The organism is Dokdonella fugitiva (genome assembly GCF_014138265.1).
GTDB lineage: Bacteria > Pseudomonadota > Gammaproteobacteria > Xanthomonadales > Rhodanobacteraceae > Dokdonella_A > Dokdonella_A fugitiva_A.
On sequence record NZ_JACGXL010000001.1, the window covers coordinates 113,397 to 168,239 of the forward strand.

The 54,843-nt window shown below is 69.8% G+C and carries 54 protein-coding genes and 3 tRNA genes (2 of these 57 running past the window's edge); 33 read left to right on the forward strand and 24 right to left on the reverse strand.

The genetic code is table 11. The features are described 5' to 3' along the window. Together metG and FHW12_RS00505 are read right to left on the reverse strand one after the other, a co-directional pair. Positions 1-1,924, reverse strand: partial view of a methionine--tRNA ligase gene (gene metG / locus FHW12_RS00500; protein WP_182529034.1) — the 5' portion only. Its footprint begins 284 nt before the window's first position; 1,924 of the gene's 2,208 nt are visible here — the first part of the coding sequence; its start codon is at positions 1,922-1,924; its stop codon lies off the left edge, out of view. 313 nt (positions 1,925-2,237) lie between these two features. Then, positions 2,238-4,646: a membrane-bound PQQ-dependent dehydrogenase, glucose/quinate/shikimate family gene (locus tag FHW12_RS00505; RefSeq protein WP_182529035.1), complete on the reverse strand. Its 2,409-nt coding sequence runs from the start codon at positions 4,644-4,646 to the stop codon at positions 2,238-2,240. Between the two features lie 307 nt (positions 4,647-4,953). Between FHW12_RS00505 and FHW12_RS00510 the strand changes: the two genes are divergently transcribed. The 4 genes from FHW12_RS00510 to FHW12_RS00525 all read left to right on the forward strand — a co-directional run bounded on the left by FHW12_RS00510 (position 4,954) and on the right by FHW12_RS00525 (position 6,546). Next, on the forward strand, positions 4,954-5,262 hold the full coding sequence (locus FHW12_RS00510) for a hypothetical protein (RefSeq protein ID WP_182529036.1): 309 nt from the start codon (positions 4,954-4,956) through the stop codon (positions 5,260-5,262). Next, on the forward strand, positions 5,249-5,638 hold the full coding sequence (locus FHW12_RS00515; RefSeq protein WP_220484272.1) for an immunity protein Imm33 domain-containing protein: 390 nt from the start codon (positions 5,249-5,251) through the stop codon (positions 5,636-5,638). The genes FHW12_RS00510 and FHW12_RS00515 overlap by 14 nt, the downstream gene beginning before the upstream one ends. Beyond that, positions 5,613-5,969 carry a hypothetical protein gene (locus FHW12_RS00520; RefSeq protein ID WP_182529037.1) on the forward strand — a complete coding sequence of 119 codons (357 nt, stop codon included), beginning with the start codon at positions 5,613-5,615 and terminating at the stop codon, positions 5,967-5,969. Before FHW12_RS00515 ends, FHW12_RS00520 begins: the two co-directional genes overlap by 26 nt. A 133-nt stretch (positions 5,970-6,102) precedes the next feature. Beyond that, positions 6,103-6,546: a hypothetical protein gene (locus FHW12_RS00525; protein ID WP_182529038.1), complete on the forward strand. Its 444-nt coding sequence runs from the start codon at positions 6,103-6,105 to the stop codon at positions 6,544-6,546. 231 nt (positions 6,547-6,777) lie between these two features. Here FHW12_RS00525 and FHW12_RS00530 read toward each other — a convergent pair whose 3' ends face one another. Beyond that, positions 6,778-7,224, reverse strand: a complete 447-nt coding sequence (locus FHW12_RS00530) for a DUF2147 domain-containing protein (RefSeq protein ID WP_182529039.1) — start codon at positions 7,222-7,224, stop codon at positions 6,778-6,780. A gap of 128 nt (positions 7,225-7,352) precedes the next feature. On the opposite strand from FHW12_RS00530, the gene apbC reads away from it, so the two are divergent. The 13 genes from apbC (at position 7,353) to FHW12_RS00595 (ending at position 17,552) form a co-directional block, all read left to right on the forward strand. Further along, complete coding sequence (apbC, locus tag FHW12_RS00535; RefSeq protein WP_182529040.1) at positions 7,353-8,444, forward strand: iron-sulfur cluster carrier protein ApbC; 1,092 nt, start codon at positions 7,353-7,355, stop codon at positions 8,442-8,444. A 71-nt stretch (positions 8,445-8,515) separates the two neighbouring features. Further along, positions 8,516-9,082 carry a dCTP deaminase gene (dcd, locus tag FHW12_RS00540; protein WP_182529041.1) on the forward strand — a complete coding sequence of 189 codons (567 nt, stop codon included), beginning with the start codon at positions 8,516-8,518 and terminating at the stop codon, positions 9,080-9,082. A 445-nt stretch (positions 9,083-9,527) separates the two neighbouring features. Continuing rightward, positions 9,528-9,941: a hypothetical protein gene (locus FHW12_RS00545; protein ID WP_182529042.1), complete on the forward strand. Its 414-nt coding sequence runs from the start codon at positions 9,528-9,530 to the stop codon at positions 9,939-9,941. 148 nt (positions 9,942-10,089) lie between these two features. Next, the gene (locus FHW12_RS00550; RefSeq protein WP_182529043.1) at positions 10,090-10,518 is read left to right on the forward strand and encodes a hypothetical protein; all 429 of its coding nucleotides are present in this window, start codon (positions 10,090-10,092) and stop codon (positions 10,516-10,518) included. A gap of 133 nt (positions 10,519-10,651) precedes the next feature. Next, complete coding sequence (locus FHW12_RS00555; RefSeq protein ID WP_182529044.1) at positions 10,652-11,329, forward strand: hypothetical protein; 678 nt, start codon at positions 10,652-10,654, stop codon at positions 11,327-11,329. A 209-nt stretch (positions 11,330-11,538) separates the two neighbouring features. Continuing rightward, positions 11,539-12,309: a 3-deoxy-manno-octulosonate cytidylyltransferase gene (kdsB, locus tag FHW12_RS00560; protein WP_182529045.1), complete on the forward strand. Its 771-nt coding sequence runs from the start codon at positions 11,539-11,541 to the stop codon at positions 12,307-12,309. Between the two features lie 138 nt (positions 12,310-12,447). Further along, a complete protein-coding gene (locus FHW12_RS00565; protein WP_182529046.1) occupies positions 12,448-12,918 on the forward strand; it encodes a low molecular weight protein-tyrosine-phosphatase in 471 nt (156 codons plus the stop codon). A gap of 1 nt (position 12,919) precedes the next feature. Next, complete coding sequence (locus tag FHW12_RS00570) at positions 12,920-14,347, forward strand: alkyl hydroperoxide reductase (protein WP_182529047.1); 1,428 nt, start codon at positions 12,920-12,922, stop codon at positions 14,345-14,347. 64 nt (positions 14,348-14,411) lie between these two features. Continuing rightward, on the forward strand, positions 14,412-16,364 hold the full coding sequence (gene uvrC / locus FHW12_RS00575; protein WP_182529048.1) for an excinuclease ABC subunit UvrC: 1,953 nt from the start codon (positions 14,412-14,414) through the stop codon (positions 16,362-16,364). Positions 16,365-16,380: 16 nt separating this feature from the next. Then, positions 16,381-16,941, forward strand: coding sequence for a CDP-diacylglycerol--glycerol-3-phosphate 3-phosphatidyltransferase (pgsA, locus tag FHW12_RS00580; RefSeq protein ID WP_182529049.1), 561 nt, complete (start codon positions 16,381-16,383; stop codon positions 16,939-16,941). 117 nt (positions 16,942-17,058) lie between these two features. Beyond that, positions 17,059-17,134, forward strand: a tRNA-Gly gene (locus FHW12_RS00585). 86 nt (positions 17,135-17,220) lie between these two features. Continuing rightward, positions 17,221-17,294 (forward strand) — tRNA-Cys (locus FHW12_RS00590). A 171-nt stretch (positions 17,295-17,465) separates the two neighbouring features. Further along, positions 17,466-17,552: transfer RNA gene (locus FHW12_RS00595), tRNA-Leu, on the forward strand. A gap of 196 nt (positions 17,553-17,748) precedes the next feature. On the opposite strand, the gene FHW12_RS00600 is transcribed toward FHW12_RS00595, so the two are convergent. Beyond that, positions 17,749-18,213, reverse strand: a complete 465-nt coding sequence (locus tag FHW12_RS00600; RefSeq protein ID WP_182529050.1) for a helix-turn-helix domain-containing protein — start codon at positions 18,211-18,213, stop codon at positions 17,749-17,751. Between the two features lie 321 nt (positions 18,214-18,534). Here FHW12_RS00600 and FHW12_RS00605 point away from each other — a divergent pair, with 321 nt between their 5' ends. Next, positions 18,535-20,463, forward strand: coding sequence for a DUF1800 domain-containing protein (locus FHW12_RS00605; protein WP_182529051.1), 1,929 nt, complete (start codon positions 18,535-18,537; stop codon positions 20,461-20,463). Positions 20,464-20,471: 8 nt separating this feature from the next. Then, a complete protein-coding gene (locus tag FHW12_RS00610) occupies positions 20,472-21,905 on the forward strand; it encodes a DUF1501 domain-containing protein (protein ID WP_182529052.1) in 1,434 nt (477 codons plus the stop codon). Between the two features lie 128 nt (positions 21,906-22,033). Here the strand turns inward: FHW12_RS00610 and FHW12_RS00615 are convergent, their stop codons facing one another. The 8 genes from FHW12_RS00615 to FHW12_RS00650 form a co-directional block, all read right to left on the reverse strand. Then, positions 22,034-23,002, reverse strand: a complete 969-nt coding sequence (locus FHW12_RS00615; protein WP_182529053.1) for a DUF979 domain-containing protein — start codon at positions 23,000-23,002, stop codon at positions 22,034-22,036. Then, entirely contained in the window at positions 22,989-23,678 is a 690-nt protein-coding gene (locus FHW12_RS00620; protein ID WP_310735104.1) for a DUF969 domain-containing protein, read from the reverse strand. The genes FHW12_RS00615 and FHW12_RS00620 overlap by 14 nt, the downstream gene beginning before the upstream one ends. 13 nt (positions 23,679-23,691) lie before the next feature. Beyond that, positions 23,692-24,468, reverse strand: coding sequence for a LamB/YcsF family protein (locus FHW12_RS00625; protein WP_182529055.1), 777 nt, complete (start codon positions 24,466-24,468; stop codon positions 23,692-23,694). Next, entirely contained in the window at positions 24,465-25,460 is a 996-nt protein-coding gene (locus FHW12_RS00630) for a biotin-dependent carboxyltransferase family protein (protein ID WP_182529056.1), read from the reverse strand. The genes FHW12_RS00625 and FHW12_RS00630 overlap by 4 nt, the downstream gene beginning before the upstream one ends. Beyond that, positions 25,457-26,188 carry a 5-oxoprolinase subunit PxpB gene (pxpB, locus tag FHW12_RS00635; protein ID WP_259392790.1) on the reverse strand — a complete coding sequence of 244 codons (732 nt, stop codon included), beginning with the start codon at positions 26,186-26,188 and terminating at the stop codon, positions 25,457-25,459. The genes FHW12_RS00630 and pxpB overlap by 4 nt, the downstream gene beginning before the upstream one ends. Further along, complete coding sequence (locus FHW12_RS00640) at positions 26,185-26,601, reverse strand: HIT domain-containing protein (protein ID WP_182529058.1); 417 nt, start codon at positions 26,599-26,601, stop codon at positions 26,185-26,187. The genes pxpB and FHW12_RS00640 overlap by 4 nt, the downstream gene beginning before the upstream one ends. Further along, the gene (locus FHW12_RS00645) at positions 26,598-27,272 is read right to left on the reverse strand and encodes a dienelactone hydrolase family protein (protein ID WP_182529059.1); all 675 of its coding nucleotides are present in this window, start codon (positions 27,270-27,272) and stop codon (positions 26,598-26,600) included. The genes FHW12_RS00640 and FHW12_RS00645 overlap by 4 nt, the downstream gene beginning before the upstream one ends. A gap of 76 nt (positions 27,273-27,348) precedes the next feature. After that, entirely contained in the window at positions 27,349-29,361 is a 2,013-nt protein-coding gene (locus FHW12_RS00650) for a diguanylate cyclase (RefSeq protein ID WP_182529060.1), read from the reverse strand. 335 nt (positions 29,362-29,696) lie between these two features. On the opposite strand from FHW12_RS00650, the gene rimO reads away from it, so the two are divergent. The 8 genes from rimO to FHW12_RS00690 all read left to right on the forward strand — a co-directional run bounded on the left by rimO (position 29,697) and on the right by FHW12_RS00690 (position 38,357). After that, positions 29,697-31,016, forward strand: coding sequence for a 30S ribosomal protein S12 methylthiotransferase RimO (gene rimO, locus FHW12_RS00655; protein WP_182529061.1), 1,320 nt, complete (start codon positions 29,697-29,699; stop codon positions 31,014-31,016). A 300-nt stretch (positions 31,017-31,316) separates the two neighbouring features. Beyond that, positions 31,317-32,093, forward strand: coding sequence for a transporter (locus tag FHW12_RS00660; RefSeq protein WP_182529062.1), 777 nt, complete (start codon positions 31,317-31,319; stop codon positions 32,091-32,093). Beyond that, positions 32,090-32,938, forward strand: coding sequence for a DUF3025 domain-containing protein (locus FHW12_RS00665; protein ID WP_182529063.1), 849 nt, complete (start codon positions 32,090-32,092; stop codon positions 32,936-32,938). Before FHW12_RS00660 ends, FHW12_RS00665 begins: the two co-directional genes overlap by 4 nt. A 194-nt stretch (positions 32,939-33,132) precedes the next feature. Beyond that, positions 33,133-34,074: an ABC transporter ATP-binding protein gene (locus FHW12_RS00670; protein ID WP_182529064.1), complete on the forward strand. Its 942-nt coding sequence runs from the start codon at positions 33,133-33,135 to the stop codon at positions 34,072-34,074. Continuing rightward, positions 34,071-34,805, forward strand: a complete 735-nt coding sequence (locus FHW12_RS00675) for an ABC transporter permease (RefSeq protein ID WP_182529065.1) — start codon at positions 34,071-34,073, stop codon at positions 34,803-34,805. Before FHW12_RS00670 ends, FHW12_RS00675 begins: the two co-directional genes overlap by 4 nt. A gap of 14 nt (positions 34,806-34,819) precedes the next feature. Beyond that, a complete protein-coding gene (locus tag FHW12_RS00680; RefSeq protein ID WP_182529066.1) occupies positions 34,820-36,700 on the forward strand; it encodes a GldG family protein in 1,881 nt (626 codons plus the stop codon). After that, positions 36,697-37,938, forward strand: coding sequence for a DUF4340 domain-containing protein (locus FHW12_RS00685; RefSeq protein ID WP_182529067.1), 1,242 nt, complete (start codon positions 36,697-36,699; stop codon positions 37,936-37,938). Before FHW12_RS00680 ends, FHW12_RS00685 begins: the two co-directional genes overlap by 4 nt. Before the next feature lie 38 nt (positions 37,939-37,976). Then, positions 37,977-38,357 (forward strand): DUF423 domain-containing protein, encoded by a 381-nt coding sequence (locus FHW12_RS00690; RefSeq protein ID WP_182529068.1) that lies wholly within the window; start codon positions 37,977-37,979, stop codon positions 38,355-38,357. 67 nt (positions 38,358-38,424) lie between these two features. Here the strand turns inward: FHW12_RS00690 and FHW12_RS21035 are convergent, their stop codons facing one another. From FHW12_RS21035 to FHW12_RS00715, 5 genes are all read right to left on the reverse strand, one after another. Continuing rightward, a complete protein-coding gene (locus tag FHW12_RS21035) occupies positions 38,425-39,039 on the reverse strand; it encodes a DUF7660 family protein (RefSeq protein WP_220484273.1) in 615 nt (204 codons plus the stop codon). A 34-nt stretch (positions 39,040-39,073) separates the two neighbouring features. Then, the gene (locus tag FHW12_RS00700) at positions 39,074-39,667 is read right to left on the reverse strand and encodes a M15 family metallopeptidase (protein WP_182529069.1); all 594 of its coding nucleotides are present in this window, start codon (positions 39,665-39,667) and stop codon (positions 39,074-39,076) included. 10 nt (positions 39,668-39,677) lie between these two features. Next, positions 39,678-40,418, reverse strand: a complete 741-nt coding sequence (locus tag FHW12_RS00705; protein WP_182529070.1) for a DUF3887 domain-containing protein — start codon at positions 40,416-40,418, stop codon at positions 39,678-39,680. A gap of 89 nt (positions 40,419-40,507) precedes the next feature. Then, positions 40,508-40,696: an Arc family DNA binding domain-containing protein gene (locus FHW12_RS00710; protein WP_182529071.1), complete on the reverse strand. Its 189-nt coding sequence runs from the start codon at positions 40,694-40,696 to the stop codon at positions 40,508-40,510. 82 nt (positions 40,697-40,778) lie between these two features. Then, positions 40,779-41,657, reverse strand: coding sequence for an SPFH domain-containing protein (locus tag FHW12_RS00715; RefSeq protein WP_182529072.1), 879 nt, complete (start codon positions 41,655-41,657; stop codon positions 40,779-40,781). 114 nt (positions 41,658-41,771) lie between these two features. On the opposite strand from FHW12_RS00715, the gene FHW12_RS00720 reads away from it, so the two are divergent. Next, a complete protein-coding gene (locus FHW12_RS00720; protein WP_182529073.1) occupies positions 41,772-43,448 on the forward strand; it encodes a M64 family metallopeptidase in 1,677 nt (558 codons plus the stop codon). 43 nt (positions 43,449-43,491) lie between these two features. On the opposite strand, the gene FHW12_RS00725 is transcribed toward FHW12_RS00720, so the two are convergent. After that, positions 43,492-44,349 (reverse strand): NAD(P)-dependent oxidoreductase, encoded by an 858-nt coding sequence (locus FHW12_RS00725; protein ID WP_182529074.1) that lies wholly within the window; start codon positions 44,347-44,349, stop codon positions 43,492-43,494. Beyond that, the gene (locus FHW12_RS00730; protein WP_182529075.1) at positions 44,346-45,191 is read right to left on the reverse strand and encodes a dienelactone hydrolase family protein; all 846 of its coding nucleotides are present in this window, start codon (positions 45,189-45,191) and stop codon (positions 44,346-44,348) included. Before FHW12_RS00730 ends, FHW12_RS00725 begins: the two co-directional genes overlap by 4 nt. Before the next feature lie 90 nt (positions 45,192-45,281). On the opposite strand from FHW12_RS00730, the gene FHW12_RS00735 reads away from it, so the two are divergent. Then, complete coding sequence (locus FHW12_RS00735; RefSeq protein ID WP_182529076.1) at positions 45,282-46,292, forward strand: GlxA family transcriptional regulator; 1,011 nt, start codon at positions 45,282-45,284, stop codon at positions 46,290-46,292. Here the strand turns inward: FHW12_RS00735 and FHW12_RS00740 are convergent, their stop codons facing one another. Continuing rightward, complete coding sequence (locus FHW12_RS00740; RefSeq protein ID WP_182529077.1) at positions 46,293-47,732, reverse strand: transglutaminase-like domain-containing protein; 1,440 nt, start codon at positions 47,730-47,732, stop codon at positions 46,293-46,295. It lies immediately after the preceding gene. Positions 47,733-47,883: 151 nt separating this feature from the next. Between FHW12_RS00740 and purT the strand changes: the two genes are divergently transcribed. Together purT and FHW12_RS00750 are read left to right on the forward strand one after the other, a co-directional pair. Beyond that, positions 47,884-49,065, forward strand: coding sequence for a formate-dependent phosphoribosylglycinamide formyltransferase (purT, locus tag FHW12_RS00745; protein WP_182529078.1), 1,182 nt, complete (start codon positions 47,884-47,886; stop codon positions 49,063-49,065). A 63-nt stretch (positions 49,066-49,128) separates the two neighbouring features. Beyond that, positions 49,129-49,395: a hypothetical protein gene (locus tag FHW12_RS00750; protein ID WP_182529079.1), complete on the forward strand. Its 267-nt coding sequence runs from the start codon at positions 49,129-49,131 to the stop codon at positions 49,393-49,395. A 19-nt stretch (positions 49,396-49,414) separates the two neighbouring features. Here the strand turns inward: FHW12_RS00750 and FHW12_RS00755 are convergent, their stop codons facing one another. The 4 genes from FHW12_RS00755 to FHW12_RS00770 form a co-directional block, all read right to left on the reverse strand. Continuing rightward, complete coding sequence (locus FHW12_RS00755) at positions 49,415-50,116, reverse strand: arginyltransferase (RefSeq protein WP_182529080.1); 702 nt, start codon at positions 50,114-50,116, stop codon at positions 49,415-49,417. 116 nt (positions 50,117-50,232) lie between these two features. After that, entirely contained in the window at positions 50,233-50,619 is a 387-nt protein-coding gene (locus tag FHW12_RS00760; protein WP_182529081.1) for a hypothetical protein, read from the reverse strand. A gap of 49 nt (positions 50,620-50,668) precedes the next feature. Next, the gene (gene tesB / locus FHW12_RS00765) at positions 50,669-51,538 is read right to left on the reverse strand and encodes an acyl-CoA thioesterase II (RefSeq protein WP_182529082.1); all 870 of its coding nucleotides are present in this window, start codon (positions 51,536-51,538) and stop codon (positions 50,669-50,671) included. A gap of 36 nt (positions 51,539-51,574) precedes the next feature. Continuing rightward, positions 51,575-52,171 (reverse strand): N-acetylmuramoyl-L-alanine amidase, encoded by a 597-nt coding sequence (locus tag FHW12_RS00770; RefSeq protein WP_182529083.1) that lies wholly within the window; start codon positions 52,169-52,171, stop codon positions 51,575-51,577. Positions 52,172-52,250: 79 nt separating this feature from the next. Between FHW12_RS00770 and FHW12_RS00775 the strand changes: the two genes are divergently transcribed. Beyond that, positions 52,251-52,763, forward strand: coding sequence for a hypothetical protein (locus FHW12_RS00775; protein ID WP_182529084.1), 513 nt, complete (start codon positions 52,251-52,253; stop codon positions 52,761-52,763). Next, positions 52,763-54,843 carry the 5' portion of a bifunctional 23S rRNA (guanine(2069)-N(7))-methyltransferase RlmK/23S rRNA (guanine(2445)-N(2))-methyltransferase RlmL gene (gene rlmKL, locus FHW12_RS00780; protein WP_182529085.1) on the forward strand. Its footprint extends 112 nt past the window's final position, so only the first 2,081 of its 2,193 coding nucleotides appear in the window; it begins with the start codon at positions 52,763-52,765; its stop codon lies off the right edge, out of view. Before FHW12_RS00775 ends, rlmKL begins: the two co-directional genes overlap by 1 nt.

Below are 54,843 nucleotides of genomic sequence, written 5' to 3' on the forward strand. Positions count from 1 at the left end.
TGCCGACGCGCAGGTCGAGTTTGGCGAAGTCGTCGATGGAAATGACAGGGCTGATGGCCGAGGGCTGAGGGCTGGCGGTGCCTGCTGCATCGTTGCCTGTTTTTGTGGGAGCGGCGGAAGCCGCGATGCTCTTCACCTCGGCTGCGCCCGTGTTCGCGGCTGAAGCCGCTCCTGCGGAAGCGGCGCCATCGGCGGGTTTCAGCGATTCCTTCGAGGCTTCGATCATCGTTTCGATCTTCTTCGGGTCGACGCGGACGGTGAGGGCGGAGAATTCGGCGATGCGCGTGCCGAGCGCGGGCGTGGCGGCGACATCGAAGCGCGACCACCGTTCGGCGAGGAACACGCGCGCGCGCTCCGCGATCGCGGGCACGATCGGGCCCAGCCAGATCGACAGCAGACGGAACCCGTTCAACGCGAGCGTGCAGGCGACGTGCAGTTCCTCGCGCTTCGCCTCGTCCTTGGCGAGCAGCCACGGTGCCTTCGTCGCGACGTAGGCGTTCGCCTCGTCGGCGACCTCGACCAGCAGGCGCACGACGCCGGCGTAGTCGCAGGCGCGATAGAGCTCCGTGCACGGCGCGAGCTTCGCGGCCCAGGCGTCGTACATCGCGCGTTCGGCGCTCGGCAGGGTTGTCGCGAGGCGGCCCTCGAAGAACTTGTGCATGAAGCCCGCGCAGCGGCTCGCGAGGTTCACCCACTTGCCGACGAGGTGCGAATTCACGCGCTCCTCGAACGCCTTGAGGTCGAGGTCGAGGTCGACCGGCGCGGCGGTGAGCATCGTCGCGAAGTAGTAGCGCAGGTAGTCCGGGTCGAGCCCCGCGTCGAGGTAGGTGCGCGCCATCACGAACGTGCCGCGCGACTTCGACATCTTCTCGCCGTTGACGGTCAGGTAGCCGTTCACGTGCAGCGCGTTCGGCGTGCGCAGGTTCGCGCCGCGCAGCATCGCCGGCCAGAACAGGCCGTGGAAGTTGACGATGTCCTTGCCGATGAAGTGGTGCATCTCCGCGTCCGCGTCGAACGCGGGATCGGCGACCTGCAGGAACGCGTCGAACGACGCCGGCGCGAGGCCGTTCTTCGCGCCCGCTTCGCTCGCGCAGTACTTCTTGAAGCTCGCGAGGTAGCCGATCGGCGCGTCGAGCCAGACGTAGAAGAACTTGCCCGGCGCATCCGGGATCGGGAAGCCGAAATACGGCGCGTCGCGCGAGATGTCCCAGTCGCGCACGCCGCCCTCGGCGTCGAGCCACTCGCGCAGCTTCGCCGCGACCGACGCATGCATCACCGGCGCGCCGTGCGTGAGCTTGCCCGCGAGCCAGTCGCGCAGCATCGCGGCGAAGTCGCCGACCTGGAAGAAGTAGTGCTCCGAATCGCGCAGTTCCGGCGTCGCTCCCGACAGCACCGAGCGCGGCTCCTTGAGGTCGGTCGGCGCGTAGGTCGCGCCGCAGTTCTCGCAGTTGTCGCCGTACTGGTCCGGCGTGCCGCAGTTCGGGCAGATGCCCTTCACGTAGCGGTCGGGCAGGAACATCTGTCGCACCGGGTCGTACAGTTGGCGGATCGAACGCGCGGCGATGTGGCCACCCGCCTTGAGGCGCGCGTAGACGAGTTCGGCGAGCGCCTGGTTCTCGGGTGAGTGCGTCGTGTAATACCAGTCGTGCACGATGCCGAAGTCGACGAAGTCGCGCACGTGGCTGTCGTACACGCCGCGGATGAAGTCCTCCGGCGTCAGCCCCGCCTTCTCCGCGGCGAGCATGATCGGCGTGCCGTGCACGTCGTCGGCGGCGACGAAATGCACGGTGTCGCCCGCCATTCGCCGCGCGCGCACCCACACGTCGGTCTGGATGTAGCCGAGCAGATGGCCGATGTGCAGCGGGCCGTTCGCATAGGGCAGGGCGTGGGTGACGAGGACTTGCTTCGCTTTCGGCGCACTCATGCGTCGCGGTTTCCGCTTCGTTGCTGCAAAGCGGAATTATGGCATGCCGGGCGATGCGGCCGGCGGACGGATCGGGGCCAGGCACGTGTTTGCTGCCGCGATGCCGCGGCGCCCGCACTTCTCGGCGCGGCCCCAGCCGCGATGCCTCGTCGCAGTCACCTCTCCCGCGCGCGGGAGAGGTCGCGCCGCAGGCGCGGGTAAGGGGGAATCGAAGCGCGTGCTATCGGCACACAACGCGCGCCGCGCTCCGCGTGCCTTCACCCCGTCCCTCTCCCGCGAGCGGGAGAGGGCCAGTGAGGCGCGGCGCGTCGCGCTACGGATTCGACGTCGCGCCGTTCGGCAGCGCGAATGCGACGATGTAGTCGCCGCGATCCGGCGACTGGCGCGCGCCGCCCGCCGCGATGACGACGTACTGGCGTCCCGTGCGCGGCGACACGTACGTCATCGGCGTCGCCTGTGCGCCGACCGGCAGGCGGCCCTTCCACAATTCCTTGCCGGTCGCGCTGTCGATCGCGCGCAGGTAGTAGTCGTAGGTGCCGGCGAAGAACACGAGGCCCGACGCGGTCGCGACCGGTCCGCCCATGACCGGCATGCCGATCGCGAACGGCAGCTTCGCCTTGATGCCGAACGGCAGCACGGTATCGGCGACCGTGCCCATCGGCTTCTGCCAGAGGATCGCGTGGTTCTTCAGGTCCACTGCGGTGAGCTGGCCGTACGGCGGTGCGTGGCACGGCACGCCGAGCGGCGACATGAACATGCCCTTGCGGTAGCCGTACGGCGTGCCCGCCTGCACGTGCAGGCCGTCGTGGCCGCCCGGCGCGTTCGGGTCGTCGGCGACCGCGCGCGGAATGTACTGGCCCCACAGCGGCATCCGCATGCTGCCTGCGTAGAGGATGTCGTTCTGCGCGTCGACCGCCGCACTGCCCCAGTTGAAGCCGCCGTAGTTGCCCGGGTACTGCAGGTTCACCGCGTCTTCGCTCGCCAGCGTGAATTCGCCGTCGTAGCGCATGCGCCGGAACTCGATGCGGCACCAGAGCTGGTCGAGGAACGTCGCGCCCCACATGTCCGCTTCGGTGAGGGGCTCATTGCCGACCTGCGGCATGCCGATCGAATACGGTTGCGTCGGCGACACGCGATCGCTCTTCACCACGTTGGTCGGCACCGGTTTCTCGACTACATCGGTGATCGGCTTTCCGGTCGCGCGGTCGAGCGCGAAGATCTGCCCGCGCTTGGTCAGCTGCACGACGGCCGCGACCGTCTTGCCGCTGCCGTCGGGCATGTCGACCAGCGCCGGCTGCGAGGGCACGTCGTAGTCCCACAGGTCGTGGTGCGTGGTCTGGAAATGCCACTGCACCTTGCCCGTCTTCATGTCGATCGCGACGACGCTCGAGCCGAACGCGTCGCTCGACGGCCGTCGATGGCCGCCCCAGAAGTCCGGCGTCTGCCCGCCCATCGGCAGGAACGCCCAATCGAGCTTCTCGTCGTACGACGGTGTCGACCACATGTTCGGCGTCGTGCGCGAGTACGACTCGCCCGCCGGCGGCAGCAGCGTCGTGTCCGGATTGCCCGGATCCCACGCCCACAGCAGCTCGCCGGTGTCGGCGCTGAACGCGCGGATCACGCCCGAAGGTTCGTCGACCGACGCGCCGTCCTGCACCCAGCCGCCGACGAGGATGCGGTTGCCGATGACGGTGTTCTCCGACGTCGTCATGTAATAGAACGGTTGCACCAGCCCCATGCCGACCTTGAGGTCGACCGTGCCGCCGTCGCCGAACCCCGCGCACGGCTGTCCGGTCGCGCTGTCGAGCGCGATCAGGCGCGCGTCGGTGGTGCCGAGGAACAGGCGCTGCGCGCACGACGTCGCGCCCGCGGCCGCCTGCGCGGTCGCGTCGTCGGGATGCGCCTTGGCGAACGCGGCGGCGTCGTAGTACGCCACGCCGCGGCAGCGGTTCCACACCTTGCTGTCGGGCGACTTCGGATCGAAGCGCCAACGCTCCTTGCCTGTGTCGACGTCGAGCGCGAACACCTTCTGGTACGGTGTGCACACGTACAGGCCGTCGCCGATCTGCGTCGGTGTCGTCTGGTCCTCCGCGCCCTTGCCGGGGATGTCGCCGGTGCGGAACGTCCACGCGACCTGCAACGAGCCGACGTTGTGCGGATCGATCTGGTCGAACGGCGCGAAGCGATGGCCGTCGAGCGTGCGCCCGTAGTACTGCCAGCGCTCGTCGCGCTGCGCCTGCGCGTCGGGAACGGCGACCTGCGCGAGCGGACGCGTCGCTTCGATCCTGCCGTGCTCGTCGAACATCGCGAAGAACCCCGCGACGCCGACCGCGAGCAGCGCGATCGCGACGCCCCAGCTCGCCGCGCGCGTGCGCCGGCGCAGCGACGGCGCGATGAGCGCAGCGACGATGCCGAGCACGATCCACGGCGACAGCCGCGGCACGAGCGGCCAGAACTGCGTGCCGACTTCCGCGTAGGCCCACGCCAACGTGCCGATGAAGCCGAGCGCGAACAGGCCGATGCCCGCGAACACGCGACGACGGATCAGTTCGCCCGCCACCACGAGCAGCACGCCCGCCACGACGTAGTACCACGAGCCGCCCAGGTGCACGAGCACCACGCCGCCGGCGAGCAGCGCGAGGCCGACGAGGATCAGCACGATCGCATACAGCGTCACGAACCAGCCGCCGGCACGGCGCTCAGGGACACGGTTCAACGGCATGGGCGGGAGTCTCCGCGGGAAGAGAGTGCAGTATGGCCCAGCTACCTTGCAGGAACTTATCGCGCCGCCGGCCGGCCAGAACCCCTCGCTCCCGTAGGAGCGGCTTCAGCCGCGATGCTTCTGGTTTCACCCAGCGAAGGCATCGCGGCTGAAGCCGCTCCTATCAGGCGCATCGGTGCGACGGTTGCCTGCCTGTGGCCCACGCAGTGCCTGCTTTCAACCGCAGTGCCGACTGGATAGTCTGGTACCTGGCTTCATCGAAGTCGCGGCTCCTTCGTGGCTGGCCTGATTCGGACCACGGGTCGACATGCAGACATTCCTCGCCATTCTTTCCGTATTGCTCCTCGTGCTCGGTGCGATGGTCGCCGCGCTCAATTGGGGCTGCATCGCAGCCAGCCATCGTTTCCATCGCCGAGGCGTGAAGCGACACGTTTCCACGATCCCGCTCGTGCCGCAGCTATGCGTTCTCACGGCCGCGATCATCTCGTCCCACCTCGTACATCCCTTGCTTCCGGCCTGGTCGTTGTGGGCTGTTGCCGTAGTGGAGCCCTCGCTGTTCCAGATCGCGTACTACCCGCTGTTCCTCCTTCGCAGGAGATCGCATGCGAGAACCTGACGGGCTGGCCGCGCAGCGGAACGAGCTGGGAGACGGCATGAATCACTCCTTGTTGCAAAGGGAGACCTGCGAGCAATTCGGCTCGAGCTTCGATCCTCCCGGTAAGGACGAGCGCTTGGGTATCGCGCTCTCGACCCTCTCGCGGACCCCGCTCAATGCGGCGCGCCACCTCGCCGAGAACGGAACCTGCGGCTGGTACGTGTGGGGCGGGGAGTTGGCCGATAGCCCGGACTTCTTCCAACCCCTTCATGTCCATCACCTCGCGGGGCTCGTTCCCGCGATGGTTCCGTATCTGGCGTTGGCGCCGGGTTGGCGCGTGCTTTGGGCGCCGGGATATGTGGACGTCTGGCATGACATGGCACTCCTGGCCGGATGATTTGCCGGGCGAGCAGGACGCGAGCAGGAATTTGCCGATGCGGAGCAGCGCCGCTGCCACCCGGAATACCGCGGACCTGCTCGATGAGCTCGTCGAGCCGGGACAAAGCACGTTTCCGCCGACACGAAATGCGCGGGACCTGATCGCGGTCAGGAATTTCCTGACACGAAGCAGGTCCGACCGTCATCCGGAATTCCCGCGACCTGCTCGGGAAAGCCGCAGAGCTGATCCAAAGCAGGTTTTCGCCGATGCGAAACACCCAATACCGATTCGCAGTCAGGAAAAACCTGCTCGCGGTCAGGTCAGCGGCATTGCGTTGATGCTTTTTTGATCAACGGAATGGCGTTGCCGTGCTGTCCTGTCCGTGGGAGCGCCTCGCGACCGCGGCGCGGATCGGTCGGTGGGCATGCGCTGTCGACGTGAAGCGCGTTAGCATCGTCGCTTCCGAATTCGCAGGAGCTTCCATGGAAGGCCGCCCCGACCTCGTCGCGATCGACCACGACGACTACCACGCCGAACACGTCGGCCGCACGCCCGACGGTCGCCAGTTCATCCTCACCAACCCGTTCGATCCCGCGCTCGGCGACAACCCGGGTTGCGAGTTCGTCGCGCTGTACGTCTTCGACGCGGCCGGGCAGCTCATCCAGGCGAAGATCGACAGCTTCGGTCCGCGCGGGAGCAACGACGACGCACGACGCCGCAAGTACGCCGAGCGGCTCGCGAGCCTCGGCGACGCATCGTTCGAGCGCGTGGAAGTCGCGCCGTTCGGCATCGAACGGTTCGGCCTCGAGTTCGGCCTGATCGCGCGCGCGCCGGAAGACGAGGACGACGAGTGGGCGGTCGAGATGCAGCCGGGCAACTACATGGCGTTCTTCGAGCCGTGGGACAGTGGCGAGTACGACACGTGAGGGAGCCACTGAAAGCGTCGCGGCTGAAGCCGCCCCTACCACGATAGCTGCAACTGATCGGTCGAGCGTGCGACCGGACTTGTCGTGATTGGGTCAAGGGTCCAGCCCGACGAGAAACACCTGTGGGAGCGGCGGAAGCCGCGATGCTTCCGTTGCAAGCGCATCGCGGCTTCCGCCGCTCCCACAGCTCATCGTTGGGGGCGATCGCTCCTCGTCGAGGCGATCGCGACCTCAGGGCGACTTGCGCTCCCACACCTGCGAGCGGCCGAGCAGGGCGAAGCCGATGTAGCCATGCACGTCGAGCTTCTGCCCGCCGTCCATCATCGTGAGCTTCACCTTGTAGGTCTTGCCGTTCTTCGGGTCGAGGATGCGGCCGCCGTCCCAAACGTCGCCGTCCTTCTCGACGTCCCACAGGATGACCATGCCTTCGACCGGCTTGTCCTTGCGTTCGCCGTCGCAGGCCTTGCACACCGGGTGCGGGCCCTGTTCGGACTGCAGCACCTCGAGCACCTTGCCTTCGAGCTTGCCGTTGGCTTCGGTGATCTGCACGATCGACTTCGGCTTGCCGGTCGCGTCGTCGATCGTGGTCCAGGTGCCGACCGGCGTGTTCTCCGCGGCGAAGGCCGGCGCGCCGGCGAGCAGGGCGAGGGCGAGCAGGGCGGGCGTGCGGTACGACATGGCGCGGTCTCCGGGCTTGGACGTGTCCACCGCACGGTGCCGTGTGGTCGGGTGGCCGTCAAGGCGCGGCGCAGCGGACGCGCGGCCATCGCTGGCATAATGTGCGTTTCCCCGGTGCCTCTCCCCGCATGAGCGAATCCCTCGAAGCACGCGCCCGGCAGATCCTCGCCGGCATCGTCGACCCGCATACCGGCAAGGACCTCGTCGCGGGCGGCGCGGTGCGTGGCGTCGGCGTGTCCGGCAGCGACGTCTCGGTCGACATCGTGCTCGGGTATCCGGCGCTGTCCGCGCAGGCCGCGCTCGCCGACACGGTGAAGCGCGCGCTCGAGGCGGACGCGGCGATCGCGCACGCGGCGGTCGGCGTCGCCTGCCGCGTCGTCGCACACGAGGTGCAGCAGGGGCTGACGCCGCTGCCGGGCGTGAAGAACGTGATCGCGGTGGCCTCGGGCAAGGGCGGCGTCGGCAAGTCGACGGTCGCGGCCAACCTCGCCCTCGCGCTGAAGGCCGAAGGCGCGAGCGTCGGCGTGCTCGACGCGGACATCTACGGCCCGAGCCAGGTGCGCATGCTCGGCCTCGAAGGCAAGCCGGACACGAAGGACGGCAAGCGCATCGAGCCCAAACTCGCGCACGGCGTGCAGGCGATGTCGATCGGCCTGATGATCGAGGAAGACACCGCGATGATCTGGCGCGGGCCGATGGCGACGCAGGCGCTGCAGCAGATGCTCGGCGAGACGAACTGGTCCGATCTCGATTACCTCGTCGTCGACCTGCCGCCGGGCACGGGCGACATCCAGCTCACGCTGTGCCAGCGCATCCCGGTGTCCGGCGCGATCATCGTGACGACGCCGCAGGACATCGCGCTGCTCGACGCGAAGAAGGCGCTCAAGATGTTCGAGAAGGTCAACGTGCCCGTGCTCGGCATCGTCGAGAACATGGCGACGCACATCTGCACGAACTGCGGCCACGAAGAGCACGTGTTCGGCGAGGGCGGTGGCGCGCGCATGGCCGCGCAGTACGACGTGCCGCTGCTCGGTGACCTGCCGCTCGACATCCGCATCCGCGAACAGGCCGACGGCGGCACGCCGACGGTCGCCGCGATGCCCGATTCCGACCTCGCGGCGCGCTACCGCGAGATCGCGCGCAACGCGGCGGGACGCCTCGCCCTGCGCGCGCGCAACAAGGCGATCGCGTTCCCGAAGATCGTCGTGCAGAACACCTGAGCCGTCCGGATACCGAACGCCGTGCCCGCGCAAGCGGGCATCCATTGCACTGAACGGGAAAGACCGAGTCCATGTCCATCAAATCCGACCGTTGGATCCGCCGCATGGCGGAACAGCACGGCATGATCGAGCCGTTCGCGGCGCAGCAGGTGAAGCAGCGCGAGGGCCAGCGACTGGTGTCGTACGGCACCTCGAGCTACGGCTACGACGTGCGCTGCGCGGACGAGTTCAAGGTGTTCACGAACATCAACTCGACCATCGTCGACCCCAAGCATTTCGACGAGCGCAGCTTCGTCGACGTGAAATCCGACGTCTGCATCATCCCGCCGAACTCGTTCGCGCTCGCGCGCACGGTCGAGTACTTCCGCATCCCGCGCAAGGTGCTGACGATCTGTCTCGGCAAGAGCACGTATGCGCGCTGCGGCATCATCGTCAACGTGACGCCGCTCGAGCCGGAATGGGAAGGGCACGTCACGCTCGAGTTCTCCAACACGACGCCGCTGCCGGCGCGCATCTACGCCAACGAGGGCGTCGCGCAGATGCTGTTCCTCGAATCCGACGAGGAATGCGAGACGAGCTACAAGGACCGCGGCGGCAAGTACATGGGCCAGACCGGCGTCACCCTGCCGACCGCCTGACGCGCGCATCGATCCGTAGGGTGGGGCGCAGCGGCGCGACCCGCACGTGCGTGCGAGGCACTCAATCCGCGAGTCCCACCGGGCGCCACGAAACGCGATCGCGTAGGGTGGGACGCAGCGGCGCGACCCACACGTACGTGCGAGGCGTTCAATCCGCGAGTCCCACCGGGCGCCACGAAACGCGATCGCGTAGGGCAGGACGCAGCCGCGCAGCGGCGAGTCCCACCGCGGTTGTCGGCGGCGATCGAGCGCCGCCATGCGATCACCGTACGGTGGGACTCGCGGGCCATCCACCTCGCGAGCACAGGCGCGCTCGCGCCGCTGCGTCCCACCCTACGATGGCGGTGGCGGGCCCGAGCGTGAACCGCCGCCAACGCCCGCCCTGCCGCGCGCGCGGCGGTGGTGATAGGCTTGATGTTCTCGAAATAACGGAGTCCCTGGAGCCATGCGGAGTTTCCCGATCGGATCGATCCTGCGCGGCGGCGCCCTCGCGCTGCTGGCCAGCCTGCTCGTCGCCTGCGGCGGTGATCGCGCCCGTCCGGACACGGTGCCGGCACCGAACGTGCCGTCGAGCTTCGACGTCACGATCGTCGCGGACAAGGACAACCAGTTCGATTTCGACGGCGCGCCGCTCAATTCGGAAGACCTCAAGAGCGCATTCCGCTACCGCCAGGAAGAAAAGCTGCCGATGGGCAGCGTGCTGCTCAAGCGAGGCGAGAAGGAGAAGGTGAAGAACGAGCACATCATTGCGCTCGCACGCATCGCCTACGAGATGAAGTTCAGCGCGTTCCTTCAGGAGAAGGACGGTTCGATCTCCGAGCTGCGCGCGCAGACCAAGGAAGAAGCCGAGAAGAAGTGAGGCACGCCGTGCCCTGATGTCGGACGTCGCGTGCGGCTCGCGCCGGATGCGACCGACGAGAACGAACCATTGGACTCGTCCTAACCCCGGCGCATCCCGCCGCACGTTTCGCACGACGGTCCGCATTGATTCCATGGAGACAGCACACGTGAAGACCCAGATGATGCGCGCACTCGCGCTCGCCCTTTCCCTCGCCGCCGCCGGCTCCGCGTTCGCGCGTTCGGACATCCGCGACGGCAACGCGATGGTACAGCCGGTCAAGGGCGACAAGTATTCGATCGACGGCTCGATCATGGGCAAGGCCGAGTTGTACGGCTACATGGGCGGCCTGCGCGACGACGACCACATCACCGGCATCGTCCTCAAGCGCGGCGGCAGCGACGAGCAGCGTCGCGTGATCGGCTCGATCGCGAAGACGCTCGGCCTGAAGTCGTTCGAGCAGGACGGCGGCGATCTCAAGGAGATCCCGCAGCCGGATCGCCCGGCCGCCGCGCCGGCGATCGAGAACCCGTCCGCGACCGACGGCCAGCCGGCCGCGGCCGCACCGGCGCCGACCGAGAAGCCCGCGGGCAACTGAATCCAGGCGCGCGCCGCGTCTCGCGGCGCGCGCAGGTTCGCGACGCACGGGCCCCGCGAGGGGTTGGTGGAGGCGTGCGTCGCGACGTGTTGCAAGCGACCCGACCGTTCGAACGAATCGACCTCCCGAGACGATGCCCCGCCAGACACCGCTGTTCGCCATCCTCCTTCTCGCCGCCTGTGCCAGCGCGCACGCGGCCAATCCGCTCCGCTTCGTCAGCGAGACTTTCGGTGACTGGAAGGATCGCCTGTTCGGTACGCCGAAACAGCCGGTGCCCGAGGTCAAGGCGTCCGCGAAGGGGCCGATCGCCCTGCCGCCCGGCACGCGCGTGAGCTTCGACATCGACGACGAGGCGCCCGAGAACGACTTCAGCAAGGGCAAGAGCCGCTATCGCGTGATCGAGCTGCCGGAGGAACTCGAGCACGCGGCGGTGCGCGTGCAGGTGATCGCGCGGAAGAATCCGGCCGGTCACGGCAACGTCGTATTCAAGCCGCTGCTGTACGTGATCGAGGGCGACGATTTCCGAGCACCGGTCGAGGTCAAGCCGCTGCACCTGGACATCCGCCCGTTCCGCAAGTCGCGCCTGCTCGGCTGCGTGACGCTCGACAAGGTGCGGCGCATCGCGGTCGCGACCGCGCCCGACGCGGTCGGCAAGTCGTACGAGTCGGAAGTGCGCGAAGCGGTGAAGGCCCCGACGCAGGGCGGCTTCTACTACACGACCGATGCGGTCAAGACGAAGCTGCCGTTCGCGGCGACCGGCGATCTCGTGCTCGAAGTCACGCGCGAGGCGAAGGCGGGCGAGGGCTGCTGAAGCGGCGCATGGCTGCGACCATGCGATGACGTCATTCCCGCGTCGCGGGAATCCATCTTCACATTCCTCGAAAGCACGATGGATGCCCGCTTGCACGGGCATGACGCCGGCATGGTGGCTGCCGGTCCCGCCGCGGACGCGGCACCGCGTGGTTGTCGACGCGCGCCACCGTCCGCTAGGCTGCGGCGATCCTCACGACGCCTCGACCGATGCCGACCGACGCTCCCTTCATCGTCGCGATCCCCGCCCGCTACGGCTCGACGCGCCTGCCGGGCAAGCCGCTGCTGCCGATCGCGGGCGAGCCGATGGTCGTGCACGTCGCGCGTCGCGCGCGCGCGGCCGGCGCGGCCGAGGTGGTCGTCGCGACCGACGACGCGCGCATCGAAGCCGCGCTCGCGCACAGCGGCGTGCGCGTCGCGATGACGCGCGCGGACCATGCCTCGGGCAGCGATCGGCTCGCCGAAGTCGCGACCATGCTCGGCTGGCCCGACGACGCGATCGTCGTGAACCTGCAGGGCGACGAGCCGCTCGCGCCCGCGAGCGGGATACGCGCGGTCGCGCAGGCGCTGGTCGAGGACGATGCGCCGATGGCGACGCTCGCGACGCCGCTCGCCGGCAGCGAAGAACTGTTCGATCCGAACTGCGTCAAGCTCGTGCGCCGCGCCGACGGCCGCGCGCTGTATTTCAGCCGCGCGCCACTGCCGTGGCCGCGCGACGCGTTCGCGCAGCGTCGCGATGCATTGCCGGCCGGCGTGCCGTTCCTGCGCCACATCGGCATCTACGCCTATCGCGCCGGCTTCCTGCGCCGCTTCTCCACGCTTGCGCCGACGCCGCTCGAACGGTGCGAATCGCTCGAACAACTGCGCGCGCTCGAACACGGCCACGCGATCGCGGTGCGCATCGCGCCGGAGCCGTTCCCGGCCGGCGTCGACACGCCCGAGGACCTCGCGCGCGTCGAGCGCCTGCTTGCTCGCGGCTGATGCGCCCGCACGGCGGCCTTTTTCGACCGGCGACCGGCCTGCGCGCGCTCTGCATCACTCGCCCGAGCGATTGATTATGTGGTCGCGTAGTGGCATGTTTCCGGACGCTTCGCTGAGAGGGACTTCTGGCGCAAGTCGATGGATACCAACGCGAGACAGCGGATTCTCTTCATCTGCATGGGCAACATCTGCCGTTCGCCGACGGCGGAGGGGATCGCGCGTGCCGAATTCGCGCGTGCCGGCCTCGACGTCGACGTCGATTCGGCCGGCACCGAGGACTACCACGTCGGTGAACCGCCGGACGAGCGCGCGATCCGCGCCGCGGCCGCGTACGGCTACGACATCGCCGAACTGCGTGCGCGCCAGGTCACGAGCGCGGATTTCGAGCGCTTCGACCTCGTGTTCGCGATGGACCGCATGAACCTGCGCGCGTTGCAGCGGTTCCATCGCGGCCTCGGTGTCGCGCCGACGCTGTTCCTCGGCGACACCGAACTGCCCGACCCGTACTACGGCAGCGCGCGCGACTTCGACCGTGTCGTCGAGCTGTCGCGCAAGGGTGTCGAAGGGTTGATCCGCCGGCTGCGATCACCGAAGGCGCGGCACGGCTGACATGAGCGAGCGCCGACCCGCAACGCCGCTGCCGGTCGATCTCGAGTGGGTCAACACCGCGACGCCGCCGCGCCTGGACACCTTGCGCGGGCGCGTCGTGCTGCTCTGGTTCTGGAGCTACGACAACGTCAACAGCTGGAACCTCGCGTCCGACCTGCGCCGGCTCGAGGAGCTGCATCACGACGGCCTCGTCGTGATCGGCGTGCACTGCCCGAAGTACCCGCACCAGCACGACGGCGACACGCTGCTGCGCGCGGTGAATCGCCATCGCCTGCGCCACCCGGTCGCGAACGACCATGGCTTCCGCGTCTGGCAGGACTATGCGATCGAAGCGTGGCCGAGCGTCGCGATCGTCGATGCGACGGGCCGGCTCGCCGCGGTGTACGCGGGCGAGGGCCGCCGCGCGGAGATCGAGGCGCATGTCGGCGCGCTGCTCGACGAAGCGGCCGCGCACGACCAGCGCGTGTACGAGCCGAGCGAAGCGGTCGCGCGCCCGGAAGCGAGCGGCGTGCTCGCGTTCCCGAGCGGTCTGCTCGTCGACGAACAACGCCTGTTCGTCGCCGATACCGGCCACGATCGCGTGCTCGAATGCAGCCACGACGGCCGCGTGCTGCGCGTGTTCGGCAGCGGCAACGCGGGCCATGCCGACGGTGTCCCTGCGCTCGCGTGCTTTCGCCAGCCGCACGGGCTCGCGCGCAAGGGCAACGCGTTGTACGTCGCCGACAGCGGCAACCACTGCGTGCGACGCGTCGATCTCGTCAGCGGCGAGGTCGACACCGCGCTCGGCACCGCGCGCGCGGGGCGCTCGCGCCCGCTCGCGGCGGAGGCGGCTTCGACCGCGCTGAACACGCCGCTCGGCCTCGCGGTGGTCGGCGACGACCTCTTCGTCGCCGTCGCCGGGCAGCACCAGGTCTGGCGCTTCGACCTCGCCACCGGGCTCGTTTCGGTGCTCGCCGGCACCGGCGACATGGGCCTCGCCGACGGCAGCGGCAACGAGGCCGCGTTCGCGCAGCCGAGCGGGCTCGCGGTGATCGGCCGCGAACTCGTCGTCGCCGACGCGGCATCGTCGGCGATCCGCGCGGTCGACGTCGACAGCGGCCGCGTCGACACCGTGCTCGGCCACGGCCTGTACGCGTTCGGCGACGCGACCGGCGCGCGTGCGGAGGCGCGCCTGCAGAATCCGCTCGCGCTCGCGGCCGACCCGCGCGGCCTGCTCTACGTCGCCGACAGCTACAACGACGCGATCAGGCTGGTCAGCCGGCGCAGCGGCGAGACGCGGCCGTTGCGCATGGCGCATCCGCTGCGCGAGCCGCACGCGCTCGGCGTCGCGCGCAACACGCTGTGGATCGCCAATACGAACCAGCACGAGATCCTCGCGATCGACCTCGCCAACGGCGCGCTGCGCCGCGTGCCGGTCGGCGAGACCTGAGTCGGTCGTCGCCGATCGCGCGCGTGACGCCGACATTCGCGCGCGGGCGCAATACACTCAGCGCATGTCATCCGTTTCCGCTCCGCCGTTCGACGGCAAGGTCTTCGTCCGGACCCTGACCGGCGCGCCCGGCGTCTATCGCATGTTCGACGCCGACGACGAGCTGCTCTACGTCGGCAAGGCCGGCAACCTCAAGAAGCGCGTCGGCAGCTACTTCCTCAAGCCGAAGATGGACCCGCGCATCGCCGCGATGGTCGGCCAGATCGCGCGCATGGAAACCACGGTCACGCGCACCGAGGCCGAGGCGCTGCTGCTCGAGGCGCAGCTGATCAAGAGCCTCAAGCCGCGCTACAACATCGTGCTGCGCGACGACAAGAGCTACCCGTACATCCACTTGACCGCGGATCCGTCGCGCGCCGCGCTCGATCCGTCGGCGCCGCCGTCGGAGCGCTTCCCGCGGCTCGCGTTCCATCGCGGCGCACGCAGCGGCAAGGGCCGCTACTTCGGGCCGTTCCCGAGCGCGGGCGCGGTGCGCGAGAGCCTCGACCTCATCCAGAAGCTGTTCCGCATCCGCAACTGCGAGGACAGCTATTTCCGCAACCGCTCGCGGCCGTGCCTGCAGCACCAGATCGGCCGCTGCACGGCGCCGTGCGTCGGCCTCGTCGCGCCGGAGGACTACGCCGCCGACGTGCGCCACGCCGAGATGTTCCTCGACGGGCGCGCCGGCGCGGTCATGGACGAACTCGTCGCGACGATGGAGCGCTTGAGCGCCGACCTCGCGTTCGAGCGCGCCGCGGTCGTGCGCGACCAGATCGCCGCGGTCAAGCGCGTGCAGGCGCGCCACTACGTGCAGGGCGCGAGCGCGGACATGGACGTGATCGCCTGCGCGATCCGCGGCGGCATCGCCTGCGTGAGCGTGCTGTTCTTCCGCAACGGCGTCAGCCTCGGCTCGCGCGACTTCTTCCCGCGCCTCGCCGGCGCCGCCGACGACGCGGCGATCCTCGGCTCGTTCATCGCGCAGTACTACCTCGAACGCCCGGTGCCGGCCGAACTGATCGTGAGCCACGCGCCCGAGGACGCCGGGCCACTCGCCGAGGCGCTCGCCGGCCACGCGGGCCACGCGGTCGAGATCAAGGCGAGCGTGCGCAGCGAACGCGCGCGCTTCCTCGACCTCGCGCGGCGCAACGCCGAAGCGGCGCTCGCGTCGCGCCTGGCGAGCCGGCAGACCTTGCTCAACCGCTTCGAGGCGCTGCGCGACCTGCTCGAGCTCGACGAGACGCCGCAGCGCATCGAGTGCTTCGACATCAGCCACACGATGGGCGAGGCGACCGTCGCCTCGTGCGTCGTGTTCGGGCCGGAAGGGCCGGAAAAGTCGCAGTACCGCCGCTTCAACATCACCGGTATCACCCCGGGCGACGACTACGCCGCTATGCGTCAGGCACTGCAACGGCGCTTCCGGCGCGAATCGATCGCCGCGTCGGCCGCGCTCGCGCAGGAACCCGCCGCCGAGGGCGGGCAGGGCGCGCCGATCGCCACGGCGACGCCGGCGAAGCCGCCGCTGATGGCGCGCCTGCCCGACCTGCTGCTCATCGATGGCGGCAAGGGCCAGCTGCAGCAGGCGCTCGACGTGCTGAACGAACTCGGCCTCGAAGGCGTGCCGGTGGTCGGCGTCGCCAAGGGCGAGGCGCGCCGTTCGGGCGACGAAACCTTGATCGTCGGCCGTTCCGGCCGCACGCTGTTCCCAGGGCCGGAGTCGCCCGCCTCGCACCTCGTGCAGGCGGTGCGTGACGAGGCGCACCGGTTCGCGATCACGGGTCACCGCGGCCGGCGCGAGAAGGCGCGCGAAGCGAGTACGCTGGAGGAAATCGCCGGCGTCGGCGCGCGCCGGCGCGCGGCGCTGCTCAAGCACTTCGGTGGCCTCGGCGGCCTGTCGAAGGCCGGCGTCGAGGAACTCATGCAGGTCAGTGGGATCAGTAGACAGCTGGCCGAACGCATCTACGCGACCTTCCACGGATAAGCGAACCGAACGACCGATGTACATCACGATCCCGACCGCGCTGACCCTGTTCCGCATCCTGCTGCTGCCGGTGATGGTGATCGCGTTCTACGCGCCGTTCCGTGGCGCCAACGTCGCCGCCGCGCTGATCTTCATCGCCGCGGCGATCACCGACTGGCTCGACGGCTGGGTCGCGCGGCGCTGGAACATGGGCTCGGCGTTCGGAGCCTTCCTCGACCCGGTCGCCGACAAGCTGATGGTCGCGATCACGCTGTTCCTGCTCGTGCAGGAGAACCCGACGCCGCTGATGGCGGTCACGAGCGCGGTGATCGTCGGGCGCGAGATCAGCATCTCGGCGCTGCGCGAGTGGATGGCCGAGATCGGCGAGCGCGCGACCGTGCGCGTCGCCGCCGTCGGCAAGATCAAGACGCTCATGCAGATCGTCGCGATCGTCGTGCTTCTCTACCAGCACGACCTCGAAGGGCTGCGCCTGTTCCACGTCGGCGAAGCGCTGCTCGTGCTGGCGGCGGGGCTCACGATCTGGTCGGGCTTGCAGTACGTGCGCGCGGCGTGGCCGATCCTGCGTCAGCAGCGCTGATTTGCGGGCTGTTCACGAGAAGTGCGGCCAGGATGGCCGCTCTCGCACGCGCGATCACGGATGATCGCAAATCGAAGCTTGACACCCGCGCGCCAAACCGTATTATGCGCGTCCCACGCGGGAATAGCTCAGTTGGTAGAGCACGACCTTGCCAAGGTCGGGGTCGCGAGTTCGAGTCTCGTTTCCCGCTCCAGATTCAGATGAAACCCCGGCACGCCGGGGTTTCGTTTTTCTGCCGGACGTCGCAAGATGCACGGCGCGAGTGATGCGTACCATCACGGCTTGGTGGCAGAGTGGTCATGCAGCGGACTGCAAATCCGCGTACGCCGGTTCGATTCCGACCCAAGCCTCCACTCGCATCGCGCCACGCGATGCCGGTGACGAAGAACCCGCAGCGATGCGGGTTTTTTTGTGCCCTGCGATCCGCGCAAGGAGCATCGGAGGTTGCCCGCGATGGCGTGGCGCGCCATCGTGCCGATGGCGCGCGCTCCGCGCGCACAGACGCTACCATCGCGTCGTACGCCGCCCGGATGGCGAAATCGGTAGCCGCAAGGGACTTAAAATCCCTCGACCGCAAGGTCATCCCGGTTCGAGTCCGGGTCCGGGCACCACTCGGTGCGCTCGCAACGCGAGCCGCCATTCGATTCGGCGGCGACGACGCTGCGCCGGACGGCCGGGTCGACGAAGTCCCGAGTCGTCATCCCGCACGAGCGGGATCCAAGGTTGACCTGATGCGATCGCTACCGATGCGGCGGGTTCCCGCTCGCAGTCGCGGGCGTGACGGCTGGGTGTGCGTGCCCGTGCGGCTCAGCGCTTGCGCGAACCTTTCGCCGGCGCCTGCGCTTCTTCGAGGCGGCGCATCGCTTCCTTCTTGCCGATCGTGCGCAGCGCGGCGATCGCCGCGACCTGGTTCGCGCGCGGCACGGTCTTGCCGTGTTCCCAGTTGTAGACCGATTGCATGCTCGCGCCGAGCAGGGTTGCCAGCTGGTCGGCGGACAGGCCCAGTCGCGCGCGCAGCGACTTGAATCCCTTCGCCGAGAAGCGGTTCCTGACCTCGCCGTCGCCCTCGTCGGCAGCCGCTTCGGAAGTGCTCGAGGCGCGCCGGGAGAGCTGCTTGTTCTGTCGCTGCAGGTTCGCGATTTCGCGTTTGAGCGCGGCGATGTCGCGCCGATGCGCGGCGCTCGATTTGCGCAGCGTACCGATTTCACCGCGGATTTCCTTGCGCGCGAGTCGGGTGATTTCCGCTTTGAGGAACGTGGCGATATTGGGCATTTTGGAATCTCAGGGGAGGGAGCGTTGCGGCGGCTAGCATATCCGCAACGGGCTAAATCGCGAAAACGCGCGGGCGAGGCGGGGAAATCGCCGCCGGCCGCGGGCCGCGGAATCGGTGGTGGTCGGGCGGCGACCAGCGGACCGGCGCCCGGTCAACCCCCAGTACGGGCGGACACGACCGCATATCCGCTGAAAACGACCTGTGAGCGGGTCGACGTTCGCTTTGTGGCCTGACGCACCGTTCAGTTACGTGACTGTGGCTACAGTCGCGTCGGCCATCCGCGTCGGCGCTCGCGTGGAGCTGGGGAAGGGAGACAACAGATGACGGTATCAAGGAACGTCCGCAGGCTCCTGTGCCTCGCGGTGATGCTCGTGTGCGCCGCATCCGGCGCGTCGGCGCTCGCGCAATCGCACAGACCCGACGCGATGCTCCACGACGGCTTCGACGGCGCCGCCGCCGGGCCGGCGAACGATGCCGACGCGTCGCGCTTCCTCGCGCAGGCGACATTCGGACCGACCGACGCCGACATCGCGCACCTGCGCGCGGTCGGCTACCAGGCCTGGCTGAACGAGCAGTTCGCCGCGCCGCAGAGCCTCGAGATGACCTACCTCGACTGGGTCGGCGACACGCTGCACGAGCAGGTCGGGCATCAGAACCGGCGCGAGGCGTGGTTCCTCGGCGCGCTTGGCGGACCGGATCCCGCCAACAACGCGCTGATCCACAGCGACCAGCTGCGCCAGCGCATCGCGTTCGCGCTGAGCGAGATCCTCGTCGTCTCGGACCAGAACGCGCAGCTCGCCGAGTTCCCGACGAGCATCGCGTACTACTACGACATCCTCGTGGCGAATGCGTTCGGCAACTACCGCACCCTGCTCGAGAAGGTGACGTTGAGCCCGGCGATGGGCACCTACCTCAACATGCGCGGCAACCAGCGTGCCGATCCTTCGCGCAACATCCATCCCGACGAGAACTACGCCCGCGAGATCAACCAGCTGTTCAGCGTCGGCCTGGTCATGCTGAAGGCCGACGGTACGCCGCAGCTCGACGGTGGTGGCCATCCGATCCCGACCTATTCGCAGGCGACGATCTCCGCGTTCGCGCACGTGTTCACCGGCTGGAACTGGTACGACTGCGACGACAACGGCTTCGACAACTTCACCGATTGCGGCCCCGACTACACCACCGGCGAGAACTGGCTGCACCCGATGGTGCCGTACGACCAGCCGAACCAGCCGAACAACGGCGATCCGAGCTACCACGACAACGGCACCGGTCCGAACGACCTGCATTCCAAGCAATTGCTCGCCTATCCCGGCGCGCAGGCCGGCGGCGTGCTCGCCGACGGCGGCAGCGCCGCGAGCGACCTGCAGTTCGCGCTCGACAACATCTACGGCCATCCGAACGTCGGCCCGTTCATCGCGAAGCAGCTGATCCAGCGCCTCGTCACGAGCAATCCGAGCCCGGCCTACGTCAAGCGCGTCGCCGACGTGTTCAACGCGAACCGCGCGAGCCCGAACCAGTTGCGTGCAGTCGCGCAGGCGATCCTGCTCGATCCGGAAGCGCGCTACGGCCAGGCCTACAGCGACAAGTACGGCAAGCTGCGCGAACCACTGCTCGCGCTGACGCATTTCTGGCGCGCGATGGACGCGCGCCACACCTGCGGCCGCGACTTCACCCAGGGCGGCCTGCAGAACCACTACGCGAACCAGCCGTACCGCTACGCGGGCTACGTGACCGGCTGGGGCACCGACGACGACCAGTACGGTTCGGGCATCGCGCAGGCGCCGATGAACGCGTTCTCGGTGTTCAACTTCTTCAAGCCGAGCTACCTGCCGCCGGGCGAGATGACCACGAACGGCCTGGTCGGGCCGGAATTCCAGCTGCAGACCGAGAGCGTCATCGCCAACACCGTGAACAGCGTCGAAGGACGCGCGTTCTACTTCGACGTCGCGCAGGTGTGCGACGCCGGCGACGACTTCGGCGAAGTCAAGGTCAACCACGCGAAGGATCTCGCGCTCGCGGGCAGCGGCAACGGCGGCGCGGCCGACCCGGCCGATCGCCTCGTCGACGCGTACAGCAAGCGCTTCATGTCCGGCCAGATGTCGCCGTTCATGCGCCAGACGCTGCTGGCGTACCTCAACCGCATCGATTCGAGCTGGACCGAAGGCGTGACCGACTGGCGGCTGTGGCGCATCCACACGGCGCTCTATCTCGTCTTCAATTCCCCTGAATACATGGTCCAGAAGTAGGAGCCGCCATGCGTCCCGATCGTCGCAAGTTCATCCGGGAAACGATCTGCGCCGCACTCGGCGGTGCCAGCGTGTACTCCGCGTTCGGCGGCATGAAGCTGCTGCAGGCCGCAGCACGCCACGACTACGGTTTCACCAACTACAAGGCGCTCGTCTGCGTCTTCCTCTACGGCGGCAACGACAGTTTCAATACGATCGTGCCGATCTCCGGCGCCGCGCGCACGAACTACCAGCTCGTGCGGCCGAACCTCGCCTTGCCGACGGCCGGACTGCACGCGCTGAACGCGCCCGCGAGCGGCGCGGGCAGTCCTGGTGACGGCAGCAGCTATGGCTTGCATGCCTCGATGCCCGAGCTCGCCGCGCTGTTCAACGCGAACCATGCGGCGATCGTCGCCAATGTCGGCTCGCTCGTGCGTCCGACCACCAAGACGGAATACCAGGGCGGTTCGGCGGTATTGCCGCCGCAGTTGTTCTCGCACTCGGACCAGGCGGCTTACTGGCAGTCGTCGCCGCCGTCGAACGCACCGGTGACGGGGTGGGGCGGGCGCATCGCCGATCTCGTCGCGAGCGCGAATCCGCCCGACATCCCGATCCTCACCTCGCTCGGCGGCCAGGACGCGTTCGTGCGCGGCGAATCCGTCGCCGGTTACGTGATGAATTCGTATGGGCCCAACGTGATCGACTTCCCGTACGAGCTCAGCGGCGACGACGCACTGCGCAGCGCGTTCGACGCGTTGCACGCGCAGGGGCAGGCGAACGCGCTCGAGCGCACGTTCGGCAACGCGATGCGCCATTCGGTCGCGACCGCGACCTTGCTGCAGGCCACGCTGGGTGCCGCCGGCATGCCCAATTTCGACGGCTACTTCGCCGGCGCGGGCGAGATCGGCGAGCAGCTCGAGACCGTCGTCAAGCTGATCTGGGCGGCGAACAACAACGTGCCCGGCTACAGCGGCCTTTCGCGGCAGGTGTTCTTCGTCACCGGCGGCGGCTACGACACGCACAGCGACCAGCTCGCGACGCAAGGCGGCCTGCTGGTCGAGTTGTCGAAGGCGCTGTCGGGTTTCCACGCGGCGCTGACCTCGGTGAGCCTCGCCGATCGCGCGACCGCGTTCACTGCATCGGACTTCGGCCGCTCGCTGTCGAACAACGAGGACGGCAGCGACCATGGCTGGGCTTCGCACCAGTTCGTCGTCGGCGGCGCGGTGGCCGGCAAGAAGTTCTACGGCGACAACCTCGCGGGTACCGGATCGGCGCAGATGCCGAGCCTCGCGCCGTCGGACCAGAATCCGAACGACGGCGGCTACGGCCAGATGATCCCGACGACGTCGGTCGAACAGTATTCGGCGACGCTCGCGAAATGGTTCGAACTGAGCGACAGCGACATCGACCTGATCCTGCCCAACCTCGGCAACTTCAACACGCGCTACCTCGGTTTCGTCTGAGTGGCGTGGCGGTCGAGCAGCCTGCAGGGAGCCACCCTGCAGGCGACCTGCGCCGCGACGGCGCCGGGCGCGTCGCGGTCGCGCACAGGGTGCGCTCCTGCAAGGTCGTGATCGCGGCGTGCGTTCGCCTAGAACGCGAGCAGCCACAGCAGCGCGACATTGACGACGAACAACACCAACGCGGTCGGCAGTTGCGCACGGATCACCGCGTACTGGTCCGGCAGCTCGAGCAGCACGACCGGCACGATGTTGAAGTTCGCCGCCATCGGCGTCAGCAGGGTGCCGCAGTAGCCGGTGAGCATGCCGATCGAACCGAGCACGGCCGGATGCGCGCCGTGCCGCTGCACGAGCAACGGCAGGCCGATGCCGGCCATGAGCACGGGGAACGCGGCGAACGCGTTGCCCATGATCGCGGTGAACAGCACGATGCCGAATGCGAAGGCAAGCAGGCACGCGATGCGGCTGTCGATCGGGATCACCACCGCGACCAGCGCGGCGATCGCATCGCCGACGCCGGTCGCCGCGAACACGCTGCCGAGCGTCGCGAGCAGCATCGGCAGCAGCGCGGCCCAGCCGAGCGTATCGAGCAGGCGATGGCCCTCGTGCAGGCCCGAGTCGATGCGTGCGCCGGTCACGCGCAGGGCGACCGCCAGGGCGACGACGCTGGCAATGCCGAGGGCGATCAACGTCGATTGCTTCGTGTCGACGAGCGCGCGCAGTGGCGCGGGTCCGTACTGGGTCGCGAGCGCGACGAGCAGCGTGACCAGCGGAATGAGCAGCGCGGGGCCGAACAGTCGGTTGCCGAGCCGGATTGCTTCGGCCTCGCGCGTGTTCGCGAGCGCGGCCTCGTCGCCGGACGGGCGTCGATCGCCGACGGCTGCCATCACGCCGAGCGCGATCACGCCGATGCCCATCGCTTGCGCGGGCCAGTGCGTGCCGTGCCTGGCGGCGGCGAGGATCGCCTCGCCCGCGAGGAACGGCAGCGAGAGGATCGCCCAGAACGCGGACATCGCACGGCGGCGCGAGCGCAAGTCCAGGGCGGCGGCGAACAGCAGGAACGCGCCGATCAACAGGTAGACCGGCTCAAGCGTCAGCATCGCGCCTCCGTTCGGCGACGCGCCGCAGGCGGCGCTGGAACCAGGCGATGCGCATCGCATGGATGACGAACGCGGCGATCGCGGTGGGCAGTGCCCACAGTCCGATCGCCAACGGTTCGAGCGCGATCCCGTGCCCCGCGTAGAAACCCTGGATGAGCAGCACGCCGGCGAACGCGAGGAACACGTCTTCACCGAAGAAGCGGCCGATGTTGTCGGTCGCTGCGGCGAGCGCGCGCACGCGATCGCGCGTGGGCTCGTCGAGCGGCTCGTCCTGCGCGGCCGCGGCCTCGCTCATCGGCGCGAGCAGGGGCCGCACCGTCTGCGCGTGCCCGGCGAGATCGTAGAGCCCGAGCATCGACAGCAACTGGCGCAGGCCGAGATAGGCGACGAGCAGGCGCGCCAGCGTCAACGAGCGGAACCCGGCGATCCAGCCGCGCGCGCGCTCGCGCAGACCATGGCGTTCGAGCAGGCCGATGACCGGCAGCGTCAGCACGAACAACAGCAGGTTCCGGTTGTTCACGAACGCGGTGCCGAGCAGTTCGAGCAATTCGCCGGGCGGCTTGCCCGCGGCGATCCCGCTGACGACGCCGGCGACGACGACGACGAGCGCCGGATTGCGGCGCAGCGCGAAGCCGAGCACGACGACGGCGACGCCGAGCAACGGCCAGTAGTTCACGAGGCGCGTCCGTTCATGCGATGCGCCCGCTCGCGGGGTTCGCGATCGCGATGCCGGCGCCGAGCAGGGCGGCGTGCAGGCGATGGGCGAACGTGCCGGCATCGGCGCGGTCGCCGTGCACGCAGATCGTGTCGGCGCGCACGCACAAGGGAACGCCGCTGCGCGCGGTGATCGCTTCGCCGCGTGCGAGCGCGAGTGCCTGCGCGACGGCCGCGTCGACGTCATGGATGACCGCGTCCGCTTCGCGACGCGACACCAGCGAGCCGCCCGCCTCGTAGCGGCGATCGGCGAACGCCTCGTGCGCGACCGCGAGGCCGGCTCGCTCGCCCGCGCTCGGCAGCTCGCTGCCGGCCAGCCCGACGAGCCGCAGGGCTGGGTCGAACGCGTGCACGGCGCGCGCGATGGCGTCGGCGAGCGCGGCGTCGCGCGCGGCCATGTTGTAGAGCGCGCCGTGCGGCTTCACGTGAGCGAGTCGAGTGCCGGCCGCGCGCGCGAAAGCGGCGAGCGCGCCGACCTGGTACAGCGTCATCGCGTGCGCCTCGTCGGCCGACACGCGCATCTCGCGTCGGCCGAAGCCGGCGAGATCGGGCAGCGACACGTGCGCGCCGATCGCGACCTTCGCGCGCAACGCGAGCGCGACGGTGCGGCGCATCGTGTCGGGATCGCCCGCGTGGTAACCGCAGGCGATGTTGGCCGAGCTGATGTACGGCATCACGGCGTCGTCGTCGCCCATGCGCCAGGCGCCGAACGATTCGCCGAGGTCGCAGTTGAGGTCGATCGTGCGCTTCATCGTGCGATTCCGTCGAGCCGCGCGGCGATGTCCGCGCACAACCGGTCGAGTTGGTTCTCGCATGCAAGATAGCGCGTTTGCGCATCGTCGATGTCGATCGCCGCGAAGCGCACGGTGTCGCCGGGGCGTCGTTGCGCGAGGCGCGCGAGGTCGATCGCGGCGACCTGGCCGATGCGCGGATAGCCGCCGGTGGTCGGATGTTCGGCCATCAGCGCGATCGGCTGGCCGCCGGGCGGCAGCTGCAGGGTGCCTGCCGCGACTGGCTCGCTGACGAGCTCGAGCGCCTCGGCGAGCGCGAGGCGCGGCCCGTCGAGGCGCAGGCCGACGCGATTCGAATCCGCAGCCACGCGGAACGGCTGCGCGTGCAGCGCGTCGCGCGAAGCGGCATCGAGCGCGACCGCGTGCCGCCCGGGCGCGAGCCGGATCGGTCGCGAGGGATCGGGATCGAACCACGGCCGCGGGTCGAGCGAGAACGTGCCGATCGCGTGGAGCGCAGCGCCGTCGCGCGGGTGGCCGCCGCTCGCGACTGGATCGGCGCGCGCGACGCCCAGCACGTCGCCGTCTCGCAGCGGCGCGCGACCGAGGCGCGCGTTGACGTCGGTCGACGCGCTGCCGAGCACGCGGGCTGCGTCGATGCCGCCCGCGATCGCGATGTAGGCCCATGCGCCGCGACGCGCGCGGCCGAAATCGAGCACCGTGCCTGCTGCGACGTGCACGGGCCGCCAGGCGGGCAGCGGCGCGGTGGCGGCGCGTGCATCGAACTCCGCGCCCGTCAGCGCGATCGTCGCGGTCTCGATGAAGCGCAGGCGCGGGCCGATCAGGCCGATCTCGAGCACCGCATCGCCGGGCACGTTGCCGACGAGCGCGTTGGCGAGGCGCAGCGCAGGCGCATCCATCGGCCCCGCGCTGCCGACCCCGAGCGCGGCATGGCCGTGGCGACCGTGATCCTGCACGGTCGCCAGCAAACCCGCGCGCATCACTTCGACGCTCATCGCGCAGCCTCGCGCTCGATCGCCTCGAAGGCCGCGGGCGTGATCGCGCGGAAGCGCACGACGTCGCCGGGCGCGAGCAGGCAGGCGGGCTCGCGCAGCGGGTCGAACAGCACGAGTGGCGTGCGACCGATCAGCTGCCAGCCGCCCGGCAGCTCGGACGGATAGATGCCGGTCTGCGCGCCGCCGATCGCGACCGAGCCGCGCGGCACGCGCGTGCGCGGACGCGCGTGCCGTGGTGCGTGCAGCGCGGCGTCGAGGCCGAGCAGGTACGGGAAGCCCGGCGCGAAGCCGAGCATCGCGACGCGGTAGTCGCCGCATGCGTGGCGCGCGGCGACGCTGGCGGCGTCGAGTCCGAGCGTGGTCGCGAGCGCGTCGAGATCGGGACCGTGCTCGCCGCCGTAGCAGACCGGGACATCGACCGTGCGCGTCGAGGGCATTGGCGCATCCACGGCCGTCGCGAGCGCGCCGCGCACTGCGTCGGCTAAGCGACGCCACGGCGCCGTGCCGCCTTCGTTCCAGGCGGCCGGCTCGTAGTGCAGCGCGAGGCTCGCGTAGGCGGGCACGATGTCGACGAGACCGGGCAGTGCGGCCGCGCGCAATGCGCCCACAGCGGCATGCACGCGCGCGTTCGAGGCGGCATCGATGCGTTCGCCGAATCGCAGCAGCAGCGCGGACTCGCCGAGGGGTTCGACGTCGAACGCGGGCGGCTGCGCGCGCGGCGGCGTCAAGCGAGCAGCGCGCCCAGCGCTTCGCGCCATGCGCCGACGCGTTCGGCCAGCGCGGCGGGTTCGTGGCGCTCGGCGGCGCCGCGTCCCCACACCGGTTGCGGCCACGCGGCGTCGGTCGTGTAGCGCGCGATCACGTGCACGTGCAGTTGCGGCACGACGTTGCCGAGCGCGGCGATGTTCGTCTTGTCTGGGCGCAGCAGCGACTCGAACGCGCGGCCGACGGCGTCGAGCTCGCCGAGCAGGGTCGCGCGGTCCGCCGCGTCGAGGTCGAACAGTTCGCGTGCGCCGGCGATGCGCGGTACGAGGATCAGCCAGGGGAAGCGCGCGTCGTCCATGAGCAGCACGCGCGACAGCGGCGCGTCGCCGATCGGATGGGTGTCGGCGGCGAGGCGTGGATCGAGCGTGAAACTCATGCGCGCCCCGCGAGCTGGCGATCGAAGAACGCGAGCGTTCGCTCGAGCGCGAGCGTGGCGCTCGGCGCGTCGTATGCGCGCGGGTCGACCGTGCGGTCGAACGCGTGGCCGGTCGGGTAGGTGTATACCTCGGCGTCCGGCCAGGCGACGCGATGGCGTTCGATCGTCTCGGCCGTGATCGACGCGTCGCGTTCACCGAAATGGAACATCACGGGCGCACGGAGCGTCGAGTCGAAATAGTTCACGTTGCGCGCGCCGTAGTAGCTGACCGCAGGCATCGCGAGGCGCTGCGCCGCGAGCAGCGCGACCGTGCCGCCCCAGCAGTAGCCGACGCAGCCGATGCGGCCGGCCGACGCGATCGCCTCGGCCGCGCTCGCGACGTCTTCGACGGCGAGGTCGAGGCCGACTTCGCCGACGAGCTCGCGGCCGCGCCGGTAGCCTTCCTCGTCGTAACCGAGTTCGACGCCGGCCTCGACGTGGTCGAAGAACGCGGGCGCGATCGCGACGTAGCCGTGCGCGGCGAAGCGGTCGACCACTGCGCGCACGTAGGCATTGACGCCGAAGATCTCCTGCGCGACGACGAGGCCGCCCTTCGGCGTGCCCTCGGGTCGGGCCAGGTAGGCGCCGATGCATTGCATGCGCGAGGTGTTGAGCTGGATCGATTGGCCCATGCGATGGCTCCGCGTGCGGAAAGACGCTACGTTATTTCGATCCGCGGTGCGTGTACAACCGGCGGCGTGCGCGTGTTCAGGCCGCGTAACGGTGCACGCGGTTGCGGCCGTCGTGCTTGGCGGCGTAGAGCGCGCGATCGGCCGCTTCGAGCAGGGCGGCGACGTCGCTGTCGTTGCCGGTGTCGCAGAGGAACGCGATGCCGATGCTCACGGTCGCGATCCCGCGCAGTTCCGGCATGAGCCAGGCGAGCTGGCCGGCGACGTGGGTGCGCATGCGTTCGGCCGCGGCCATGACGTCCGCCGGCGTGCGCGCGCGGATCGCGGCGATGAATTCCTCGCCGCCGAAGCGGCCGAGCAGGTCGCCTTCGTCGAGGCAGTCGCGCATCGCGTGCGCGCCGATCGTCAGCGCGCGATCGCCGAGCAGGTGCCCGCGCAGGTCGTTGATCTGCTTGAAGTGGTCGAAGTCGACCAGCAGCACGGCGAACTCGTCGCCGGCGGCGCGCGACTCGCGCAGCGCGCGTTCGATCCGCTCGAGCACGTCGCGGCGGTTCGACACGCCGGTGAGCCAGTCGGTGGTCGCCGCCTGGTAAAGCTCGGCGGCCTGCTGCTCGAGCCGCGTGTTCGCCTCGCCGAGCGCGGCGCGCTGCCGCTCGATCTCGACGCTGCGCAGCTCGAGCGCGCGGTTGAGCCGGCGCACGCCGCGATAGCGCCAGATCAGCGCGAGCAGGGCGAGCGCGAGGCCGGCGAGTGCGATCGCGCCGAAGCGGCGCTGTACCGCCTGCGCCTGCAGGCGAGCGGATTGCAGTTCGTTGTCCTTGGCGAGCATGGCGAGGCGTTGGTCGGCGTCCGAGCGCGCGTGGCGCACCTCGAGCGCCGAGAGTTGCCGGCTTGCGCGGATGCCGATCAGTTCCTCGCGCGCGGCCGCCGATTTGTGCGCGTAGCGCAGCGCTTCGGCGTCGTCGTGCTCGGCACGCGCGAGCTGCTCGCGCAGCGTGTACGCCTGCGCGAGCTGCGGTCGCAAGCGGGTCGCCTCAAGGCCGGCGATCGCCTCGTCGATGAGGCCGCGCGCGCGCAGGTATTCGCGCTGGGAGAGCGCGATCTCGGTCTGGTGCAGCAGCGAACGCGCGACCAGTTCACGCTGGCCGAGTTCGCGGCCGATCGAGAGCGCGCGATCGAAGTGCTCGACCGCGGCGACGGTCTGCTTCGCGCCGAGCAGCGCGCGCCCGAGTTCGAGGTGCTCGAAGCCCTGGTGCGGCCGGTCGCCGAGCGCGGTATCGATCGCGAGCGCTTCCTCGGCCGCCTTGCGCGCGCCGGCGTAGTCCTCGATGTCGTTGAGCAGGCTCGAATACGCGCCGGTCACCGAGGAATACATCGACGGCACGCCGCTGCGGATCGCCGCCTCGGTCGCGCGTTCGAAATATGCGCGCGATGCCGCGGTGTCCTCGATTTCGCGGTAGAGCAGGGCCAGGTTGCGATAGACGTTGGACAGGCGATCGCCCGAGCGCTCGCGTTCGGCGACGGACTCGAGCTGCGCGTCGAGTGCCTGCGCGAAATCGCCGCGGTCGCGCCAGATCGTGCCGAGGTCGGACAGCGCGCGCATCGCGCCGATGCCGTTGCCTGCGGACTTGAACAGGTCGAGCGAACGCTGCTGGTGCGCGACCGCTTCGTCGAGGCGGCCGCTGCGGCGCTCGAGCACGCCGAGCGCGTTCTCCGCCTGCGCCTCGGCGCTGACGTCGCCGTGGCGGTGCGCGAGTACGCGCAGGCGATCGGCGAGTTCGCGCGAGCGTTCGTAGTCGCCGAGCGCGAGCGAGCTCTGCGCGACGAGCGTGGTCAGCATGATCGTCGCCGCGATGTCGCCGCGTTGCTGCGCGGCCGGCAGCGCGCGCGTCCAGAGGCGGTTGGCGACGTCGGGAAGATCGAGCGCCGAACAGATGTCGCCGGCGGTCGCGAGCAGCTGTTGGCGCGCCCACGGGCCGCCGATCGCATCGGCGAGTCGCACGGTGGTGTCGTCGGCGAGCGTGGCGTCGACGGCCGCGGCGATCTGCCGGCTGCCGGTGACGACGCGCGCGAGTGGATATTCCTCCGCCACGCTGGTCGCCGTCGCGACGGCAGACAGGGCGATGAGCAGTGCGCGGACGGGCGAGCGCGCCCGCCGCCATGGGCGGTCGGGAGGCAACGGGTTCCCCGGGTGCATCGCGCAACTCTCTCCGGTCGTCCAAACCGGGCCGGCGCAGGTTCCCCCTTCGCGGCCGCGGCGTCATCTTACAGAGCGCCCACGGGAAAAGTCCGGTGTGCGGCTGCAAAAGCAGCAAAACTTGTGTTTCGCGGTCGCCCCTGGCTGTCGCGGCCGCTCCATGCGAGGCGATCCGCCGCGGCCCGCGGCGCGGCTGGTAGACTATCCGGCTGCCATCCGCCGGGTTTTCCATGTCACGCCGCAATCCCAAGGTCGGCTTCGTCAGCCTCGGCTGCCCGAAAGCCCTCGTCGACTCCGAGCGCATCCTCACCCAGCTGCGCGTCGAGGGTTACGACATCGTGCCGAGCTACGATGCGGCCGACGTCGTCGTGGTCAACACCTGCGGTTTCATCGACGCGGCCGTGACCGAATCGCTCGATGCGATCGGCGAGGCGCTCGAGGAGAACGGCAAGGTCATCGTCACCGGGTGCCTCGGCAAGCGCGCCGAGGTGATCCGCGAGGCGCACCCAGGCGTGCTGTCGATCTCCGGTCCGCAGGACTACGCGAGCGTGATGAGCGCGGTGCACGCGGCGCTGCCGCCGAAGCACGATCCGTTCCTCGATCTCGTGCCGCCGCAAGGCGTGAAGCTCACACCCAAACACTACGCGTACCTCAAGATTTCCGAAGGCTGCAACCACCGCTGCACGTTCTGCATCATCCCGTCGATGCGCGGCGACCTCGTGTCGCGGCCGGTCGACGAAGTGCTCGTCGAAGCGGAGAAGCTCGTCAAGGGCGGCGTCAAGGAACTGCTCGTCGTGTCGCAGGACACGAGCGCCTACGGCGTCGACCTGCAGTACGCCGAGCGCGAGTGGCGCGGCAAGGCGCATGCGACGCGCATGACCGGTCTGTGCGAGGGGCTCGCCGAGCTAGGCGCGTGGACGCGCCTGCACTACGTTTATCCGTATCCGCACGTCGACGACGTGATCCCGCTGATGGCGGACGGTCGCATCCTGCCGTACCTCGACATCCCGTTTCAGCACGCGAGCCCGCGCATCCTCAAGCTCATGAAGCGGCCGGGCGCGGTCGACAAGGTGCTCGCGCGCGTGCAGGCGTGGCGCAAGGCATGCCCGGATCTCACGTTGCGCAGCACCTTCATCGTCGGCTTCCCCGGCGAGACGGAAGCGGAATTCGAGGAACTGCTCGACTTCCTGCGCGAAGCGCAGCTCGATCGCGTCGGCGCGTTCGCCTATTCGCCGGTCGACGGCGCCAAGGCGAACGAGCTGCCCGATCCCGTGCCCGAGGAGATCAAGGAGGAACGCCTCGAGCGCTTCATGGAAGTGCAGGCGGAGATTTCCGCCGCACGCCTCGCACGCAAGATCGGCACGCGCCAGCAGGTGATCGTCGACGAAGTGGACGAGGACGGCGCGATCGCGCGCTCGAAGGCGGACGCACCGGAGATCGACGGCATCGTGCGCATCGACGACGGCCAGGCGCTCAAGCCCGGCCAGTTCGTCGAGGTGGAGATCATCCACACGGACGAGCACGACCTGATCGGCCGCCTCGCGGCCTGATCGCGTGGCCGGCTGGCAGTCGGTCGCGCGCCCTGCCGCGCACCCTGCGTATCCGGATCGGTGACCGGCAGCCTGCTGCTCGGAGTCCGCCATGCACGCGCCTCGTGCACGCGTATCGTCGCGTGAGCACGTGCCTTCGTCGTGGCTCCGGCCACGGCCAGTGATTCCGCGCGCGGCGGCGTACGGCGGATCGGGCGAGGTGACTCGCGAGGTCGCCGGGTGGATGCGGGCGCCGGCGGCAATCATGCCGAGCGGATGGCGCCGGCACGCTACGATGCGCGTTGCGAAGGAGGGCAGGGCATGCAGCGCAGGATCGGATCGATGTTCGCCGCGGCTGGCCTGCTCGCGGTCGCGACGACGCTCGTGCACGCGGACGACGACGTGCCCGCATTCGACCGGCCCGGCCTCGCATTCGCGACGGCGACGCTGCCGCACGCGTCGTGCGCGTGGGAGCAAGGCCTGTTCGACGCCGACACCGACCGCGTCGCGCGCGTGCGCACGACCGACGTCGTCGCCGACAGCCTGCTCCATTGCGGCGTCGCCGACGGCGTCGAACTGCAGCTCGGCGCCGACAGCTGGGGACGCGTCGACGTGCGCGGCCCGGGCGTGTCGACGAGTGCGAGCGGCGGCGGCGATGCACGGATCGGTGTGAAGGTCGCGCCGTGGAATTCGGAGGCATTCTCGCTCGCCGTGCTCGCGACGGCCGGTGTCCCGACCGGTCGCGCGCCGATCGGTGGCGGTGGCCATGCGCGCGATCTCGGCGTTTCGATGGCGTGGCCCGCAGGCGACGACCGCAGCATGACGCTCTACGCGGACCGGCACTGGGGACGCGACGGCAACGGCGCGCTCGTCGCGCTCGCCTACGGATTCCCGCTGCGCGATCGCCTCGCCGGCTACGTCGAGGGCGGTGTCGGCTCGGGTGCGTCGCATGCGCGCGAGGCCGGCGGTGGCCTCAGCTGGATGGCGACGCCTCGCGTGCAGTTCGACGCGTCGTTCCTGCGCGCGCTCGATCGCGCGACGACCGACTGGCAGGCCGGCATCGGCGTTTCGATCCTGTTCGCGCCGGCCCCCTCGTGAACGCGGCGATCGGCCTCGCGCCTTCGTTCGCCTGCGCGAGCGCCCCGCGCGCGCATCCGCTGCTGAGCGCATGGCTCGACCCGGCGTCGCCGTTGCCGGGGCTCGACGAGCTCGAGGCGCGTCGCTTGCGTGCGCAGCACGACGACGGCATCGCGCGCCCCGCATTCCGCGCGCAGACGCGCGCGCTGCTCGACGACGGGCTGCACTACGAGACGCGCATCGCCGCGCACCACGTGCTCGCGACGCGCGAACACGACGCGCACGATGCGTTCAATGCATTGGTCTGGCTGCGCCATCCGCAGCTCAAGTGGGCGCTCAATGCGCGTCAGGCGGCCGACGTCGCGCGCATCGGCGCGAAGCAGCGTACGCGCGGGCAATGCGCGCTGACCCACTTCGACGAGGCCGGCGCGATCGCCTGGCTCGCGGCGCCGCGGTTGCTCGCGGCGTGGGACGCGCACGACTGGGCGAGCCTCTTCGTCGCGGAGCGCGATGCGTGGGGCCCGGCGATCGCGGTCACCGTGTTCGGCCATGCGCTGCTCGAGCATGTCTGGAACGGCCACGACCTGCCGGTCGCGAAGTGCCTCGTCGTCGAGGTGGCCGCCGACGCGCTCGGCGACGTCGGCGAAGCCGCCATCCTCGCGCGTCGACCGCGCGCGGAAGCCGGAATATCCGCGGCGATCCGCGCCGGTACCGTGCTCGCGGATCCGCAGGAGCTCCGCCCGCTGCCGCTCGCCGGCATCCGCGGCTGGCACGCGGGCGCGACGGCCGGATTCGTCGCGCAGGCATCGTGTTTCCGGCCTTTGCGCGAGGGTCGGCGCTACCCGCCGCCGTGGCGGCTCGCGTGACGCGCGGGAACTTTCGTCGGCCTTTGCGGTATCTTTCCGCGCGCCCCGCGTCCAGGGTCGCTGCGATGCCGGCGGGCACGGCCCGCTCGCGACGTCGTCGGCCGACGCGGTGCGCCACATCCATCTGGGGTAGTCGCCCGCGCGGCTTTCGCGTGCGCGGGCTGCCATGTCCGTTAACAGGTGCAGCGAAGACGATGATCGAAACCCGACAACTCACCAAACGCTACGGCGACTTCACCGCCGTCGACGCGATCAGTTTCAAGGTCGAGCCCGGCCAGGTGCTCGGCTTCCTCGGGCCCAACGGCGCCGGCAAGTCGACCACGATGAAGATGGTCGCCGGTTTCCTCGCCCCGACCTCGGGCGGCGCCACGGTCGCCGGCTTCGACATCGAGCGGCAGCCGCTCGAAGCCAAGCGCGTGCTCGGCTACCTGCCGGAAGGCGCGCCGAGTTACGGCGAGATGACCGTGCGCGAGTTCATCGAGTTCATCGCCGACGTACGCGGCCTCTCCGGCGAGCGGCGCTTCCAGCGCATCGACGACTCGGTCGCACGCCTGCACCTCGAGCGCGTGCTCGAGCAGCCGATCGACACGCTGTCGAAAGGCTTCAAGCGCCGCGTCGGCCTCGCCGGCGCGATCCTGCACGACCCGAAGGTGCTCATCCTCGACGAGCCGACCGACGGCCTCGACCCGAACCAGAAGCAGGAAGTGCGCACGCTCATCAATTCGATGGCGCGCGACAAGACGATCATCATCTCGACCCACCTGCTCGAGGAAGTGCACGCGGTGTGCACGCGCGCGATCATCATCGCGGGCGGGCGCGTGCTCGCCGACGCGACGCCGTCGGAACTGGAGGCGCGCTCGCGCTACCACCAGGCGGTGTCGCTCACCGCGAACGACCTGCAGCAGGCGAAGGAGGCGCTCGCGAAAGTGGCGGACATCGCCGCGATCGAGATCGATCCGCAGGACAACCGCATCACCGCGTTCCCGAAGCCGGGCCGCTCGATCTTCGTCGCCGTCGGCGACGCGCTGAAGGCGCAGAACGTGGCCGTACGCGAGCTCGAGCTCGAAGCGGGTCGCCTCGACGAGGTGTTCCGCACGATCACCCAGGGCGCGGCGGGCAAGGAGGCGCGCACATGAGCGGCACCATGACGATCTTCCGACGCGAACTGCGCAGCTACTTCTCGACCCCGGTCGCCTACGTCTTCATCGTGATCTTCCTGCTGCTGTCGGGCGCGTTCACGTTCTACCTCGGCAACTTCTACGAACGCGGCCAGGCCGACCTGCAGGCGTTCTTCACGTTCCATCCTTGGCTATACCTGTTCCTTGTTCCCGCGGTATCGATGCGCCTGTGGGCCGAGGAGCGCAAGACCGGCACGATCGAGCTGCTGCTGACGCTGCCGATCACCATGTGGCAGGCGGTGTTCGGCAAGTTCCTCGCCGCCTGGGCGTTCATCGCGATCGCGCTCGCGCTGACGTTCCCGATCTGGCTCACCGTGAACTACCTCGGCAGCCCCGACAACGGCGTGATCTTCGCGAGCTACCTCGGTTCGCTGCTCATGGCGGGCGCGTTCCTCGCGATCGGCTCGTGCCTCTCGGCGTCGACGCGCAACCAGGTCGTCGCGTTCATCCTGACCGTGGTCATCTGCTTCCTGCTGCTGCTCGCCGGCTACCCGCTCGTGCTCGACGCGATCCGCGCGATCGCCGGGCAGGGCGTCGCCGACGCGATTTCGGGCCTGAGCTTCCTGACCCACTTCGCGTCGATCAGCAAGGGCGTGATCGACCTGCGCGACCTCGTCTATTTCGTCCTGATGATCGGCGTCTGGCTGTACGCGACGGCAGTCGTCATCGACATGAAGAAAGCGGCCTGAGGAGGGATCCGAGCATGCAACTCAATCGCAAGGCCCTTTCGGGTACCGCACTGGCCGTGCTCGCCGCGCTGTTCGTCGCGGTCATGCTGCTGGTCAACGTCGTGTTCCGCGGCGCGCGCGCCGACCTCACGCAGAACCACCTGTACACGCTTTCCGACGGCACCAGGAACATCCTGAAGTCGATCGACGAGCCGATCGACCTCTACCTGTTCTTCTCCGACAAGGCGAGCGAGGGCATCCCGCAGTTGCGCAGCTACTTCACGACCGTGCGCGAAATGCTGCAGGAGATGGCCGCGCGTTCCGGCGGCAAGCTGCGACTGCAGGTGATCGACCCGCTGCCGTTCTCCGAGGACGAGGATCGCGCGGCGAGCCTCGGCCTCCAGGCCGTGCCGGTGTCGGCTTCGGGCGACAAGGTGTTCCTCGGCATCGCCGGCACCAACTCGACCAACGGCCACGCCTCGATCCCGTTCCTGCAGCCGGACAAGGAAGCGTTCCTCGAGTACGACGTCGCCAAGCTCATCCACGACCTCGAGACGCCGAAGAAGCCGGTCGTCGGCCTGCTGTCGGGGCTGCCGATCGCGGCCGGCTTCGATCCGCAGACGCAGCAGATGCGCCAGCCGTGGGCGATCTACCAGCAGTGGACGCAACTGTTCGACGTCAAGCCGGTCGACGCGGCGAGCCTCAAGGCGATCGACAAGGACATGGACGTGCTCATCGTCGTGCAGCCGAAGAACCTGTCCGACGACGCGCAGTACGCGATCGACCAGTTCGTGCTGCGCGGCGGCCACCTGCTCGTGTTCGTCGACCCGAGCGCCGAGCTCGACGACAGCGGCGCCGATCCGTCCAACCCGATGGCCGGCATGATGGCCGACAAGTCGTCCGACCTGCCGAAGCTGTTCAAGGCGTGGGGCGTCGAATACGACGCGCACAAGGTCGTGCTCGATCGGGCGCGCGGCCTGCCGATCCAGACCGGCGAAGGCACGGCGCCGGTGCGCCATCCGGGCATCCTCGGCCTGACCCAGGCCGACCTCAACCACGACGACGTGCTGACCGCGAACCTCGACAGCATCAACGTGTCGACCGCCGGTTCGTTCGACCTCGCCAAGGACGCCAAGGACGAGAAGCTCGTGCCGTTGCTGCAGACGACCTCCGACGCGATGAGCGTGCCGTCGGACCGCCTGCGCATGCTCGGCGATCCGTCTTCGCTGTTGCAGGGTTACAAGGCCGCCGGCACACCGTTCGTGATCGCGGCGCGCCTGTCCGGCACGTTCAAGACCGCGTTCCCCGAGCGCAACGACGCCGGCGCGCTCAAGCAGTCGAAGGACGCGAACGGGCAGATCGTGCTCGTCGCCGACACCGACCTGCTCAGCGACCGCATGTGGGTGCAGGTGCGTCCGTTCCTGGGCCAGCAGATCATGAATCCGTTCGCCAACAACGGCGACTTCGCGGTCAATGCGCTCGACAACATGGCCGGCTCGAGCGACCTCATCTCGATTCGCGGTCGCGCGACCTCGCAGCGCCCATTCACGACGGTCGAGGCGATCAAGCGCAACGCCGACGAGCGATTCCGCGCCAAGGAGCAGGACCTGCAGCGCGAGCTGTCGGAGACCGAGCGCAAGCTCACCGAGCTGCAGAGCGCGAAGAGCCAGGACCAGGCGCAGATCCTCTCGACCGAGCAGAAGGCCGAGCTCGAGAAGTTCCTCGACCGCAAGCTCGAGATCCGCAAGGAGCTGCGCCAGGTGCGGCGCCAGCTCGACGCCGAAATCGAGTCGCTCGGCACGCGGCTGAAGCTCGTCAACATCGTGCTGATGCCGTTGCTCGTCACGCTCGCCGCACTCGCGTTCGCGTGGTGGCGCATGCAGCGTCGTCGCGCCGCCCAGGGAGCCCACGCATGAACCAGAAGACCCTGATCGGCCTCGGCGTGGCCGCGCTCGTCGCGATCGGCGCCGCGGTCGCGTTGAACCATTCGAACCGGCCGCAGAGCGGGCAGGCGGAGGCTTCGGCCTACCTCGTGCCGGAACTGCGCGACCACGTCAACGACGTCGCCAAGGTCGTCGTCACCGGCGCCGACAGCAAGGTCGTCGCGACGCTCGAGCGTGGCGCGAACGGCTGGACGCTCGCGGAGAAGGGCGGCTACCCGGCCGACACCGGCAAGCTGCGCGCGTTCCTGCTCAAGCTCGCCGACGCCAGGCGCGTCGAGCAGAAGACCTCGAACAAGGACAAGTACGCGCTGCTCGGCGTCGAGGACGTCGCCGCGAAGGACGCGAAGGGCCTGCAGGTCGAACTCGACGGCCTCGCCAAGCCGCTCGTACTCGTCGTCGGCAACGCCGATCCGCGCGGCGGCACCTACGTGCGCGTCGCCGGGCAGCCCGAGAGCTGGCTCGTGTCGACGTCGCTCGCGGTCGACAAGAACGGCGCGGACTGGTTGCGCAAGGACCTCGCCGACATCGCGGCGACGCGCATCGCCGCGGTCGCGATCACGCATGCGGACGGCAGCAAGGTCGCGATCGCGAAGAATGCCGAGGGCGATGCGAACTACGTGCTCGCCGACGTGCCGAAGGGCCGCGAGGCGGGCTCGGAGTTCGCGATCAACGGCCTCGCTGCCGCGCTCGCGGGCCTGCGCTTCGACGACGTCGTCGCGGCGAAGGACGCGATGCCGCCGGAGCAGGCGTTGAAGGCGCGCTACGCGACGTTCGACGGCATCGTCGTCGACGTCACGGCGTGGGAGAAGGACGGCAAGAGCTACGCGCAGTTTGCCGCCTCGCTCGACGCCGCGCAGGCGGACAAGGGCATCGCGGCGGAGCAGGCGAAGGCCAAGGCCGACTACGACGCCGAGAGCGCGGCGGCCGACGCGACGAAGAAGGAAGGCAAGGCCGACGCGGCGGTCACGCCCGTCAAGCCGGCGTCGATCGACGACGCGGCGAAGGACCGCGAGACGCGCCTGGCCGCGTTGAACAAGGACGTCGCCGACCTCGGCACGCGCTTCTCCGGCTGGACCTACGTGCTGCCCGCGTACAAGTACGCGAACATCAACAAGTCGATGTCCGACCTGCTCAAGCCGCTCGACGACAAGAAGGCGGCACCGGCGGCGAAGCCGCCCGCGAAACCGGCGAAAGTCGGCGCGGCGCACTGAGCGCACGGCTCCGGCCTCGGCCGGAGCCAGCCGCCGCGATGACGAACAACCTCGCACGCCTCTCGGTCGGCGCCGGCGCGATCGCCGGCGCCGTGGCCGTCGCGCTCGGCGCATTCGGTGCGCATGCGCTGCGCAGCGTGCTCGATGCTGCGGCGCTCTCGACCTGGCACACCGCCGTCGAATACCAGTTCTGGCACGCGCTCGCGCTGCTCGCGACGGGCGTACTCGCGCGCGATCGCGAGGATCGCCCGCTGCGCTTCGCGGCGTTCGCGTTCGCCGCGGGCATCGTCGTGTTCTGCGCGAGCCTCTACGCGCTCGCGCTCGGCGCGCCGCGCTGGATAGGCGCGATCACGCCGATCGGCGGCGTCGCCTTCATCGCCGGTTGGCTCGCGCTCGCCGTGCACGCACGGCGCCCGTAGGCTCGGCCGGCGCCGCTCGCGATCGCGATGCTGCGCCGGCCAGCGCAGTGCGCGTCCGACCTACCTGTTACTCGTAGATGCGTCCGGCCCAAAGGAAAACCGCGAATTGCCGCCATGGGTTTTCGCGCTGGAGGCTTTGCTGCTCGCCGAAAGCGGAGTCATTCGCCCACGCGCAGGCCGCTTCGAGGAAATCCGCGATGCTTTGATTCGCCCACTCTCCCGCGAAGCCATCGACGGTGGGCGCGAGCGAATCAGCTAGTCGACGGTCCGCCACCAACGCTTCCACGAAACGCACGAACGAGGACGCGTCCGAAACCGAATCGAGGTTCGCGCTATTCGATACCTTGCCAATGGTCGAGGCGTGGCGATGTCTCGTCGCGACATGCTCGCCGGGTTCATGCCGGCGGTCTCCACCGCGCAAGTACCCGATATGTGCGAGTCCAGACAATCGATCGGGGCAGGGTGTGGACTCATGTTGCTCGTCGAGGGTCCAGTCGTCTGGGAAATCTCCGAGCACCATGCCGGCGACACACGAACAACTTTCGCGGCTCGTTGCCGAAGGCATTCCGTCAAATTCGAAACGGACCCGTACCACGCGCAGGGTCGCATCGGCTTCGATGGATGCCTGGCGAAGGTCGGCGCAAATTTCTCCCAACAGCGCGCGCTGAAGGGAGAGCAGCAAGCTCGAACGATCCGGTGGGATGCGCATTGGAGAATCAGACCATGCCCGATTCGGCGCCGCGGTGGCGATGCCAGCACCAGTGCCACGGCTCGTACGCGATGCGGTGCGGGTTGTCGCGCGGGTAGGACAGCGCGAAACCGAAGCGCGCCGCGTTCGCGACGAGCCAGGCGAACGCGGACGAATGCTCGAATTCCTCCTCGAGCGCGGCGAAGCCGGGCGTGGTGAGATCGACCGCGCGCCCGCTGTGGTGCTCGCTGTAGCCGGGTGCAGCGCTCACGCGCAGGATCTCCTCCATCGACTGGCCGCGTTCGAGTTTGCGCTTGAGGATGCCGAGCTGGTACTCGGCCGAACGGAATGCCGACACGAGCTGCAGTTCGATCGCATCGGCCGCGGCCGCGGCGTGCAGGCGCGCGTAGGCGCGCGCGGCGCGCGGTGCGAGCCACTGCCGGCGCTGGTGGATGTCTTCGCCGATGCACGCGAGTTCGCGTGGTTCGCGCACGGGGACGAGACGTCGCACGCGGCCGTAGTCGCGTGGCACGCCGAGCGCATGGGCCTCGGCGACGAGTACACGCCGCTGCGCGTCGTCGCAGCGCGCGGGAGCCGTGCCGGCGTCGGCGTGCGTCGTCATGAGCGTGCGCTCAGAGCGGTTTCAGGTAGAACCCGGCGATGCGACCATCGCTGCCGCAGGCGATCTGCGCGTAGAGATTGGCCTTGTCGAAGATCAATGGGACCGTGATCGCGATGTAGCCGTCGCCCTTCATCGGGTGCGCCTGTCCGCGCGCCTGCAGGCGGCCGAACTGGCCGAGTGATTCCCACGCCTGCTGGAACTTCGGCGCCGGCAACGCGGTGCGCATCTTGGCGTCGAAGTCGCGTGTCGCGGTCGCGTAGTCGGCCTTCTGCGCGGCGTCGAGCAGGGACGTCGCGCGCGCCTCGCAAGCCGCGGCGATGCTCTTGTCGGTCGCGCTCGGCGGTGGCTCGGGTGCGAGCGGCGACGGCCGTTCGGCCATCGGCGCATCCGTCGCCGCAGGGGCGGGTGCCGCTTGCGGCGCCGCGTTCGCGGCCGGCTCGGCGCCCTTCTCGGCGGGGGCGGGCGTTGGCGCAGCCGCCGCGGTGGCGGCATCCGCGGGTGTCGCCTCGGAGGCCTGCCCCGCAGGCGGAGTTTCCGCCGCCGGCGCCGCCACGCCGGGATCGGCCAGCGGTTCGGTCGGCTTGCCGTCCTTCGCGCGCGCCATCGCATCGACGTCGATCTCCTGCGAAGCCGCCGCCGGCGTCGTCGCGTCCTGCGTGGCAGGCGGCGCATGTTTCTTCTTTGGCGCCGCCTGCGCGGACAGGCAGGCGAGCAGGGCGAAGGCGAGCGGTGCGAGCGATCGTTTCGACATGAACGGGTCTCCAGCGGATGGCGCACGCTACCATGCGGGCCTGTATCGCGGCTGAGCCGCGCCGCGGTCCGCGGCCGCGGCGAGGCGCGTCACGACGCGTCGTCGGCGATCGCGCGCGGTTTGGTCGCGGGCTTCAGGCGCCCCGCTTCGCGCAAGGCTTCGCGCAGCACGTATTCGATCTGCGCGTTGAGCGAACGCAGGTCGTCGTTGGCCCAGCGCTGCATCGCGTCGAGCACGGGCGACGCGATGCGCAGCGGATATGCCTTCTTCTCGCTCATGCGCCACCTCCGCACGCGTGCGACGAGCCGATGCGCGGGGTGGAGGACATGCTCCTGTCGGCGGCGGCGACGGACGGCATCGTCAGCCCGTGTAGAGCGTTCCGGTGTTGACGACCGGCTGCGTGCCGCGTTCGCCGCACAGCACGACGAGCAGGTTGCTGACCATCGCCGCGCGGCGTTCGTTGTCGAGTTCGACGACGCCGCGCTTGCCGAGTTCGGCGAGTGCCATCTCGACCATGCTCACCGCGCCTTCGACGATGCGTCCGCGCGCGGCGACGATCGCCCCGGCCTGCTGGCGCTGCAGCATCGCCTGGGCGATCTCCTGCGCGTAGGCGAGGTGGCTGATACGCGCCTCGACGACGTCGACGCCGGCCTTGCCGAGGCGCTGGTGGATCTCGCGGCGCAGGTGCGTGTTGACCTCGTCGCCGTGGCTGCGCAGCGACGGCGCATCGCCGTCGTGCGCGTCGTAGGGGTAGCTCTGCGCCATCTGGCGCAGGGCGGATTCGCTCTGGATCTGCACGAAGTTCTCGTAGTCGTCGACGCAAAACACGGCTTCGGCGGTGTCGACGACCTGCCAGACGACGACCGCAGCGATCTCGATCGGATTGCCGTCCGCATCGTTGACCTTGAGCCGGCCCGACTCGAAGTTGCGCACGCGCAGGCTCACCGCGCGTTTGGAATAGAACGGGTTGGTCCAGCGCAGGCCTTCGTCGCGCACGGTGCCGGCGTAGTGACCGAACAGCTGCAGCACCTGGCCCTGGTTCGGCTGCACCTGGAAGAAGCCCGCGGTCGCGAACAGCAGCGCGGCCATCGCGAGCGCCGCCGGCACGATGATCGACAGCAAGGCGGACGGATGCGCGTCGATGCCGAGGACCGTCGACGCGACCGTCGACGGTATGGCGACGACGAGGAACAGCACGACCGGAATGCCGGCGAGCGAGAAAGCATTGCGTTCGTTCATGACTCGATCTCCCGATGCCTGGTCGTATGATATCAATTTAATATCACTTTGCAATATGGCCTGGAACGCCCGCTGTGCTAGGCTGTTTTTTGCGCACTTCGGGAGGGAGACGCCATGGAACGCAACGCCGGCCGCCTCGGCCTGCTGCTCGCTTTCGCCGCGGGGGCCGCGCATGCCGCGCCCGCGCATTACGTCGTGTTCACGCGCGACGCTGCCGGCGTGGTCGAGCCGGTCTTCTACGCGCAGGTCGAACTCGCCGGCAGCGGCGACGAGGCCCGCACGTTCGATGCCGCCCATGGCGAACGCGTGGCCTGGCATGCCGTGAAGGGCGGCGCGGACCTGGGCGAGCGCAGCGTCGCGATCCCGGACCTGCGCGGCGAGTTCGCGCGCGATCCGAACCGCGGCGACGGCACGATCGTTTCGACGCGCCCGCGCGCGGCCACGCGCAGTTTCGTGTTGCGCGTCCCGTTAGGGTCGGCCGACGCGGTCGAATTCGCCGGCGCGGCAGCCGTGCAGCGCTTCGACCTCGCCGCGCTCGCCGCGCGTTCGGGCGAGCTGCGGCTCGCCGCGCGCGTGCCGCAAGTACAGATCGACCGCTTGCAGGGCGGCGGCAGCCCGGCCAACCGCGTCGACATGCTCGTCGTCGGCGACGGCTACACCAACGCGCAGCATTCGCTGTTCGATGCTGACGCGGCGATCCTGCACGACGCGTTCTTCGGTCTCACGCCGTACAAGGAATACCAGAGCTTCGTGAACTGGACGACCGCGTTCATCGCCTCGAACCAGTCCGGCGCGGACCACCCTGCGTACCAGGCCGGCTGCACGCAGGCGACCTGCTGCTCCGATCCGGACGCGATCGGCGACGTGCATGCTGGCCAGTTCGTCGATACCGCGTTCGACGCGACGTTCTGCGCCTACAACATCCAGCGCCTGCTCGTCGTCGACGACGCTTCCGTGCTCGCCGCGGCCGCCGCGTATCCGGACTGGGACAAGATCGTCGTCGTCGTCAACGACGACACCTACGGCGGTTCCGGCGGCTCGCTCTCGGTCACCTCGACGCATGCGCAGGCGCCGCAGATCGTGCTGCACGAATACGGCCACAGCTTCACCGGGCTTGCCGACGAGTACAGTTCGCCGTACCCGGGTTTCCCTCCGTGCAGCGATACCGGCGGCACGCCGTGCGAACCCAACGTGACGAACCAGACCATCGCCGCGCAGGTGAAGTGGAACAGTTGGTTCACGCCCGGCAATCCGATCCCGACGCCGTCGGGAACATCGGGCGTCGGCCTGTTCCAGGGCGCGCGCTATCTCACGACGGGGATGTACCGGCCGGTCGACACGCAGTGCCTCATGCAGTTCCTCGGCGTGCCGTTCTGCCCGGTCTGCCGGCAGGAATACGTGCGCACGCTCTACCGCGGCGGCTGGGGCGCACCGGCAGCGGGCATCGACCTCGTCGAGCCCGGCAGCGAATCGCCCGCGACTGCCGTGCCCGTGCAGTACGTGCCCGGCTCGAACCAGGCGTTCGGCGTGTCGCTGCTGCTGCCGACGATCGGCGCGCTCGACGTGCACTGGTACCTCGACGGCAATCCGATCGGCGGCGCGACCTCGGCGACCTACGTGTTCAACCAGGCGGCGTCGACGCCGTCGTCGCACACGCTGCAGGTGCGCGTGAAGGACACGACCAACCTCGTCGCCGCGGCGATGGCGGGCAGCCTGCTCGATCACCAGCGCAGCTGGACGATCCAGGTCGGCGGCGACGTTATCTTCCGCAACGGCTTCGACGGCCCGTAACGATCCGCTGCCGCGCGCCGACCATCGGCGAGGCGTCGGGGCACTATCGGAAGGCGTGGATCACGCCGGCCATGTCGAGATCGCCGAAGCCGTCGTCGTGCGCGCGCCGGTACAGCGTCGCGCAGGCGCGGATCAGCGGCGCATCCGCGCCGGCGCCGTCCGCCTGCGCGAGGACGAGGTCGGCGATCGTCGCGACGTCGCGCACGGCCGCCTGCGGCGCGAACTCCGCACGTACGAGCTTGTCGAGCTTGATGCGCGAGACCTCGCTCGCCATCGGACCGGCGTCGAGGACGTCGCGCAAGAGCGCGATGTCGACGCCGCCGGAACGCGCGGCATGCACGGTTTCGGCGAGCGCGGTGACCATCGCGATGAGGTAGTGGTTGACCGCGAGCTTCATGCGCAGCGCGCCCGGCACCGCGCCGCAGCGGAACGTGCGCCGGCACAGCGGCGCGAGCAGCGGCAGCACCGCGTCGACCGCGTCGTCGCTGCCGGAAACCATGCCGATGAGTTCGCCGCGTTCGGCCTGCACGCGCGAGCCGGACACGGGCGCTTCGACGTAGCGTGCGCCGCACGCCTCGAGATCGCGCGCGAGTGCCGCCGAGTACGCCGGCGACGTGGTGCCCAGGTGCACGAGCGTGCGTCCGGCGACGCGCGCACCGAACGCGTGCGTGCGACGGCCGAGCACGGCGTCGAGGGCGGCTTCGTCGAACAGCATGAGCAAGACGGTCTGCGCATCGCGGCACAATGCATCGATCGATTCCGCGCGGTGCGCGCCGAGTCCGAGCAGCGGCGCGCAGCGCTCCGCGGTGCGGTTCCACAACCAAAGAGGACAGCCCGCGCGCAGCAGGTTCGTGGCCATCGGCAGGCCCATCGTGCCGAGGCCGACGAAGCCGACGTTCATATGACCGTCTCCGCCGCGAACGGCGCGGGCGCCCACAGACGTTCGCGCAGGAATGCGATCACGTCGGCGAATGCGCGCCGCGTCGGCGAACCGTCGACGTCGACGAGGTGCGCGGTGAACACGCTGTGCGGACCGCCGACGACCTCGGCGAAGAACGGCGGCGGGTCGCCTCGTGCGGCCGCGTCGGGCAGCACGCGCGCGACGAAGCGCGGGCCGAGCGCGGATGCGTAGGCGGCGAACCGCTCGGCGCGGCAACGCCGATCGCCTTCGAAGCGGTAGGCGAGGACCTCGAGGTTCTCGCGCTCGAGCCGTGCACGGACGTCGCGCAGTTCCTCGGCGTCGCTCTCGATCGCCGCGGGGTCGTCGAGCGGCAGCGAAGGCTGTGCCAACACCGGCGCGAGCACCGCCGGTTCGATCATCATCGCGAGCGCGAAGTTGCCGGTGAAGCACATGCCCACCGCGCCGACGCCGGCGCCACCGCATTCGCGGTGGGCGAAGCGTGCGAGTGCACGCAGCCATCGCGTGACCGGGCTCGAACCGCGCCCGGCGAGCGCGTGGAACTCGGCGCTGATGCACGCGCGACGCAACACGGCCAGACCGTCTTCGGCGCGCGGATAGGCGCCGTCGCGGCCGAACAGCGACGGCATGTAGACGGTGAAGCCGGCCTGGCGCACCCAGCGCGCGAAACGCGCGACGTCGGGACTGATGCCGGGCATCTCCGCCATCACGATCACGCCTGGCCCCTGGCCGGATGCGTACACACGGCGTGCGACGCCGTCGAGTTCGATCGACCGCGCGTCGAAATCGTCGAGCGGGTCGTCTTCGCGGTCGGCTGTGCTCATCGCGGGCTCCGGGACGTGAGAGGTCCATTTGAGCCGCGCGCGGCACTGCGTGGTAGTGTCGGAAAAGACATCTTCCGGGCTGATTCCGACATGAAGGATTTCGAGCTGCTGCTGCTCGACGGCACCAATCCGAGCGGCGTCTCGATGACGCGCGACATCCTCGCCGCCGCGGCGCTGCTCGCCGCGCGCAATGGCGAGGCGGCGCCGAGCTGGGGCCTGCACTCGGTCGCGGGCGGCCGCGTGGAACTGCAGGGCGGGATCGCCGCGGCGACGACGCGGCTGCCGGCGCGGCGCAAGCCCGCGCGCTCGGTGCTGCTCGTGCCGGGCATCTGGGTCGCGGACGCGCGCGAGCTGCGTACACGCCTCGACGCCGACGACTGCCGCCAGGCGGTCCGCCACATCGCCGCGCACGTCGCCGGCGGCGGGCAGGTGGCCGCGTCGTGTTCGGCCGTGTTCCTGTTGCAGGCGGCCGGCGTACTCGCGGGCCGCCACGCGACGACGACGTGGTGGCTCGCGCCCGAGCTCGCGCGGATCGCCGCGGACGTGCGCGTGGAGGCGAATCGCATCCTCTGCATCGACGGCCCCGTGCTCACGGCCGGCGCCGCGTTCGCGCAGTCGGATCTCGTGCTGCACCTGTTGCGCGCGCGCTTCGGCGCACGCATCGCCGACGGCGTGTCGCGCGTGCTGTTGCTGCACGAACGCGGGCAGCAGGCGCAGTTCGTCGTGCCGGCGATGCTCGCGAGCGGCGACGCACTGGTCGCGCGGCTGACCCGGCGCGTCGAGACCGCGTTGCCGGACGTGCCGTCGGTGGCCGAACTCGCGGGCGAGCTGTGCGTGTCCGAGCGCACGCTCGGGCGGCGCGTGCGCCATGCGACGGGCATGGGCACGATCGCGCTGATCCGCAGCATCCGCCTGCACCGCGCGCGCAGCCTGCTGCAGAACAGCCGTCTCAGCATCGAGCGCGTCGCTGCGGCGGTCGGCTACCAGGACGCGACCGCGCTGCGTCGCCTCATGCGCAAGGCCGCGGGCACGACGCCGGCGGGAATGCGCGCGACGGTCGCGGTCGCGGCGCCGCGGCGGCGCGAGCGCGGGCGTGCGTAGCTACGGTGTCGTCGACTGCGCCTCGCGCAGTTCGATGCGGCCGAGAAGGTCGAGGCCGGCGTAGAAGCGCCACGGGTCGCCGTCGCCGATGCCGAGCGCGATGTGGCCCGCGTCGAAGCCGGGCAGCGCCGCGTCGAAGCTCTGCCAGCGACCGTCGACCCACGCCTGCGCCCAGGCGTGCGGCACGAAGACCTGGTCCTTGCCGGCGAAGCCGGGTGCGTAGGCGAGGCCGTCGACGACGCGCGTCGCGATGCCGAGCGCGCGGCCGAGCGCGGCGACGAGCAGCGCATGCTCGGTGCAATCGCCCTCGGGCTTGCGCGCGACCTCGAGTGCGGACGCGTAGCCGACGTCGAGCGTCTTGCTGCGGATGTAGCCGCGCACGAACGTTTCGACGCGGCGCATGCGCTCGAGCGGCGTCGCGGCGTCGCCGGCGGCCTGTTTGGCGAGGCGGACGATCTCCGGCGCCTCGCTCTGCAGCCAGTCGTTCGGCTTGTAGTCGGATGGATCGGGCTTCTCGCCCTTGCGCACGCGCGCATCGCGATGGATCGTGACGACGCGCTCGCCGCCACGCGCGACGACGCTCTGTTCGTCCGTGTCGGGCAGCGCGAGCGCCGATTCGTTGCGTGGCGACGCCAGCGTGTAGCGCATCGTGCCGGCGAGCTCTTCGATGCGCAGCGCGCGCGGCGACGGCATCAGCGTGCGCGAGAACACGTCGCTGCCCTGGTTCGGCGCGGTCGCGCAGGCGCGGTCGCAGGCGAGCAGGACGAGGTCGACGCCCATCATCGGCAGGGTGAGCTTGTGCACGGTCTGGTCGGCGTCGATCCATGCGCGCGTCTTCATCGGCGCTCCCGGGAACGCGAGTACCTGGTCGACCGGATGCAGGTCGAGTGCGCCGCCGGGCAGGTCGACGCGCTCGGGTGCGGCGACGGTGCTGGTGATCTCGGCTGCATCGAGGCTCGACGGCTGGAACGCGAGCGCACGGTAGCGCGTGCCCACGGCGAGCCCGGCACGCACGCCGGCGAGGCGCAGGCCCTCCGGCAGCAGCGCGTGTGCGGGCCAAGGCATCTTGCGGTGCTGCGTCGCGCCGCCGGTGGTCGTGTCGAGGTCGATCGAACCGTCGCGCACGCGCCCGTCGATGCGCGTTTCGCTGCCGGACAGGCGCGACGTGCTCGCGAACGCGAGCGGCGCGCCGTCGACCGTCTCGGTCGCGCTCTCGCTGCTGCCGAGCGCGACCTTGACACCGGCGCGCTCGAGTTCGATCTCGAGCGTCTGCGTCGTGTGCACCTCGCGCCCGCGCACCTCGCGTTTCGCTTCGAACGAACCGATCTTGCGGCCGTCGAGCAGCACGGTGAACCACTGGTCCTCGGGTGGTGCGGCGCTCGCGGCGAGCGGCAGCGCGGCGATGAACAGGGCGAGCAAGGGCGGCAGCGAGCGACGCATCGGCGAATCCGGCAGGGGCAGGCGCCTAGTGTGCCCGAACCGGGCGCGCCGCATCGGGCGCACGGCGACGGATCCGCGCACGCGCGACGCCGGGATGGACTTGTGCGGCCCTTTCCCTAGAATCTGCGCGCCCGCCGTCGCGAACCTCCGCATGAAGCCCTTCGGTACACCGTACACCGACACTGCCATCCGCGTTCTCCTGCTCGGCTCGGGCGAACTCGGCAAGGAAGTCGCGATCGAACTGCAGCGTTTCGCGGTCGAGGTGATCGCGGTCGACCGCTACGCGAACGCACCCGCGATGCAGGTCGCGCACCGCTCGCACGTGATCGACATGCTCGACGGCGCCGAGCTGCGCCGCGTGATCGAACTCGAACGGCCCGACCTCGTCGTGCCCGAGATCGAGGCGATCCACACGCCGACCCTGGTCGAACTGGAACAGGCTGGGCTGCGCGTGATCCCGACCGCGCGCGCGGCATGGCTGACCATGGACCGCGAAGGCATCCGCCGCCTCGCCGCCGAGGAACTCGGCCTGCCGACGTCGCGCTACCGCTTCGTCGACACGCTCGAGGAATATCGAGCCGCAGTCGCGGCGATCGGCCTGCCGTTCGTGATCAAGCCGGTCATGAGCAGTTCGGGCAAGGGACAGAGCACGGTACGCGGCGAGGCCGAGGTCGACGCCGCGTGGGACTACGCGCAGTCGGGCGGTCGCGCCGGCAAGGGACGCTGCATCGTCGAAGGCTTCGTCGATTTCGACTACGAGATCACCCAGCTCACCGTGCGCCATGCGGGCGGAACGAGTTTCTGCGCGCCGATCGGCCATCGCCAGGAGCACGGCGACTATCGCGAGTCGTGGCAACCGCAGCCGATGAGCACGAAGGCGCTCGTCGAGGCGCAGCGGCAGGCTGCCGCGATCACGGGCGCGCTCGGCGGTTACGGCGTGTTCGGCGTCGAGTTCTTCGTCAAGGGCGACGACGTGATCTTCTCCGAGGTCAGTCCACGGCCGCACGACACCGGGCTCGTCACCCTCATTTCACAGGACCTGTCCGAATTCGCGCTGCACGCGCGCGCGATCCTCGGCCTGCCGGTGCCTGCGATCCGCCAACTCGGGCCGTCGGCCTCGTGCGCGGTGCTGTGCAGCGGCGACGGCGACCGGCCGCGCTACCACGGCGTCGCCGAGGCGCTCGCCGAGTCCGACACGATGCTGCGCCTGTTCGGCAAGCCACAGGTGCGCGGCCAGCGACGCATGGCGGTCACGCTCGCGCGCGACGTCGACGTCGATGCCGCCGTCGCCAAGGCCGTGCGTGCCGCTTCGCACCTGCATGTCGAACCCTGAATCTGACTCCCGCCCGCGGGCAGAGCCGCGCGGCGGCGAGTCCCGCCATCATCCGGACCGCCCATGACCGACCCGAAGAACTACGCGGTATTCCTCTACCCGCAGGCGATCGAAGCGCTCGGCGAGCCGATCAAGCCGTACTTGCGCGATGCCCCCGGTGGCGCGCACATCGTCTGCAGCGAGATCGACGCCTCGGGCGCGCTGTTCGAGATGACGCTCGCCGGCAAGGGGCCGAACGGCGAATCGCTCGAACTCGAGATCATGGTGCCGTCGTCGATGGTCAAGCTCGTCATGTCGATGCACGGCGAGCACGAGATCGGCTTCGTCTGAAGCGGGTGGCGGCTGCGCCTCAGAGATCGGTCCAGATTCCTTCGCGCAGCACTTCGAGCGGGCGGTAACGCGCCTTGTAGTGCATCTTCGGATGGTCTTCGATCCAGAAGCCGAGGTAGACGTGCGGCAACCCTTGTTCGCGCGCCATCTCGAGCTGGGTGAGGATCGCGAACGTACCGAGGCTGCGTGACTCGCACTCCGGATCGAAGAACGTGTAGACCGCGGAAAGGCCGGCAGCGCAGAAGTCGGTGACCGCGATGCCGACGAGACGTTCACGTTCGCGCAGTTCGATGAAGCGGGTAGGGCTCCAAGCGGTGTAGAGGAAGCGCGCGAAGTCCTCCGGGCGCGCGTCGTCCATCCCGCCGTCGGGATGGCGCGCGCGCAGGTAGCGCCGATACAGCGTGAAGTATTCGTCGGTGTAGTTGGCCGGCATCACGCGCACGGCGAGGTCCGCATTGCGTGCGAGGCAACGCCGCTGCGACCGGTCCGCGCGGAAGCGCTCGACCGGCACGCGGCAGGCGACGCAGGCGCGGCAGCCGTTGCACTGCGGGTGGTAGACGTGCCCCCCCGCGCGGCGATAGCCGCGCTGCACCGCGATGTCGTAGATCTGCGGCAGCTGCGGCGCGCTCGGGTCGATGACGATGTTCTGCGCGGTGCGCGAGGCGAAATAGCCGCACGGGTGCGGCAGGGTCTGGAACAGGCGGACGACGTCCGAACGCATGGGCTCATTCTAGCCCGTTCGGGGCGGCGTGCCTGTTGCGGCGCGAGCGCGCCGGCCGGTCGCCCCGCCGTTGGGGAATGGCGGGGCGCACCGCCCGCCGCCGGGCCCGGCAGCGATCAGTGGCGCAGCACGCTCAGCGCGATCAGCACCGACACGCCGGCGATCAGCGCGAGCACGACGAGCTTGATGCGCAGCGAGGCGCGATTGTGCTGGGTCGGGCTGCCGACACCGCGGGCCGCGGCGAGTTCGTCGGCGAAGCGCGTCGCCGGTTCGAGCCCGGCGTCGCGCAGCACCTTGCGCGCGAGCGTCTGGTCTTCCGAACGCACGACCGACACCTGCGGCCAGTTGTCGCGGTCGGCCTTGGCGGTGTAGCTGAAGCGCTTCCAGTCCGCGCCCTGGTAGGCGCGACGGTTCGCGATCGTCGTCTTGATGCCGTGCTCGGCCATCAGCGCGACGACGCGCTCGATGTTTTCCATCCGCGGTGACGTGTAGATCTGGCGCATGGTCCGATTCTAGTGGGTTCGGGAAAGCCGGCGTGAATGGCGGGGCCGGTCAACCCTCGCTGCGCATGCGCACGAGGCCTTCCTGCGCGGTCGAGGCGACGAGCCGGCCGTCCTCGCTGTAGATCATGCCGCGCGCGAGGCCGCGCCCGCCCTGAGCGGTCGGGCTGTCGCACGAGTAGAGCAGCCATTCGTCGGCGCGGAACGGGCGGTGGAACCACATCGCGTGGTCGAGGCTCGCGACCTGCACGTTGCGCTGCAGGAACGAGATGCCGTGCGGGAACATCGTCGTGCCGATCAGGTGGAAGTCCGACGAATACGCGAGCAGCGCGCGATGCAGCGGCGGGCTCGCCTCGGGCACGCGCCCGGTCAGGCGGAACCAGACCTGCTGGAACGGCGGGCGCTTCGGCGGGTTGAGCTCGTCGCGCGGATAGACGTGGCGGAATTCGTACGGGCCGGAGCGGCCGAACCAGCGCTGCAGCTTCGGCGGCAGCTTGGCGAGTTCCTCCGGTGGCAGCGGTTCGACCGGTTCGAGGTCGTCCGGCTTGGGCACGGCCGGCATCGGCAGCTGGTGCTCGACGCCGTATTCCTCGGTCTGGAACGAAGCCGAGAAGTTGAAGATCGGCTGGCCGTGCTGGATCGCGGTCACGCGGCGCACCGAGAAGCTGCCGCCGTCGCGCGTGCGCTCGACGTTGTAGACGATCGGGTGCTCGATGTCCCCCGCGCGCAGGAAGTACGCGTGCAGCGAATGCGCGTTGCGGTCGGCGTCGACGGTCTGCTGCGCGGCGGAGAGCGCCTGCCCGAGCACCTGGCCGCCGAACACGTAGCGCGTGCCGATGTCGCGGCTTTCGCCGCGGAACAGGTTGTCCTCGAGGCGCTCGAGCTGGAGCAGGGAGAGCAGTTCTTCGACGGCGGACGTCATACGTTCCGGAGCGACGGCAGGGCGGCGAAGTATAGGTCAGGGTACGGTGGGGGTGGCGTTCAACCGTTCGAGGCCGCTCGACGGCACGATCTCGTTCCACGGGAACAGCGGCCCCGGGTCCTGGCGCCGGCGCAGCAGGACCGAGGGGTCGTCCTTGGCAGGTTCCAGGCGGCGGTCGAGATCCTCGTGGCCGGCGATCCAGCGCAGGTTCGCGTGGTCGTTGCGCAGCTGCGCGAGCAGGGTGCGCAGCGAGGCGATCTGTTCGGCCGTGTACGGCACCGTGAACGCCTGGTGGCGGCTGTCGCCCCAGTCGGGATAGCGGCCGATGTTGACGAGCTCGATGCCGATCGAGCGCGGGTTGTAGCCGTAGGTGTGGTTGGCGACGCGCGTGTCGGCGACGAAGCGGTACACCTTGCCGGCGAGGTCGATGTAGTAGTGGCCGCTGTTGCCGGTCTGCGTGCCGGCGTAGTGGATGCGCTCGCCGAACTCGCGCGCCATCGCCATGTCGGGCAGTTCGGTGCAGTGGATCACCACGAGGTCGATCGCCGACGACGGCCGTGCGGCGAGGCGCTCCTCGTACGGCAGCGGCCAGTCTTCGATCGCGAGCGGCGGCGTGGACAGGACAGGAGGCATCGCGCTGGAACCGGCGGCGGGAAGGGCGCAATGCTAGCATCGCGCCCCCCGCCGTTCCGGCGTATCGCGGCGAACGTCCATGCCAGGCACGGTCATCCTCTCGCACGGCCTCGAAAGCGGCCCCCAGGCGACCAAGGTCAGCGCGCTCGCGACCGTGTGCGACGCGCTCGGCTGGGCGAGCGTGCGGCCCGACTATCGCGACCTCGACGCGAGCCGCGATCCGCGCGCGATCGACGCGCGCATCGCGCGTGGCCTCGAGCAGGCGCCGGGCGAGGGTCGTGTCGTGTTCGCGGGTTCGAGCATGGGTGCGTTCACCTCGGGCCTGGCGTCGCTGCGGCGCGCGAGCGCCGGGCTGTTCCTGCTCGCGCTGCCGACCGCGATCCCCGGTTACGAGCACGCGTTCGACGCGGCCGACGTGCCGACCGCGCTCGTGCACGGCTGGCACGACGAGATCTGCCCGGTCGGCGCGGTGATCGACTTCGCCCGCGCGCGCAGCGCGACGCTGCACCTCGTGCGCGACGACCATCGCCTCGGCGCGCACGTCGACTGGTGTGCCGCGGTGTTCCGCGATTTCCTGGTCGGCCTCGGCTGATGGCGACGCTGTTCGCGACCTGCCCGAAGGGGCTCGAATACCTGCTGCGCGACGAACTGCGCGCACTCGGCGCGGACGACGCGCGCGAGGCGCTCGCGGGCGTGCATTTTTCCGGCCCGCTCGAGCTCGCCTACCGCGCCTGCCTGTGGTCGCGCCTCGCCAGTCGCGTGCTGCTGCAACTCGCGGAATTCGACGCACCGGACGCCGACGCGTTGTACGCCGGCGCGCAGGCGATCGACTGGTCGCGGCATCTCGCACCGGGCGGTACGTTCGCGATCGACGCGGTCGGCGGCGGCGGCGCGCTGCGCCATACGCAGTTCATCGCGCTGCGCACAAAGGATGCGATCGTCGACCAGTTCCGCGAACGCAGCGGCGAGCGCCCCGACGTCGACGTCGAGCGCCCGTCGATCCGCATCAACGTGCGCGTGCACAAGGGCCGCGCGAGCGTCGCGCTCGATCTCGCCGGCCAGCCGCTGCACCGGCGCGGCTGGCGCCAGGGTACGGGCGAGGCGCCGCTCAAGGAAAACCTCGCCTGCGCGATGCTCATGCGCGCAGGCTGGCCGGCGATCGCCGCCGACGGCGGCGCGCTCGTCGACCCGATGTGCGGCGCGGGCACCTTGCTCGTCGAAGGCGCGCTGATGGCCGCCGACGTCGCGCCGGGCCTGCGTCGCGACTACTGGGGATTCCTCGGCTGGCGTGGCCACGACGCGCCGGCGTGGCAGGCGTTGCTCGACGAGGCGCAGGTGCGCGCGACCACCGGCCTGCGCGCGCTGCAGCCGGTGTATTTCGGCTACGACCACGACGCCGACGTGCTGCAGGAAGCCAAGCGCAATGCGCAGGCGGCCGGCGTCGCCGGTTTCATCCATCTCGCGCGGCAGTCGGCCGAGCACCTGCGTCGCCCTGCCGGCGTCGAGCGCCCGGGCCTGGTGATCTCCAATCCGCCGTACGGCGAACGCCTCGGCGAGCGGGCCGCCCTCGGCACCGTGTATCGCGCCTTCGGCGCGCGCCTGCGCGAGGAGTTCATCGGCTGGCGCGCTGCGGTGATCGTCGCCGACGACGAGCTCGGCCATGCGCTCGGCCTGCGTGCGGACAAGCGCTACGTGCTCTACAACGGCGCACTCGAGTGCCGCCTGCTCACGTTCGATCTTGCCGAAGCGGCGCCGCGCGAACGCGTGGAGCGGCCGCTGTCGGAGGGCGCGCAGGCGGTCGCGAACCGCATCGGCAAGAACGTGCGCCACCTGCGCAAGCGGCTCGAGCGCGAAGGCGTTTCGTGCTGGCGCGCGTACGACGCCGACATCCCCGAGTACGCGGCCGCGATCGACGTCTACCGCGCGATCGGAGCCGACGACGAACGCACGCGCGGCGAGCCGTTCCCGCAGACGTGGTTGCACGTGCAGGAATACGCACCGCCGCGCGACATTCCCGAGCACGTCGCGCGCGATCGACTGCGCGACCTCGTGCACGCGGCGGGACATGCGCTCGAGGTGCCGCGCGAACGCATCGCGCTGAAGACGCGCTACAAGGCGAAGGGCGGCTCCAAGTACGGCCGCTTCGACCAGCGCGGCGAGTTCCTCGTGGTGGAGGAGGGGGGCCTGAAGTTCCGCGTGAACCTGTTCGACTACCTCGACACCGGGCTGTTCCTCGACCACCGGCCGATGCGCCTGCGCCTGCGCGAACTCGCGCGCGGGCGGCATGTGCTCAACCTGTTCTGCTACACGGCGACGGCGAGCGTGCACGCGGCCGCCGGCGGCGCGGCGTCGACGACGAGCGTCGACCTGTCGGCGACGTACCTCGAATGGGCCGCGCGCAATTTCACGCTGAACGGGCACACGGGATCGCGCCACCAGCTCGTGCAGGCGGACGTGCTCGCCTGGCTGCGCCACGACCGCGGCCGCTACGACCTCGTGTTCGTCGATCCGCCGACGTTCTCCAATTCCAAGCGCGCCGACGATTTCGACGTGCAGCGCGACCACGCCGAACTGCTGCGCCTCGTCGGCGAGCGGCTCGCGCCGGACGGGCTTATCGTGTTCTCGAACAACCTGCGCCGCTTCACCCTCGATGCGTCGCTCGCGGAGCGGTT

What these genes read in the sequence shown, in the direction of transcription:
- FHW12_RS00555 (WP_182529044.1), top strand. Translation starts at nt 10,652, where the DNA reads ATGCCCCGCCAGACACCGCTGTTCGCCATCCTCCTTCTCGCCGCCTGT.
- FHW12_RS00505 (WP_182529035.1), bottom strand. Translation starts at nt 4,646, where the DNA reads ATGCCGTTGAACCGTGTCCCTGAGCGCCGTGCCGGCGGCTGGTTCGTG.
- FHW12_RS00680 (WP_182529066.1), top strand. Translation starts at nt 34,820, where the DNA reads ATGCAACTCAATCGCAAGGCCCTTTCGGGTACCGCACTGGCCGTGCTC.
- kdsB (WP_182529045.1), top strand. Translation starts at nt 11,539, where the DNA reads ATGCCGACCGACGCTCCCTTCATCGTCGCGATCCCCGCCCGCTACGGC.
- FHW12_RS00625 (WP_182529055.1), bottom strand. Translation starts at nt 24,468, where the DNA reads ATGAAGCGCACGATCGACCTCAACTGCGACCTCGGCGAATCGTTCGGC.
- FHW12_RS00670 (WP_182529064.1), top strand. Translation starts at nt 33,133, where the DNA reads ATGATCGAAACCCGACAACTCACCAAACGCTACGGCGACTTCACCGCC.
- FHW12_RS00520 (WP_182529037.1), top strand. Translation starts at nt 5,613, where the DNA reads ATGACATGGCACTCCTGGCCGGATGATTTGCCGGGCGAGCAGGACGCG.
- FHW12_RS00660 (WP_182529062.1), top strand. Translation starts at nt 31,317, where the DNA reads ATGCAGCGCAGGATCGGATCGATGTTCGCCGCGGCTGGCCTGCTCGCG.
- purT (WP_182529078.1), top strand. Translation starts at nt 47,884, where the DNA reads ATGAAGCCCTTCGGTACACCGTACACCGACACTGCCATCCGCGTTCTC.
- FHW12_RS00570 (WP_182529047.1), top strand. Translation starts at nt 12,920, where the DNA reads ATGAGCGAGCGCCGACCCGCAACGCCGCTGCCGGTCGATCTCGAGTGG.
- FHW12_RS00630 (WP_182529056.1), bottom strand. Translation starts at nt 25,460, where the DNA reads ATGAGCGTCGAAGTGATGCGCGCGGGTTTGCTGGCGACCGTGCAGGAT.
- FHW12_RS00740 (WP_182529077.1), bottom strand. Translation starts at nt 47,732, where the DNA reads ATGCGTCGCTCGCTGCCGCCCTTGCTCGCCCTGTTCATCGCCGCGCTG.
- FHW12_RS00615 (WP_182529053.1), bottom strand. Translation starts at nt 23,002, where the DNA reads ATGCTGACGCTTGAGCCGGTCTACCTGTTGATCGGCGCGTTCCTGCTG.
- FHW12_RS00545 (WP_182529042.1), top strand. Translation starts at nt 9,528, where the DNA reads ATGCGGAGTTTCCCGATCGGATCGATCCTGCGCGGCGGCGCCCTCGCG.
- uvrC (WP_182529048.1), top strand. Translation starts at nt 14,412, where the DNA reads ATGTCATCCGTTTCCGCTCCGCCGTTCGACGGCAAGGTCTTCGTCCGG.
- FHW12_RS00725 (WP_182529074.1), bottom strand. Translation starts at nt 44,349, where the DNA reads ATGAACGTCGGCTTCGTCGGCCTCGGCACGATGGGCCTGCCGATGGCC.
- FHW12_RS00510 (WP_182529036.1), top strand. Translation starts at nt 4,954, where the DNA reads ATGCAGACATTCCTCGCCATTCTTTCCGTATTGCTCCTCGTGCTCGGT.
- dcd (WP_182529041.1), top strand. Translation starts at nt 8,516, where the DNA reads ATGTCCATCAAATCCGACCGTTGGATCCGCCGCATGGCGGAACAGCAC.
- FHW12_RS00735 (WP_182529076.1), top strand. Translation starts at nt 45,282, where the DNA reads ATGAAGGATTTCGAGCTGCTGCTGCTCGACGGCACCAATCCGAGCGGC.
- FHW12_RS00755 (WP_182529080.1), bottom strand. Translation starts at nt 50,116, where the DNA reads ATGCGTTCGGACGTCGTCCGCCTGTTCCAGACCCTGCCGCACCCGTGC.
- FHW12_RS00710 (WP_182529071.1), bottom strand. Translation starts at nt 40,696, where the DNA reads ATGAGCGAGAAGAAGGCATATCCGCTGCGCATCGCGTCGCCCGTGCTC.
- pgsA (WP_182529049.1), top strand. Translation starts at nt 16,381, where the DNA reads ATGTACATCACGATCCCGACCGCGCTGACCCTGTTCCGCATCCTGCTG.
- FHW12_RS00730 (WP_182529075.1), bottom strand. Translation starts at nt 45,191, where the DNA reads ATGAGCACAGCCGACCGCGAAGACGACCCGCTCGACGATTTCGACGCG.
- FHW12_RS00750 (WP_182529079.1), top strand. Translation starts at nt 49,129, where the DNA reads ATGACCGACCCGAAGAACTACGCGGTATTCCTCTACCCGCAGGCGATC.
- FHW12_RS00775 (WP_182529084.1), top strand. Translation starts at nt 52,251, where the DNA reads ATGCCAGGCACGGTCATCCTCTCGCACGGCCTCGAAAGCGGCCCCCAG.
- FHW12_RS00770 (WP_182529083.1), bottom strand. Translation starts at nt 52,171, where the DNA reads ATGCCTCCTGTCCTGTCCACGCCGCCGCTCGCGATCGAAGACTGGCCG.
- FHW12_RS00685 (WP_182529067.1), top strand. Translation starts at nt 36,697, where the DNA reads ATGAACCAGAAGACCCTGATCGGCCTCGGCGTGGCCGCGCTCGTCGCG.
- FHW12_RS00645 (WP_182529059.1), bottom strand. Translation starts at nt 27,272, where the DNA reads ATGGGCCAATCGATCCAGCTCAACACCTCGCGCATGCAATGCATCGGC.
- tesB (WP_182529082.1), bottom strand. Translation starts at nt 51,538, where the DNA reads ATGACGTCCGCCGTCGAAGAACTGCTCTCCCTGCTCCAGCTCGAGCGC.
- FHW12_RS00720 (WP_182529073.1), top strand. Translation starts at nt 41,772, where the DNA reads ATGGAACGCAACGCCGGCCGCCTCGGCCTGCTGCTCGCTTTCGCCGCG.
- FHW12_RS00705 (WP_182529070.1), bottom strand. Translation starts at nt 40,418, where the DNA reads ATGTCGAAACGATCGCTCGCACCGCTCGCCTTCGCCCTGCTCGCCTGC.
- FHW12_RS00690 (WP_182529068.1), top strand. Translation starts at nt 37,977, where the DNA reads ATGACGAACAACCTCGCACGCCTCTCGGTCGGCGCCGGCGCGATCGCC.
- rimO (WP_182529061.1), top strand. Translation starts at nt 29,697, where the DNA reads ATGTCACGCCGCAATCCCAAGGTCGGCTTCGTCAGCCTCGGCTGCCCG.
- FHW12_RS00605 (WP_182529051.1), top strand. Translation starts at nt 18,535, where the DNA reads ATGACGGTATCAAGGAACGTCCGCAGGCTCCTGTGCCTCGCGGTGATG.
- FHW12_RS00675 (WP_182529065.1), top strand. Translation starts at nt 34,071, where the DNA reads ATGAGCGGCACCATGACGATCTTCCGACGCGAACTGCGCAGCTACTTC.
- FHW12_RS00515 (WP_220484272.1), top strand. Translation starts at nt 5,249, where the DNA reads ATGCGAGAACCTGACGGGCTGGCCGCGCAGCGGAACGAGCTGGGAGAC.
- FHW12_RS00525 (WP_182529038.1), top strand. Translation starts at nt 6,103, where the DNA reads ATGGAAGGCCGCCCCGACCTCGTCGCGATCGACCACGACGACTACCAC.
- FHW12_RS00760 (WP_182529081.1), bottom strand. Translation starts at nt 50,619, where the DNA reads ATGCGCCAGATCTACACGTCACCGCGGATGGAAAACATCGAGCGCGTC.
- FHW12_RS00530 (WP_182529039.1), bottom strand. Translation starts at nt 7,224, where the DNA reads ATGTCGTACCGCACGCCCGCCCTGCTCGCCCTCGCCCTGCTCGCCGGC.
- FHW12_RS00700 (WP_182529069.1), bottom strand. Translation starts at nt 39,667, where the DNA reads ATGACGACGCACGCCGACGCCGGCACGGCTCCCGCGCGCTGCGACGAC.
- FHW12_RS00640 (WP_182529058.1), bottom strand. Translation starts at nt 26,601, where the DNA reads ATGAGTTTCACGCTCGATCCACGCCTCGCCGCCGACACCCATCCGATC.
- FHW12_RS00565 (WP_182529046.1), top strand. Translation starts at nt 12,448, where the DNA reads ATGGATACCAACGCGAGACAGCGGATTCTCTTCATCTGCATGGGCAAC.
- FHW12_RS00715 (WP_182529072.1), bottom strand. Translation starts at nt 41,657, where the DNA reads ATGAACGAACGCAATGCTTTCTCGCTCGCCGGCATTCCGGTCGTGCTG.
- FHW12_RS00600 (WP_182529050.1), bottom strand. Translation starts at nt 18,213, where the DNA reads ATGCCCAATATCGCCACGTTCCTCAAAGCGGAAATCACCCGACTCGCG.
- apbC (WP_182529040.1), top strand. Translation starts at nt 7,353, where the DNA reads ATGAGCGAATCCCTCGAAGCACGCGCCCGGCAGATCCTCGCCGGCATC.
- FHW12_RS00610 (WP_182529052.1), top strand. Translation starts at nt 20,472, where the DNA reads ATGCGTCCCGATCGTCGCAAGTTCATCCGGGAAACGATCTGCGCCGCA.